The organism is Loigolactobacillus backii, from assembly GCF_001663675.1.
In the GTDB taxonomy this organism is placed as follows: domain Bacteria; phylum Bacillota; class Bacilli; order Lactobacillales; family Lactobacillaceae; genus Loigolactobacillus; species Loigolactobacillus backii.
Window position 1 is genome coordinate 2,306,861 of record NZ_CP014873.1, and the last position, 57,671, is coordinate 2,364,531.

The 57,671-nt window shown below is 41.0% G+C and carries 56 protein-coding genes, 1 other RNA gene, 1 pseudogene and 2 other annotated features (1 of these 60 cut by a window edge); of the genes and pseudogenes, 14 read left to right on the plus strand and 44 right to left on the minus strand.

From position 1 onward, the window contains the following. Positions 1-146: 146 nt before the first annotated feature. Positions 147-377 (minus strand) — a binding site (T-box leader). A 50-nt stretch (positions 378-427) separates the two neighbouring features. The 13 genes from minD to ezrA form a co-directional block, all read right to left on the minus strand. Next, the gene (minD, locus tag AYR53_RS10515; protein ID WP_068224878.1) at positions 428-1,234 is read right to left on the minus strand and encodes a septum site-determining protein MinD; all 807 of its coding nucleotides are present in this window, start codon (positions 1,232-1,234) and stop codon (positions 428-430) included. Between the two features lie 2 nt (positions 1,235-1,236). Continuing rightward, positions 1,237-1,908, minus strand: coding sequence for a septum site-determining protein MinC (locus AYR53_RS10520; RefSeq protein ID WP_068224880.1), 672 nt, complete (start codon positions 1,906-1,908; stop codon positions 1,237-1,239). A gap of 58 nt (positions 1,909-1,966) precedes the next feature. Next, the gene (gene mreD / locus AYR53_RS10525; protein WP_068224882.1) at positions 1,967-2,491 is read right to left on the minus strand and encodes a rod shape-determining protein MreD; all 525 of its coding nucleotides are present in this window, start codon (positions 2,489-2,491) and stop codon (positions 1,967-1,969) included. A gap of 2 nt (positions 2,492-2,493) precedes the next feature. Continuing rightward, positions 2,494-3,354, minus strand: a complete 861-nt coding sequence (gene mreC, locus AYR53_RS10530; RefSeq protein WP_068280363.1) for a rod shape-determining protein MreC — start codon at positions 3,352-3,354, stop codon at positions 2,494-2,496. 195 nt (positions 3,355-3,549) lie between these two features. Continuing rightward, complete coding sequence (locus tag AYR53_RS10535; RefSeq protein ID WP_068224884.1) at positions 3,550-4,554, minus strand: rod shape-determining protein; 1,005 nt, start codon at positions 4,552-4,554, stop codon at positions 3,550-3,552. A gap of 298 nt (positions 4,555-4,852) precedes the next feature. After that, on the minus strand, positions 4,853-5,053 hold the full coding sequence (locus AYR53_RS10540; protein ID WP_068224886.1) for a cold-shock protein: 201 nt from the start codon (positions 5,051-5,053) through the stop codon (positions 4,853-4,855). A 155-nt stretch (positions 5,054-5,208) separates the two neighbouring features. Continuing rightward, complete coding sequence (radC, locus tag AYR53_RS10545; RefSeq protein WP_068224888.1) at positions 5,209-5,877, minus strand: RadC family protein; 669 nt, start codon at positions 5,875-5,877, stop codon at positions 5,209-5,211. Positions 5,878-5,915: 38 nt separating this feature from the next. Then, positions 5,916-6,575 carry an HAD family hydrolase gene (locus AYR53_RS10550; protein WP_068224891.1) on the minus strand — a complete coding sequence of 220 codons (660 nt, stop codon included), beginning with the start codon at positions 6,573-6,575 and terminating at the stop codon, positions 5,916-5,918. 11 nt (positions 6,576-6,586) lie between these two features. Continuing rightward, entirely contained in the window at positions 6,587-7,888 is a 1,302-nt protein-coding gene (locus AYR53_RS10555; RefSeq protein ID WP_068224893.1) for a bifunctional folylpolyglutamate synthase/dihydrofolate synthase, read from the minus strand. 310 nt (positions 7,889-8,198) lie between these two features. Then, positions 8,199-10,868, minus strand: coding sequence for a valine--tRNA ligase (locus AYR53_RS10560; protein ID WP_404802794.1), 2,670 nt, complete (start codon positions 10,866-10,868; stop codon positions 8,199-8,201). 48 nt (positions 10,869-10,916) lie between these two features. Continuing rightward, positions 10,917-11,131, minus strand: a binding site (T-box leader). 136 nt (positions 11,132-11,267) lie between these two features. Next, positions 11,268-12,485, minus strand: a complete 1,218-nt coding sequence (thiI, locus tag AYR53_RS10565; RefSeq protein WP_068224895.1) for a tRNA uracil 4-sulfurtransferase ThiI — start codon at positions 12,483-12,485, stop codon at positions 11,268-11,270. A 21-nt stretch (positions 12,486-12,506) separates the two neighbouring features. After that, a complete protein-coding gene (locus tag AYR53_RS10570) occupies positions 12,507-13,655 on the minus strand; it encodes a cysteine desulfurase family protein (RefSeq protein ID WP_068224897.1) in 1,149 nt (382 codons plus the stop codon). Between the two features lie 187 nt (positions 13,656-13,842). Beyond that, positions 13,843-15,558 carry a septation ring formation regulator EzrA gene (ezrA, locus tag AYR53_RS10575; protein WP_068224899.1) on the minus strand — a complete coding sequence of 572 codons (1,716 nt, stop codon included), beginning with the start codon at positions 15,556-15,558 and terminating at the stop codon, positions 13,843-13,845. 157 nt (positions 15,559-15,715) lie between these two features. On the opposite strand from ezrA, the gene AYR53_RS10580 reads away from it, so the two are divergent. Further along, complete coding sequence (locus AYR53_RS10580; RefSeq protein WP_068224901.1) at positions 15,716-16,183, plus strand: GAF domain-containing protein; 468 nt, start codon at positions 15,716-15,718, stop codon at positions 16,181-16,183. 215 nt (positions 16,184-16,398) lie between these two features. Further along, positions 16,399-17,010: a 30S ribosomal protein S4 gene (gene rpsD / locus AYR53_RS10585; RefSeq protein ID WP_068280359.1), complete on the plus strand. Its 612-nt coding sequence runs from the start codon at positions 16,399-16,401 to the stop codon at positions 17,008-17,010. Between the two features lie 124 nt (positions 17,011-17,134). Here the strand turns inward: rpsD and AYR53_RS10590 are convergent, their stop codons facing one another. Continuing rightward, the gene (locus AYR53_RS10590) at positions 17,135-17,752 is read right to left on the minus strand and encodes a DUF1054 family protein (RefSeq protein WP_225359770.1); all 618 of its coding nucleotides are present in this window, start codon (positions 17,750-17,752) and stop codon (positions 17,135-17,137) included. A 213-nt stretch (positions 17,753-17,965) separates the two neighbouring features. Here AYR53_RS10590 and AYR53_RS10595 point away from each other — a divergent pair, with 213 nt between their 5' ends. After that, positions 17,966-18,445: a YueI family protein gene (locus tag AYR53_RS10595; protein WP_075168938.1), complete on the plus strand. Its 480-nt coding sequence runs from the start codon at positions 17,966-17,968 to the stop codon at positions 18,443-18,445. 186 nt (positions 18,446-18,631) lie between these two features. On the opposite strand, the gene gshAB is transcribed toward AYR53_RS10595, so the two are convergent. Beyond that, complete coding sequence (gene gshAB / locus AYR53_RS10600) at positions 18,632-20,914, minus strand: bifunctional glutamate--cysteine ligase GshA/glutathione synthetase GshB (protein WP_068280356.1); 2,283 nt, start codon at positions 20,912-20,914, stop codon at positions 18,632-18,634. Between the two features lie 148 nt (positions 20,915-21,062). Between gshAB and AYR53_RS10605 the strand changes: the two genes are divergently transcribed. The 5 genes from AYR53_RS10605 (at position 21,063) to AYR53_RS10625 (ending at position 24,722) form a co-directional block, all read left to right on the plus strand. Beyond that, on the plus strand, positions 21,063-22,337 hold the full coding sequence (locus AYR53_RS10605) for a replication-associated recombination protein A (protein ID WP_068224913.1): 1,275 nt from the start codon (positions 21,063-21,065) through the stop codon (positions 22,335-22,337). An 80-nt stretch (positions 22,338-22,417) separates the two neighbouring features. Next, positions 22,418-22,608, plus strand: a non-coding RNA gene (gene ssrS, locus AYR53_RS10610) — 6S RNA. A gap of 70 nt (positions 22,609-22,678) precedes the next feature. Then, positions 22,679-22,954, plus strand: coding sequence for a hypothetical protein (locus AYR53_RS10615; protein WP_068224915.1), 276 nt, complete (start codon positions 22,679-22,681; stop codon positions 22,952-22,954). Between the two features lie 75 nt (positions 22,955-23,029). Next, positions 23,030-23,527, plus strand: coding sequence for a universal stress protein (locus tag AYR53_RS10620; RefSeq protein ID WP_068224917.1), 498 nt, complete (start codon positions 23,030-23,032; stop codon positions 23,525-23,527). A gap of 304 nt (positions 23,528-23,831) precedes the next feature. After that, positions 23,832-24,722, plus strand: coding sequence for a PPK2 family polyphosphate kinase (locus AYR53_RS10625; protein ID WP_068224920.1), 891 nt, complete (start codon positions 23,832-23,834; stop codon positions 24,720-24,722). A gap of 56 nt (positions 24,723-24,778) precedes the next feature. On the opposite strand, the gene AYR53_RS10630 is transcribed toward AYR53_RS10625, so the two are convergent. The 5 genes from AYR53_RS10630 to AYR53_RS10650 all read right to left on the minus strand — a co-directional run bounded on the left by AYR53_RS10630 (position 24,779) and on the right by AYR53_RS10650 (position 28,986). Then, positions 24,779-25,657 (minus strand): IS3 family transposase, encoded by an 879-nt coding sequence (locus AYR53_RS10630; protein ID WP_238595646.1) that lies wholly within the window; start codon positions 25,655-25,657, stop codon positions 24,779-24,781. After that, positions 25,654-26,376, minus strand: coding sequence for a helix-turn-helix domain-containing protein (locus AYR53_RS10635; protein ID WP_057823861.1), 723 nt, complete (start codon positions 26,374-26,376; stop codon positions 25,654-25,656). Before AYR53_RS10635 ends, AYR53_RS10630 begins: the two co-directional genes overlap by 4 nt. 164 nt (positions 26,377-26,540) lie before the next feature. Continuing rightward, positions 26,541-27,164 (minus strand): DNA-3-methyladenine glycosylase I, encoded by a 624-nt coding sequence (locus AYR53_RS10640; RefSeq protein WP_082918506.1) that lies wholly within the window; start codon positions 27,162-27,164, stop codon positions 26,541-26,543. 176 nt (positions 27,165-27,340) lie between these two features. Then, positions 27,341-27,997 carry an HAD family hydrolase gene (locus tag AYR53_RS10645; protein ID WP_068224922.1) on the minus strand — a complete coding sequence of 219 codons (657 nt, stop codon included), beginning with the start codon at positions 27,995-27,997 and terminating at the stop codon, positions 27,341-27,343. 14 nt (positions 27,998-28,011) lie between these two features. Further along, positions 28,012-28,986: a DUF2785 domain-containing protein gene (locus AYR53_RS10650; protein WP_068226233.1), complete on the minus strand. Its 975-nt coding sequence runs from the start codon at positions 28,984-28,986 to the stop codon at positions 28,012-28,014. 117 nt (positions 28,987-29,103) lie between these two features. Between AYR53_RS10650 and AYR53_RS10655 the strand changes: the two genes are divergently transcribed. Further along, positions 29,104-29,610: an aminoacyl-tRNA deacylase gene (locus AYR53_RS10655; RefSeq protein WP_068224924.1), complete on the plus strand. Its 507-nt coding sequence runs from the start codon at positions 29,104-29,106 to the stop codon at positions 29,608-29,610. Positions 29,611-29,713: 103 nt separating this feature from the next. On the opposite strand, the gene AYR53_RS10660 is transcribed toward AYR53_RS10655, so the two are convergent. Together AYR53_RS10660 and proB are read right to left on the minus strand one after the other, a co-directional pair. Further along, positions 29,714-30,958: a glutamate-5-semialdehyde dehydrogenase gene (locus AYR53_RS10660; RefSeq protein ID WP_068224926.1), complete on the minus strand. Its 1,245-nt coding sequence runs from the start codon at positions 30,956-30,958 to the stop codon at positions 29,714-29,716. Further along, a complete protein-coding gene (gene proB, locus AYR53_RS10665) occupies positions 30,955-31,779 on the minus strand; it encodes a glutamate 5-kinase (protein WP_068224927.1) in 825 nt (274 codons plus the stop codon). The genes AYR53_RS10660 and proB overlap by 4 nt, the downstream gene beginning before the upstream one ends. 137 nt (positions 31,780-31,916) lie before the next feature. Between proB and AYR53_RS10670 the strand changes: the two genes are divergently transcribed. Then, complete coding sequence (locus AYR53_RS10670) at positions 31,917-32,426, plus strand: YbhB/YbcL family Raf kinase inhibitor-like protein (protein WP_068224928.1); 510 nt, start codon at positions 31,917-31,919, stop codon at positions 32,424-32,426. 239 nt (positions 32,427-32,665) lie between these two features. On the opposite strand, the gene AYR53_RS10675 is transcribed toward AYR53_RS10670, so the two are convergent. The 5 genes and pseudogenes from AYR53_RS10675 to tkt form a co-directional block, all read right to left on the minus strand. Continuing rightward, positions 32,666-33,520: a prephenate dehydratase gene (locus tag AYR53_RS10675; RefSeq protein WP_082918508.1), complete on the minus strand. Its 855-nt coding sequence runs from the start codon at positions 33,518-33,520 to the stop codon at positions 32,666-32,668. Continuing rightward, positions 33,517-34,581 (minus strand): annotated as a pseudogene (aroB, locus tag AYR53_RS10680) (3-dehydroquinate synthase). Before aroB ends, AYR53_RS10675 begins: the two are co-directional and overlap by 4 nt. A gap of 3 nt (positions 34,582-34,584) precedes the next feature. Next, on the minus strand, positions 34,585-35,589 hold the full coding sequence (gene aroF / locus AYR53_RS10685) for a 3-deoxy-7-phosphoheptulonate synthase (RefSeq protein ID WP_068224931.1): 1,005 nt from the start codon (positions 35,587-35,589) through the stop codon (positions 34,585-34,587). Between the two features lie 15 nt (positions 35,590-35,604). Next, the gene (gene aroE, locus AYR53_RS10690) at positions 35,605-36,486 is read right to left on the minus strand and encodes a shikimate dehydrogenase (RefSeq protein WP_068224933.1); all 882 of its coding nucleotides are present in this window, start codon (positions 36,484-36,486) and stop codon (positions 35,605-35,607) included. A gap of 1 nt (position 36,487) precedes the next feature. Then, positions 36,488-38,452: a transketolase gene (gene tkt / locus AYR53_RS10695; RefSeq protein ID WP_068280353.1), complete on the minus strand. Its 1,965-nt coding sequence runs from the start codon at positions 38,450-38,452 to the stop codon at positions 36,488-36,490. Between the two features lie 736 nt (positions 38,453-39,188). Between tkt and AYR53_RS10700 the strand changes: the two genes are divergently transcribed. Continuing rightward, entirely contained in the window at positions 39,189-39,422 is a 234-nt protein-coding gene (locus AYR53_RS10700; protein ID WP_068280350.1) for a CsbD family protein, read from the plus strand. Positions 39,423-39,779: 357 nt separating this feature from the next. Here AYR53_RS10700 and sufB read toward each other — a convergent pair whose 3' ends face one another. The 15 genes from sufB to AYR53_RS10775 form a co-directional block, all read right to left on the minus strand. Beyond that, positions 39,780-41,222 (minus strand): Fe-S cluster assembly protein SufB, encoded by a 1,443-nt coding sequence (gene sufB, locus AYR53_RS10705; RefSeq protein WP_068225071.1) that lies wholly within the window; start codon positions 41,220-41,222, stop codon positions 39,780-39,782. Positions 41,223-41,255: 33 nt separating this feature from the next. Next, positions 41,256-41,735 (minus strand): Fe-S cluster assembly sulfur transfer protein SufU, encoded by a 480-nt coding sequence (gene sufU / locus AYR53_RS10710; protein WP_068225073.1) that lies wholly within the window; start codon positions 41,733-41,735, stop codon positions 41,256-41,258. After that, positions 41,722-42,960, minus strand: coding sequence for a cysteine desulfurase (locus tag AYR53_RS10715; protein ID WP_068280347.1), 1,239 nt, complete (start codon positions 42,958-42,960; stop codon positions 41,722-41,724). Before AYR53_RS10715 ends, sufU begins: the two co-directional genes overlap by 14 nt. Next, complete coding sequence (gene sufD / locus AYR53_RS10720) at positions 42,932-44,245, minus strand: Fe-S cluster assembly protein SufD (RefSeq protein ID WP_068225077.1); 1,314 nt, start codon at positions 44,243-44,245, stop codon at positions 42,932-42,934. The genes AYR53_RS10715 and sufD overlap by 29 nt, the downstream gene beginning before the upstream one ends. 12 nt (positions 44,246-44,257) lie before the next feature. After that, the gene (gene sufC, locus AYR53_RS10725; RefSeq protein ID WP_068225079.1) at positions 44,258-45,052 is read right to left on the minus strand and encodes a Fe-S cluster assembly ATPase SufC; all 795 of its coding nucleotides are present in this window, start codon (positions 45,050-45,052) and stop codon (positions 44,258-44,260) included. 602 nt (positions 45,053-45,654) lie between these two features. Beyond that, positions 45,655-46,473, minus strand: coding sequence for a MetQ/NlpA family ABC transporter substrate-binding protein (locus AYR53_RS10730; RefSeq protein WP_068225081.1), 819 nt, complete (start codon positions 46,471-46,473; stop codon positions 45,655-45,657). Between the two features lie 38 nt (positions 46,474-46,511). After that, positions 46,512-47,150: a methionine ABC transporter permease gene (locus AYR53_RS10735; protein WP_068226238.1), complete on the minus strand. Its 639-nt coding sequence runs from the start codon at positions 47,148-47,150 to the stop codon at positions 46,512-46,514. Positions 47,151-47,202: 52 nt separating this feature from the next. Next, positions 47,203-48,234, minus strand: a complete 1,032-nt coding sequence (locus AYR53_RS10740; RefSeq protein WP_068225083.1) for a methionine ABC transporter ATP-binding protein — start codon at positions 48,232-48,234, stop codon at positions 47,203-47,205. Between the two features lie 486 nt (positions 48,235-48,720). Further along, on the minus strand, positions 48,721-49,923 hold the full coding sequence (locus tag AYR53_RS10745; protein ID WP_068225085.1) for an FtsW/RodA/SpoVE family cell cycle protein: 1,203 nt from the start codon (positions 49,921-49,923) through the stop codon (positions 48,721-48,723). A gap of 105 nt (positions 49,924-50,028) precedes the next feature. Further along, entirely contained in the window at positions 50,029-50,250 is a 222-nt protein-coding gene (locus tag AYR53_RS10750) for a DUF2969 family protein (protein WP_068225087.1), read from the minus strand. Then, positions 50,231-50,521 (minus strand): membrane protein insertion efficiency factor YidD, encoded by a 291-nt coding sequence (yidD, locus tag AYR53_RS10755; protein WP_068225088.1) that lies wholly within the window; start codon positions 50,519-50,521, stop codon positions 50,231-50,233. The genes AYR53_RS10750 and yidD overlap by 20 nt, the downstream gene beginning before the upstream one ends. A gap of 195 nt (positions 50,522-50,716) precedes the next feature. Further along, positions 50,717-50,902 (minus strand): DNA-directed RNA polymerase subunit beta, encoded by a 186-nt coding sequence (locus AYR53_RS10760; RefSeq protein WP_068225090.1) that lies wholly within the window; start codon positions 50,900-50,902, stop codon positions 50,717-50,719. A gap of 16 nt (positions 50,903-50,918) precedes the next feature. After that, complete coding sequence (gene mreB, locus AYR53_RS10765) at positions 50,919-51,908, minus strand: rod shape-determining protein (RefSeq protein ID WP_068225092.1); 990 nt, start codon at positions 51,906-51,908, stop codon at positions 50,919-50,921. A 166-nt stretch (positions 51,909-52,074) separates the two neighbouring features. Continuing rightward, positions 52,075-53,400, minus strand: a complete 1,326-nt coding sequence (gene murA / locus AYR53_RS10770; protein ID WP_068280343.1) for a UDP-N-acetylglucosamine 1-carboxyvinyltransferase — start codon at positions 53,398-53,400, stop codon at positions 52,075-52,077. 42 nt (positions 53,401-53,442) lie between these two features. After that, entirely contained in the window at positions 53,443-53,676 is a 234-nt protein-coding gene (locus tag AYR53_RS10775; RefSeq protein ID WP_068225097.1) for a DUF1146 family protein, read from the minus strand. A gap of 133 nt (positions 53,677-53,809) precedes the next feature. Between AYR53_RS10775 and AYR53_RS10780 the strand changes: the two genes are divergently transcribed. Genes AYR53_RS10780 through tnpC form a run of 3 tightly spaced genes read left to right on the plus strand, consistent with a single transcriptional unit; the run spans position 53,810 to position 55,918 of the window. Then, positions 53,810-53,992 (plus strand): hypothetical protein, encoded by a 183-nt coding sequence (locus AYR53_RS10780; RefSeq protein ID WP_068222411.1) that lies wholly within the window; start codon positions 53,810-53,812, stop codon positions 53,990-53,992. Further along, positions 53,982-54,356 carry an IS66 family insertion sequence element accessory protein TnpB gene (gene tnpB / locus AYR53_RS10785; protein ID WP_068222408.1) on the plus strand — a complete coding sequence of 125 codons (375 nt, stop codon included), beginning with the start codon at positions 53,982-53,984 and terminating at the stop codon, positions 54,354-54,356. Before AYR53_RS10780 ends, tnpB begins: the two co-directional genes overlap by 11 nt. 53 nt (positions 54,357-54,409) lie before the next feature. Continuing rightward, complete coding sequence (tnpC, locus tag AYR53_RS10790; protein ID WP_068222405.1) at positions 54,410-55,918, plus strand: IS66 family transposase; 1,509 nt, start codon at positions 54,410-54,412, stop codon at positions 55,916-55,918. A gap of 314 nt (positions 55,919-56,232) precedes the next feature. Here tnpC and AYR53_RS10795 read toward each other — a convergent pair whose 3' ends face one another. Beyond that, positions 56,233-56,658, minus strand: a complete 426-nt coding sequence (locus tag AYR53_RS10795) for a F0F1 ATP synthase subunit epsilon (protein WP_068225098.1) — start codon at positions 56,656-56,658, stop codon at positions 56,233-56,235. 11 nt (positions 56,659-56,669) lie between these two features. Continuing rightward, positions 56,670-57,671, minus strand: the 3' portion of a protein-coding gene (atpD, locus tag AYR53_RS10800) for a F0F1 ATP synthase subunit beta (protein WP_068280340.1). The gene runs 450 nt beyond the window's last position; the window shows 1,002 of its 1,452 coding nt (coding positions 451-1,452); the start codon falls outside the window, past its right edge; its stop codon occupies positions 56,670-56,672.

Sequence of the window (57,671 nt, forward strand, 5' to 3'; positions counted from 1 at the left end):
TAAAAAAGTCCTCGAAAACAGTCTCTGCTTTCGAGGACGAGTTAACGCGGTTCCACCCCAATTCGTGATTACTTCACAATAATCACCTCAAATAGTTGCCAATAAACACTAAAAAATAAAAAAGTCCCCTTAACATCAAACGATGCTAAGAGGACGAAAATTATCGCGGTTCCACCTCAAGTTCGTAACTAGCTCACACCAGTTACCTCAAGTAGTTTATTAGTAACTACAGCTATAACGGGCTTATCCCGTACTTGCTTACTATCTTCAGCAGGTAAACTCCCAGATGTGTTTTCACCACCAATAGTCATTTCTTTACACCAACCAGAAACTCTCTACAGAACTATCAGGGTTACTTATCCGTTCACTGTTTTTATATTATGAGAATAACATTAGCAGTATTTAATCTAACTGTCAACTCAAAATATTAATTGTGACTTTTTTTATGACCAAATAATCGTTGCCAGAAGCCAACTTTCTCTTCTTTGATGGACATCAAAGGAACAGTCTCCCCTAAAATTCGCCGGGCAATATTGCGGTACCCCTTGCTGGCCAAATTCTTAGGATCTAAAACAACTGGGTCCCCGTGATTAGAGCTAGAAATGACACCATCATCGTCAAGTACAATTCCTAATAGTGAAATTGATAAATGTTTGGTGATTTCATCAATATCCATAACTTCTCCATCGTCCATCATGTGTGTCCGAATTCGATTGATAATCAACCGTGGTTCTTGTTTCATTTCCTTTTGCTCCAACAAGCCAACCACACGATCAGCATCACGCACGGCCGAAATCTCGGGAGTCGTTACGACAATGGCACCATCAGCCCCGGCAATAGCATTTTGGAATCCCTGTTCAATACCGGCTGGGCAATCTAGAATAATGAAATCAAACTCATCCTTTAATTCATCGACTATTGCTTTAACTTCATCGGGTAATAATGCATCCTTATCCGTGTTTTGAGCGGCCGGTAATAAATATAAATTATCCTCAAACCGTTTATCCTTAACTAAAGCCTGGTGGAGCTTTGCACGACCACGGGCAACGTCAACAATATCATAAATAATTCGGTTTTCTAGGCCCAAAACAACATCTAGGTTACGTAACCCAATATCTAAATCCATTAAACAAACACGCTTGTCTAACAATGCTAAAGCAGTTCCGATATTAGCACTGGAAGTTGTTTTACCCACACCACCTTTGCCTGATGTGATTACAATTGCCGTTCCCATAATTATGCCTCCCCAATCTTATTGTACAGTCGTGGTCGAATTGCTTTCAGATTATCCAAGGTTGAATAGTCCAACAAATGTAAATCATTAATGTACGCAACCGAACGACCGTCAAAATGTCGTTCTTCATCCGCAATAATGCCCACACTACCAGAAATACGAACCTGAAAAGCATCAGTTAAATCTCCGACAATCAAAGCATCTTCATTATCTGGGAACCCCGCCTGAACAACACCTTCACAAACACCCAACAGGAAAACACTGCCAGTTGCTTTTAAAATACCGCCATTATGTATCTGACCAATAAAGAGCACGTCACCTTCAACGTCAATTTCTTGACCACTACGAATAATTGCACGATTTAAATGCACGTTATCTTGTTGTTTCCAATTTTGTGCAGCCTGGTGCGTCATAACACTGGCCTCAATTGTTGTTACTTGAAATTGAGGGTACTGTTCAATCAAGGCGTAAATTTGCTGTTGCTGCTTTTCCGTTAACAACCGATTCTCGGTTTTAATCGTAAAATTTATAATTTTATTACCTGGTACCTTTTTTTCCTGATTTAAACGAACAAATAAATCAGTCAATTCCGTCATAATCCCTGAAATTGCGCTATCTTGTTTTAACGTAATCTGATAACCATCCTGACGGCCTTTTAAAATGACATCTTGCATCCTGCCACTCCCCATTTTAAAACAATTTTCTTAATTTCAAATAATTCCAAATTTAACTTTAAACTGTTGTTCCACCTAATTTTAGCAATAACTGTCTTAAAGGAAAATAGAGAATTACAAAGTACACTAAATTTAGCAGTAAAGTTGGACCTAAAACATCCGGAATAAAGTTAGCCAAAGTAGCCGTTGTTAGTCCCATGAAACGGTTCATACCGTAAACAAAGCTTTCTAAAATCGTTAGTTCAATTAAATAAATAGCCCCAATTGCGATCGCTGTAGGTGTAAAATAAACCCGAATTTGTCGTGTTAGATAGACAATTAAAGGAAATAAAAACGTATATACACCTAAAATACCAGTATAGAAACTATCATAGAACAAACCGATAATAAACGCCCATAATAATAAATGTTTCATATCCGGCAAGAAAAAGGAAACTAACACTAAACCTAATAATACCAACCGACTAATCATAACATCTGGGTAATTATAAAAATGGCTAGTAAAAATAGTACTCAAACTACCATCAAATAACATCAATCCAAAAAGCAGTACTGGTACCCAAATCTGAATTTTTGATCGCATTATTAATCCCCCTTAATCTGGCGATTAATAACCGTAACAACCGTGAAATTATTTAAATTAGTAGCTGGTTCAATCCCAACAGACAAAGCTAGACCATAATCATCATGCTTAATCGAATTAACTTTCCCAATGAAAAGCCCCCGTGGTGTTAAACCACCTAAGCCAGAAGTCTCGACAGTATCACCCTTGGCGACTTTTGCGTTGGAATTCAACTGGGTCATCGTAATTTGTCTTGTTCGACCATTATAACCAGAAATAACACCGTTAACTGTCCCGCCATTTTTAGTCGTAATTTCAGCTGCAAAACGATTAGAAGTCTGACTATCAGTACTAATCAGTTGAACCTTAGAATTGGTTTTATTGACTTCGACTACCCGACCGATTAATCCTGAGCCCGCCATTACTGGCATATCTTTTTTTATCCCATTAATTTGACCACGATTTATAATAACGTAGTTTTGCCAACTTGCTGGCGAACGTGTTAAAACGGCGGCGGAAATTTGGCTATAATCCGTCAAAGTTTTATTAAGTTTCAGCTGCTTTTTTAGTTCTTTATTTTCGTGTTGTAACGTTTGGTTTTGAATTTTGGTTTGCGCTAAATCATCAACTTGCGTTTTTAATTGCGCATTTTCCTGATAAGTATTAATTAATGTTCCCACCGAAGTAAATCCGTCCTTGATTCCATTAGTTGGAACCGCGACAACGTGGTCCAAAACACCAACAACATCATTCCCAAATTGTTGAACCAGGGGTGGCGTCTTCTGATTATTACGAACAGTAACCGAATACGCCATGAGGCCCATACTGATAATGATTGCAATCATGACAATAATTAATTTTCGGTTTGAAAAAAACTTCTGCATTGGTTTACCCCCATAAAATCGACATGAAGAAGGCGGGAATCTTTTCCCGCCTAGAGAGTGTTTGGAAAAGCGTTCAGGTTCTACTTCGCACTTGAGGACTATTACTGGCCTCATCGACGATGTTGATCGGACTAAGATAGACCAAGGCCCGAATTGCAGCCTGGACCGTATTTTCCAAACATGGCCTAGTATCGGCTAACGTTTCTTCATCACATCAATATTCTTAAGTGATTCACCGGTTCCAATTGCAACACAATCCAATGGGTCTTGCGCAATAAAGACTGGTACTTTAGTTTCATCAGCAATAACCTCTGGTAGGTGCTTCAACAGAGCGCCACCACCAGTTAATACAATTCCGTGGTCAATGACATCCGCCGCAATTTCTGGTGAAGTCTCTTCTAAGGTTTCTTTAATTGCCACAATAATCTCTGCCACAACTTCTTGAATCGCCTTAGCAATATCAACAGCGCTCACTTCAACTGTCTTGGGTAAACCAGAAATCAGATCACGACCACGAACGGTAATATTATCGCCCTTAGCAGCCTTCTCAACGGAAGCCGAACCGACCTGGACCTTGACATCTTCGGCAGTGCGTTCACCAACTAATAAATTAAAGTTTTGGCGAATATAATAAATAACGGCCTCATCAATTTTATCGCCAGCCATTCGAATCGAACGACTTGAAACAATGCCGCCTAAAGAAATCGTGGCAACATCCGTTGTCCCACCGCCGATATCAACAACCATGCTACCAGTTGGATCCATTACGGGTAGCCCGGCCCCGATTGCAGCAGCAAATGGTTCTTCGATTACGTAAGCATCACGTGCACCAGCCACGCGAGTTGCATCGATAACCGCCCGCTTTTCAACCTCGGTTACGCCACTCGGCACACAAACCATCACGTAAGGTTTACCATTTGAGCGCCCTAAAGCCTTTTCCATAAAGTATTTCATCATGGCCGCGGTTGTATCGTAATCAGCAATAACGCCATCTTTCATCGGCCGAATGGCAACAATGCTGCCCGGTGTTCTACCGATCATATCACGTGCTTCCGTACCAACGGCAACAACGTCACCTGTTTTTGTATTCTTGGCAACGACTGACGGTTCACGGAGTACGATTCCTTTACCGTCAATGTAAACTAATGTATTGGCAGTACCAAGGTCGATCCCTAGATTTTTTGTTCCTAATCCGAACACAATATTCTCTCCTTCAATGATCGCTTAATTAGTGCATTCATTATTATCAATTTAGTATAAGTTAGTGGCATTATAACACACTTCAACCACCGATTGGTTCTTCACCTATGGTCTATCATACCGAATATTAGTAAGAATGATAAGCCCTTTTCAAAACTTAAAGCTTTTTTAGATAAAGCAAACGTTACCATTTAAAAATTGATTAAAAATTAGTACTACTTGTAGAAATCGACTTGCAATTTCACCTCAAAAAAATAAGAGTCTAGGGCTTACCCCCAAACTCTTAATCTAATCATCATTAAGCTTTAACAACATTAACTGCTTGTGGGCCGCGATCGCTTTCTTCAACATCAAAAGTTACTGCCTGACCTTCATCAAGTGTCTTAAAACCTTCATCTTGAATTGCGGAGAAATGAACGAATACATCGCTGCCGTCTTCTCGTGAAATAAAACCAAAGCCCTTCTCGGGATTGAACCATTTAACTGTACCGTGTTCCATAGTATAAAATCCTCCTCGTGCCAATAAGACACTATAAATTTGTAATTCCGATTGGTACGATGGGGAAAGCCCTACTAATGAAACTTCGATCCACTACCTAATAAGAATACAAAGTAATTTTACCATGCCAAATTTACAATAACAAGCGAACACGACTAAAGATCTCCGCGTTCTTTCAGACTTAAATAATCTTTCCCAACAATGAGGTGATCAAGTAACTCAATTCCCATTAATTGACCACAATGGGCCATTCGCTGGCTAAACTTAATATCGTAACTGGACGGTTCCGTCTGCCCGCTGGGATGATTATGTACTAAAATAAAACGAGCCGCAGAAACATCAAGCGCTGGTGCCATGATTTCCCGTGGATGAGCAACTGATGAATTTAAAGTTCCCGTAAAAATTGTTTTTTCTAACAAGATTTGATTCTTAGTATCTAAATACAAAACAATCAGTCGTTCTTGCGTCATTCCCGCTAATTTTTTAATCATCAATTCACCAATTTGTCTGCTGGAAACAATGACCCCATAGCGAAAGGTTGCCGCCTGACAGACCCGCTGGCCAAGCTCAATTGCCGCCTTTAATAAAACTGCCTTTGTTACCCCGACACCCGTAACCGTCTGCAATTCAGCCGGAGTGGCCAACGTTAGATTGGTTAAGTTAGGGTAACGACTTAAAAGTGTCGCGGCAACCATCATCACTGGCTGCTGTTTCGTCCCTGTCCCTAATAAGATTGCCAATAACTGTTGGTTGGACAAAGTAGCCGCGCTAGTTTGTAAGAGTTGTTCTCGCGGTCTAACTTCTAATTCTGTTTGTACTAACACTCGATCACGCTCCTTCTACAAAGGTAAAGTACGCAATCTTAGTGATTTATTTTTTCAAGGTAATCTTTTACCGCACCTAAATTAGGTAACACTGCTAGGGCTTGTTGCCGCATTTCATCAGTTGGTTGAATTAAATCAGGAACAATCAAACAATTAATGTTTGCCGCCTTAGCCGCTAACAATCCATTCGGTGAATCTTCCAAGATCAAAACTTGTTCTTTAGGAAGTGCTAATTCAGTTTGGGCCCGCAAAAATAAATCTGGTGCAGGTTTGCCAGCTTTAACTTTATCAACGGAAACAATCTTTGAAAAGCGATCACTAATGCCACCAGCAACTAAAAACTCAGTAATTTTAGATTTAAAGTTACTGGAGGCAATAATTTTAGCAATTCTCTGTTGATCCAAATAATCAAGTAAGTCATCTAGACCTGGTTTTTTCTTTAAATGTCCTGTGCGAACTAATTCATTTATTCTTTGATACGTTAACTCCATAAAACGTTCGGTCTGTTCTTTGCCGCCAAAGGCCTCATCAAAAAACGCCATCATGTCATCATCCGACGCTCCGATAAACCGCTGGTAATAATCATCAGGAAATGGTAACTTCATTTCCTTGGCCGCTTCAATATTTGCTTGGTTATAGAGCTTTTCCGAATCAAACATTAGACCATCCATATCAAAAATAATTCCGTGAACTACCATAATAACCTCCCTTAAGCCTTAAAGTACTGGCGAACTTCTGAAACAAAATACAGTGAGCCAGTCAATAAAATAACGTCCTCCGTGGATGATTGTTGAACTACCGCTTGAAAGGCCTCCTGCCAGTGTTCAAAAATCGGTATTTTTTTGGCACTATCCGCAGCCAATTCAGCCACGCTTTCAACTCTTGCACCTTGAAATTGCGTTAAAACAAGGTGAACGTTTGGTAGTCCTTCCAACAATTTAAGCATCGTTACCGTATCTTTATCTTTTAACGCAGCAAAAATCAAATAAATTTCTTGCTGTGTAAAATCCTGCCGTAAAGTTGCAGCTAGGGCACGCACTGCAGGTTCATTGTGAGCACCATCTAAAATAATTAACGGTTCATCATTAATTTTTTCCAAACGGCCGGCCCAGATCGATTTAGCCAACCCGTGACGCACACTACGTTCAGTCACTTTTAAACTAGTTTCTTTAGCAAAAATCAAAAATGCGGCAATTGCCACTGCTGCATTATCAATTTGATAATCACCTAGCATTGGCAACACTAAATTTTTGATTACTTGTTGATCGCTAATAAAGTCAAAGGATTCCGCCCAGGTTGGTAGTGTGTTGCGATTAATTGCTTTAAAGTCACCACCCAAACAACTTATGGGGCTGGCCAAACTAGCTGCTTTTTGCTTAATAACTGCCAACGGTTCGGCCGCAATATCACCAACAACGACTGGCCGCCGTTCTTTTATAATCCCAGCCTTATGCTTAGCAATTTTGGGAAGTGTATCGCCCAGCAACGCCATGTGGTCATAACCAATTGTTGTAATCACTGAAACAATTGGTGTAACAACATTAGTTGCATCCGTCAGACCGCCGATACCAACTTCGATAATCGCAACATCGGGTTGTTTTTCAGCAAAATAAACTAGCATTAATAGCGTAATAAACTCAAATTCGGTGATTTGATTGGTTGGATCAACGGCATCTAGTTCAGTTATTTTAGGACCAACCAAATTAACCAAATCTAAAAGTGCTTTATCACTAATTGGTTGACCGTTGAGACTGATTCGTTCATTAAAACGCATTAGAAATGGTGATGTAAAAGTTCCAACCGTTAATCCTTGTTCCTCTAAAAGACAACGTAAATCATTAACAACTGACCCTTTACCGTTTGTTCCGGCAACGTGGATCACTCGTAGTTTTTTTTCAGGATGCTGAAAGGCGGCCACAGCACGTTTAATCCGCTTTAGGCTGCCTTCTTTATGCATTTTTGGTCGATTGTGAATTATGGTTAAGGCGGCTTCGTATGTTTCTGCGTACATTATTTTGGCTCCTCTAATTCCGAATTAAGTTTAGTTTAACACGCGGCCGGGGCAAAAGTCCTAGCCGCTTACTATTTCCGAGCATCACTTTAAAACGCGCACCAAAGGTCTGGGTTCACGTACCTTCCAATAACCACAGTACGATTACTGGACTGGTCTACGTTACGCAGTAAACTAAAAGCCGACCTTTGCCTCACTCCCTCATAAATTTAACAGCAGTTAGCCGCAAAAATAATTGAAGGTTATTTTGAAAAACATAAAAAGCCGCAGATGAAATGTTAATTTTATCTTCGACTTTAAATTAGGATCATTATTTGTTTGCTTTCAATTCATTAATTCGCTCATTAGTTGCAGTTAACTTATTCAAATAGTCTGCACGTTTTTCTCGTTGTTCATTAACAACTTTTTCGGGAGCACTTTGAACGAAACGCTCATTACCTAATTTCTTATCAGCCCGATCAACTTCGGCCTGTAATTTTTTGGCCTCACCTTGTAATCGAACAATTTCTTGATCAAGATCGATTAATTCTGCAAGTGGCACGTAGATTTCGGCGCCAGTTATAACCGCAGACATTGCTAACTTAGGCGATTTAACGTCATCCCCAATTTGTAATTCCTTTGGATGAACAAAACGCTCAATATACTCACGGTTGGCCTGATAAGTTTGTTCCGTGGCCTTATCGGTGGTCTTAATTAAGACATCGATTGGGCTGGATAATGGTGCATTCACTTCTGAACGGATATTTCGAACCGATCGGATTAAATCAATTAACCGTGACATTTCACTAACGGCCGCCTCATCAGCCAAATCAGCGTGTTCCACTGGATAGGCCGCAGTGACAATTGACTCACCATCATGTGGCATGTTCTGCCATAATTCTTCAGTCACAAATGGCATGATTGGGTGCATTAATTTTAAGGTTTGGTCGAGAACATAAGCAAGTGCGTGCCGTTTAGCAGATTTAGCTGTCTCGTCAGTACCGTAAAGAACTTCCTTACTCATCTCAATATACCAATCACAAAGATCGTTCCAAATAAAGTTGTACAACAAACGACCAGCCTCACCAAAATCAAAATCGTCAAATAGTCGTGTCACATCTTTAATGGTTGAATTTAGCCGGCTTAAAATCCAGCGGTCAGCCAAATCACGATCAGCCTTATCCGGCAAACTTGGCACAGTCATCTCACCAAGGTTCATGATTACAAAACGACTTGCATTCCAAATCTTATTAATGAAGTTCCAGGCCGCGTCCATTTTGTCGTAAGAAAAACGAATATCCTGGCCTGGTGTTGATCCAGTGGTTAAGAACCAGCGTAAGGCGTCCGCACCATACTTCTCGATAACTTCCATTGGATCAATCCCATTACCTAATGATTTACTCATCTTGCGACCTTGTTCATCACGAATGAGGCCATGAATCAAAACATTTTTAAATGGCCGTTGACCAGTAAATTCGAGACTTTGGAAAATCATCCGGGAAACCCAGAAAAAGATAATGTCGTAGCCGGTCACTAAAGTACTAGTTGGAAAATAACGTTTAAAATCGGCGGCATCTGTATCCGGCCAGCCCATCGTTGAAAATGGCCATAAAGCACTACTAAACCAGGTATCTAAAACATCGGAATCTTGTTCCCAATTTTCAGCATCTTCTGGTGCTTCCATCCCAACGTACGTTTCACCAGTTTGCTTATTATACCAGGCCGGAATTCGGTGGCCCCACCATAATTGGCGGGAGATGACCCAATCGTGAACGTTATCCATCCACTGAGTGAAGGTATGTTCAAATCGTTCGGGAACAAAATTAACTTTCTGATCACTGGCCTGATTCTTGAGAGCTGCTTCAGCTAATGGTTTCATTTTAACAAACCACTGCGTGGACAAACGAGCCTCAACTTGAACACCAGTCCGTTCTGAATGACCAACACTATGAACAATTGGGTCAATTTTTAACATGTAGTCTTGATCCTTTAGATCGGCCACCATTGCCTTGCGCGCTTCAAAGCGATCCATGCCTTCATACTTGCCAGCATTTTCATTCATACTGGCATCTTCGTTCATCGTATTAATTCGTTTTAAATCATGCCGATTACCAACCAAGAAATCATTAGGATCATGCGCCGGTGTGATTTTAACCATCCCAGTTCCAAAATCCATATCAACGTATTGATCAGCAATAATTGGAATGTGCCGACCTTGTAATGGCAAAACAACTTCGCGACCAACCAAATCCTTGTACCGTTCATCTTTAGGATTTACAGCAACCGCAGTATCACCAAACATTGTTTCTGGACGTGTGGTTGCAATTTCAATGTAGTGTTTGCCAGCAAAAGTGTACTCAGGGTCAACAAATGGGTACTTAACGTGGTAAAAGGCCCCTTGATCATCCTTATGGATAACTTCAATATCGGATAACGCAGTTCGCGCCTGAGGATCCCAATTGATGATGTATTCCCCACGATAAATTAGGCCCTTTTTATATAAATTAACAAAGACCTTACGAACGGCCTTGGATAAACCGTCATCCAGCGTGAAACGTTCCCGGGAATAATCCACGGAAATTCCTAACTTGGCCCACTGTTGGTGGATAATATCACCATATTCATGAACCCAGTTCCACACTTCTTTAATAAACTTTTCCCGTCCAAGATCGTAACGGGTGATACCCTTTTCACGTAAATGGGCCTCTACTTTAGCCTGTGTCGCAATCCCGGCGTGATCCATTCCTGGTAACCAAAGCACATCATAGCCTTGCATCCGCTTTTGGCGAATAATCATATCCTGCAAAGTTGTATCCCAAGCGTGACCAAGATGTAGCTTTCCCGTCACATTTGGCGGTGGAATGACAATTGAGTAAGGTTTTGCATCTGGATTGCCAGATGGTTTAAATAAATCTTCGCTGAGCCATTCATCGTACCGACCGGGCTCAACTTGTTGTGGATCATACTTCGTTGACATTTCTTTTTTATCAGCCAAATCCATCATCTCCTCGATAATTAAAAACTCAAACAAAAAAGCATTCATCCTAATTAATAGGACGAATGCTTAAATTCGCGGTACCACCTAAATTGCGCTATTGCGCCACTTCATCACGTTAACGAACTACTTGTCCGGCTAGACCTACTCACTTCAGTCTAACAGCTCACAAGTTACCTTCACGTTTAAGTGGGTAAAGTTCTCTCAGCCAATGAACTTTATCTCTTAGCCCCAAATTTAGACGTTACTTTCTTGCTCAATGCTTTGATGTTACTGTAGCAAAAATTAATGAGCAGGTCAATAGCCATAAGTCTGAGTTGGAAAACTATTTTGATTCGTATTCCATAATCAAATTAGGCCAATCGCATTTAAAAAGCGACTTTCTGTGCTTATTCACATACTTGCCTAAAGTAAATCAGCAATTTCTGCCTGATCTTGTTCCAAGAAATGCTGATCAGGTCTGATTTCACTAGTTTTAATTCCGGCAATTGATTCCGCCATCAAGCCTTCAACATCGATTAATTTCTCATAGTTTCTCGTTTTTTCCATGTTAGGGTGTGTCTTTGGTGCCGGTGGTGCAAAGATTGTACAGCAATCCTCAAACGGCATAACTGACAAATCAAAAGTGTCAATGTCCTCAGCAATCTTAATAATCTCATTTTTGTCCATTGAAATAACGGGCCGTAAAATTGGTGTTGTTGTCACATCATTAATTGCGGCCATACTTTGCATTGTTTGCGAGGCCACTTGACCTAATGACTCACCATTAAAGATGGCCAGGCCATGGTGCATTTCACGAATTTTGTCCGTAATCCGCAACATCATTCGCCGCTGAATGGTCATCAAATAACCTTCGGGCACCTTATTCTTGATTTCTTCTTGAATCTTAGTAAACGGTACCTCAATAAACTGAATACTTCCTGCATAAGGAGCAATTTTAGCGGTTAGTTCTTTTGCTTTGGCCAACGCCTTTTCACTTGTATATGGTGGGCTAAAGAAGTGGACCATTTGTAAATCAACACCGCGCTTCATTGCTAAGTAACCTGCAACTGGTGAATCAATCCCCCCAGATAGCATTAACATACCACGACCGGCCGTTCCAACCGGTAAACCACCGGCACCAAGAATTGTTTGACTTGAAAGGTAAATACCATCAAGTCGAACTTCAACGCGCAAGGTAATATCTGGTTTATGCATTTGCACGGTTAATTCAGGAATTGCGTTTAAAATAATGTCACCTAAATCAGCATTAATTTCGTTGGTATCCATTTCAAAATTATGGTCAGCCCGGCGCGTGTTAACCTTAAACGTCGCACCTTGCTGTACTTGTTCTTTTAACATGGCAATCGCCGTCTGGCGAACAGCATTCATATCACGTTCAACACGAATCGTTGGTGAATAATTTTGAATACCAAAGACTAAACCCAATTTTGCCATAACTGCCTGACTATCTTCACCATTCAAAATGATGTGTAGCCGATCACGTTTGGCGTGAATTTGTAATGCCGGAAATGCCTGAAGTGCCTTCATCGTGTTACCAAATAACCGATTAATGAAATCACGGCGGTTTTTACCTTTGGTGGACAACTCGCCATAACGAACCATGATCTCTGTATATTGCATAATGTTCTTCCTTTCAGACTTTTAAGAATTTATAATTTCAAAACGATGATAGATTTGGTCAAAGGCCTTAATAAACGCGTCGGCCTCCGCCATTGTATTATTTTCATCCAAACTAACCCGAACAGCGCTGGTTGCAATCTTTTCTGGGACGTGCATTGCGGCCAATGTGCCGGAAATGGCGCCGGTTTTTGATGCGCAAGCGCTTGTCGTTGATAAATAAATATCATGATCCTCAAAAGCATGAACAACGGTTTCGCCACGAACTCCCTCAATCCCAAAACAAAGAATGTGTGGGGCAAAATCCTGTGCATCTTCTGAAAAAAGCGTCACTTTCGGTAACTGCTTAACGTGCTGATAAATTTTTTCCTTAATCGCACGTTGTTGGACCACCTTTGCCGCCTCATTAGTTAGTAACAGGCGTAAGGCCTTTGCCATTCCAGCAATTGCCGGTAAATTTTCGGTGCCACTTCGCCAATTATTCTCTTGACCACCACCAGTTAGTAATGGTGCAATCATGCGGCCTTTCTTGGCGTAAATAAAACCAGTTCCCCGCGGACCATGAAATTTATGTGCCGAAAAAGTTAAGAAATCAATCCGCGGCGTTTGCAATAATGCTTCTAGCCCTTTGCCAATTGATTGCACGGCGTCAACATGAAAATGAACATTAGGGTAATCCTCCAAAATTGTGGCCGCTTCTTTAATTGGTTGAATGCTGCCAATTTCGTTATTAACTGCCATTATTGACACTAAAATAGTATCAGAACGAATAGCAGCTTTTAAATCAGCTGGATTAATAAAGCCCCTTTTATCTACTGGTAAATAGGTAACTTCAAAACCTAATTTTTCTAATTGCGCCATTGAATTTTTAATGGCCGGATGTTCAATCTCAGTTGTAATTAAATGCTTACCAAATTGATGCTTTTCAATTGCAGTTCCTTTAACAACCCAATTGTCACCTTCAGTACCACCACTAGTGAAATATATTTCATCTGGCCTAACTTTCATTAAACTAGCGATTTGTTTACGCGATTGGGTCAGTAAATTATCAGCCTTATTGCCAATGGCATGCAAACTTGATGGATTGCCGAAAAAATCTTCACTTACGGTTTGATAAGTTTTTAAAACTTCCGGTGCAGCCGCCGTTGTTGCACTATTATCAAAATATATCATGTTGCCACTCTTCCTTTTTAACAAAATTCTTTCCCATTATAGCAGAATTAACCTAAAGCACAACGGCTAACTAAAAATAAGTAATTCATTAAGGCACTTATCCGCAGTGATAAATGGGCAATTAAAATATGAGATAAAGAATAAATTGATGAGTCCCACTCAAAAATTATTCCTTATCCCACATTATTTAATCTAATAAATCGTCCTGTTTGCTACTGTAATAACTATCTTCAACTTTCTTGTAGCTACCAGGCTCAACTTTTTCTAACTCAGTTGCAATCGTCTCCAAGGCCTGCTTGTACTCATACTGCTGATTAAAAATCTGAAATGCTTGGTCACCCGCCTGAGCAACTTCGGCATGACTATGGCGGTAACGATTTGAATATTGTAAAAGTTGTTCCGTAAGTAGTGCACTATCGATCAAATCGTTAGTTTCTTCTTTTAATTTATTAAGATCCTCTTGCGTTGCAATTAATTGTTTTGTAATATCATCTAAATTGATTTTGACCTGATTAAGGTCATCGGCCAATTGATTTATTTCATCCGTTACAACAAAGAAAAAGTCTAAGTATGGTTTTGCTAACCCAGGCAAACGTAATTTTTCAACTTGCCGTTTAATATTTCTAATTTCAAATTCAAAGGACTGTAAACTTTTTTGAGCTTCCTGCTCTCCTTTACGTAATCCCTGAACACTGGTATTAATCGACTTTTGTTTCTCTTCAATGTTAGTTAGAACCGTAAAGGCATTTTTGAAGTCATCCGCAACCATTGAGTAAACGGCCTTATGATCGGAAATTTTTTGACTATTTTCAGCAAAATTGACCTCAATCTCATCAATTTGCTTCTTTAGTTCTTCTGCGTCAGTAATTTCATTGTGGGTTAAATGATAACTTTGATCCAAATGATCCAATTCAATTAGTAATGCGTGGCTCTGCCGTTTGGCGTGCATTATAAATTCTTCTAAATCGGCTTGATCTTTCTCCACTTGCTGCCGCGCGGACATTTCGGCCTCAATTACATCATAAAGGTGATCAATTCGTTGTTCAATTGCCTTATTACCGGCCTCAATCTTAGTTAAATCTAAGGTCGCAAAATCATCATTCGTTGCACTGATATCATGATCTAGCTGATCCAATTCATCGGGAATATTAATATCATAAAAAGCGTAACGCTGTTGGGCAAGCTGTTCGTAACCATTTCTTAATTCGCGAAGCTGATCGGGAAATTCTGTCTTGATCTCTTTATAGCGCGGGGGAATACGAGTCATTAAATCATTAAGCTCAGTCGTATCTTTGTCTAGTTGTTTCAAAACGCCCTCAGCCTCAACATGATCGCCATGCTTGGCTAATTTAGCAAACTTATTATGTGCATTTTCCAAATAACTTAATTTAGCTTCCAACTGTTCGGTCGCCGTTCCAAACGCAAAACTCTTGGTTAACAATTGTTTGCGTAATTTTTGGTAAGTTGCCTCAAGCGTCTTTTCTTGCTCTTGATTCTTTTCTTGGCGCTTCTTTAATTGTTGGAAACCTGCTAAGATTTCATTAAGTTGCTGCCGCAGATCATCAAGCTCTTGTTTCAAACCATTAATTAATTTTTGTGCCTCAAAAAAGTGGTAGTGATTATTGGCCGTTTCAGCAGCCAATAATTTCTGATCCATTTTTGCAATCGAATCGTGACTAAGCTTCTGATAAGCCTTTTCCCACTTCTGGAAAGCCGTCATACTCTGACCTGCAAGCTTCATCTTGCGCACTTCATTAAGTGTTTGTTTCACCGGAATATCATTTAATGACTGTTCCTTTGTTTGTAATTGATCGATGGCTTTTGAATTACGGCGCTGGTATAAAATAACACTGACGTAAGCCAGTAGCGCAATAATAATAATGCCTATCAAGATATACTCCATCAATAAAACCCCCGTCACGTTTCGCCATTAAAGTTATTTGTCTTGCATTTGCCAATAATTATGGCTAAAATCTAATCTAAATTATAGCATAGTGAAGGGGTCGCTTCACTACTATTGCAAAATTTTCGAACAGTTACCTTACGAAAGGACAGATAAAATGTCAGAAAAACACCAAACAGCACTCATTGCTCAACAAGTTGACGCCCTCTTATATCACGAAACTCACAACGTTTCTAACTTGGCTAATGCCGCCGCGTTATTGAAGGATAGCTTGCCAAATATCAGTTGGGCCGGCTTTTATTTATACGATCAAGAGCAAAATGACCTTTATTTAGGTCCCTTTGCTGGCAAAGTAGCCTGCATGCACATTGCTCTCGGTAAGGGCGTTTGCGGAACTGCTTTTTCAACACAACAAACGCAAATTGTCCCTGATGTTCACCAATTCGCGGGTCACATTGCTTGTGATTCTGCGACTAATTCTGAAATGGTTGTCCCTTTAATTAAAAAGGGCCAACCAATCGGTGTGTTAGACCTTGATTCTTTAGAATTCGACCGTTTTAGTTCTAAAGACCAGAATGATTTAGAAGAATTCGCTCACGCCTTAGTGGCACATCTCACTATTTAAACAATTAGCATTGACTTTAACTGAGCAGCTAAGCTATACTGGTCTTTGTGTAAAATACGCAGCAGCAAGCGGTAAACACGTCAACAGTTTATTACTCTTCGTTCAATAAGTAACCTACGGCTGCAAATGGTGAAAATTGCAAAATAAACTGCACGTATACTGAGCTTGCACTCAGCTTATTTTACTCCAAAACTATTTATTGGAGGATTACATTTATGTCTCGTTATACAGGTCCAAAGTGGAAACAATCACGCCGTTTGGGAATCTCCCTTTCTGGCACTGGTAAAGAATTATCTCGTCGACCATATGCCCCTGGCGATCATGGTCCTAACAATCGTCGTAAGTTATCTGAATATGGTGTTCAATTACGTGAAAAGCAAAAATTACGTTTCATGTACGGTTTAAACGAACGCCAATTCTCAAACTTATTTGAGGCCGCTGGTAAGATTAAAGAAGGTAAACAAGGTGTTAACTTCATGATCTTGCTTGAACGTCGTTTAGACAATATGGTTTTCCGTTTAGGCTTAGCAACAACTCGTCCACAAGCACGTCAATTAGTTAACCACGGCCATATTTTGGTTGATGGCAAACGCGTTGATATTCCTTCATACCGAGTTGAAGTTGGCCAAGTTATCTCTGTTCGCGAAAAATCAAAGAACTTAGTTATTATCCAAGGTGCCATTGAAGCTGTTGTTGGTCGTCCTGCTTTTGTAAGCTTTGACGCTGACAAGCTTGAAGGTTCATTAACACGTCTTCCAGAACGTGAAGAACTTGAACCAGATATCGATGAAACCCTTGTCGTTGAATACTATAACCAATTATTGTAATCTTGACGAGAAAAAAGCCTACCACATTGTGGTGGGCTTTTTTTATGGTCAAATCTAGCAAGTGTTTGAAAAAAATCACAACAAAAATAATTCTTAATCAAGGCTCATCTCATTAAATTAATAATTACAAAACCATCAATAAATCTTGGTATAACGGTACTAATGCCGAAACAGTTTGCTTGATCTCCGCTTCAACTGCCCCAGGTTGATCAAAAATTGGATCATTTTTCGGCCAAATTTTTCCTAGTAACCATTCACCTTTTTTTACTGTGGCAAAACGCCTTGTTTGTGCCTGTAAATCGGTCTGTGTTAAGTCAGCTGTTGGCTTCGCCATATGATTACCAGAAAGTCGCCAAGTTTTGTCCTTTTTCGCTAAAGCCAAAATTGCGTGACACTGTTGCTTAATAACCATCTCGTAGCGATCGTTATCTTGAATATTTTCCAATAAACAAAGCCAGACAAATAAACGATCATCCCAAAAACCAATTTCAATGTGGGGCAACATCTTATAGCCTCGTTTATGTGGGCCCAGTGCAAACCAAGTATTTGGTGCTGGGTAGACATGCCGGCGCAAATGCTTTGCCACTTGAACATAGGTCACCATCTTCTGCTTGGTCAATTGCTCGGCTAGTTCCTGGCCTAATACTTCAAATTTAGGATCAAGTTTATTTTTGATGCCGGCCATTCGTCCCGCAACCGTTTGATCATCAAAGACACTAAAATCACGTTGTTCAAATACCAAACTCATCTTCCTCCCCTAGCACCAAACTTCTCAGCTGCAAGCTTCCATGCTATACTCAATATACTAAAACGTGCTTGAAAAAGCAGATTCCTGCGGTTAGCTATGATCGCCAAATCATCTGTTTCACAGATAATTCGTCAATCTAGGCTAATCCTCAGAATCTGACCGCTTTTCCAAACACTCTCTAGTATATCAGAGAAAGGATGTTTAAAAATGGCTGCTAATCAATCAAATGGTGACGGCGTTGAAGATTTTCTTAAGGATCGAATGAGCGGCACCCCACAAACTAAACCAGACGAGCGCCGGCGTTATCTCGGCTCATTACGGGAGCGAGTTTACCTATTAGCAACAGTTGCTGAAATAAACGATGAACGGACGCTACCAGCCTTTAAAAAAATGGTTCCGCAGTATGACCTAAAGCAAACAAAGTTATTACTAAATGGCAAGCTTGATCAAGGTCGTTTACAACCCTACCTGAGCTTTGCCGCGGCTAATAACTTGCCTTTTACCATGATCAGTGATGAGACCGCACAAACAAGCGCTGACGCAGTTGGACTATTATTGGTGGCACCACAAGCGGTAAACGTTTCTGAAGTTACTATTACGCAATACTACGAAAAATCGGCTCCCGAAACGGCTTCTAAAAAACGTCCGTCATTGTTAGATAACCTATTTCACCGCAATGATGACTAAGCAAGATTCTAAAGATTACGCAAATTACAAAAAGATTTTAAACAGTAAGCGGCTGGGACTTTTGTCCCAGCCGCTTACTGTTTCCGAACCTTACTCTAGAACGTGCACCAAAATTGGGTTCACGTGTCTAACTACAGCTAATCCAAAACCAACTGTTGCCCCACCCTCATCCTTTTTTAAATATTTTTAATGAAATGCCTTAGGAAACAAAAACTGCAGTAACTGTTGTGCCACTGGCTGTGCCTCCCCAAAATAAGGAAAAAGATGTTCAATCAAACTCGGTTGATTTGTGACACTTAAAACCATCCCTAGTTCTGGATGTTCATCCGTCACCGCCTTATATGGATTATCAATAAACAGATCAACTCCGGCAACGGTTAATTTCAATTCAGCAGCCACACGTTCTGCCAAATGACAATAACTGACGTCTACGTCCGTTGTCATATCAACCGCGTCCCCTCCAGTTACAGGGTTAGCGGTATCACCTAAGTAAACCAAATTACCGCGAACTGGAATAGTCGTCAATTGCAATCCCTGTTGCGTTAAATTAGCCAATGTTGCCCCATCCAATGGTATTTTTTCCATTGGTTTTGTTTGCTTTTCACCTCGTGTAAGGTTCTTCTTTTCAATTAATTGTTGAATGGTTGAACGTCCATCCCCAACAACATTTGCTGGTATTTGCTCAAGAACTGCCTTAACCTTGCCACCAATCACTAAGAAACGGTATTGCGAGCCAGCAACAAAGGATTCAACCATAATTGTCCGATCAAATTTAAACGCAGTACTGACAGCCACCGCGTAAGCAGCTCGCTTGGGCGGTAATTTAAAGACAGTCACGCCCGCACCACTATGACCGCGGCGGGGCTTTACGACGACACCTCGCTTAGCATAATCGGGAAAGTCAGTTAGGGCAGTCGCTTGTGTCCGGTACTCAGCACTCATTGGAACTGCGAAGCCGGCCGCACCTAATAACTTTTTAAGAACCGTTTTATTGGCGCTAAGTTCTCCACCCAACTGATTATCTTTACTAGTTAGGCTACCCTGTTTAATAATCTCAGTCTGTTCTTGATAACTTAATTTAACTAAATTATCCTGGCGATCAAGTACCTCCACCTGTAATCCCGCTTGAAAGGCGGCCCGCAAAAGTGCCTGCGTTGATAAACTAAGATCCTGATAACCTCTCAGTTGGTAAACCGCCTGTGTTTGTTGAGTATAGGCCGCATTAGCTTGCTTTACGGCAAACTGACTTAATGACTGTTGACTCACTTGTTGGCTTAATAAATAGGCCGGTGTTTTTTTGAAATCTATTACTCGCTCTGCCATCCGCTTAACTGCAATTTGCAGGCGGTGCGGTGCAGCAAAATCCACGCTGAACTTTTGCATTTCCTGAATAAATTCGGTTAACTGTGCCTGCAACGTTGAAGCTTTGGTGGGATCTTCCAACGCCACTTGCTCATGTTGCTCAGCCGCTAATTGCAAAATTGAAGTTAACTTTTGCTGTGGCATACTTGGTAAAATTAACATATAAATAAAGAAGATCTGCATAAAATCTAAATCGACTTCACTAATTCCATCTAAAGTAAAAGGATCTAACTCTAGATTACTCAATTCCAAATAAGTAACGCCCTCACTAGTTAATTTACTAAGCTTCCGCCCTTGCAACTGAACAGGTACACTAAACTCCCGTGAATTGGCCAACTTTCCCTGCCTAACGTAGGTCGTGATACCCTGCACGTACTGTGCCAAAGACGCAAAGGAAATTTGGCTAGCAGTCTGATTAGCGTAACCATACTTCTGACTACTAGCTAAGCTACGCACTAATTTAGCCGGTTTGGCTTGCCCAGATTGATAGAAATTTGTCTCCGCCAGTGGACTAGCACCAAATAAATAGGTCAGAATATACCGGTAACGTTGGTAATTTTGTGCCACCTTTAAGTACGCTGCATTATGAAATTCTAAATAAGAATCATACTTGTCCTGATAATGATCTTCATATAGCACCAATAATAACCGGGTTGGTAAGCTAAAATTAAGCCGAATGGCCGATATCATCTGCTGTTTTAAACCATCTTTAGCAATCAGTTGTTTGCGATAAGCATGTTTTTGGGCCGTTACTGTCGTTAGCTTAATTGTCTGATCAGCCGGTAATTGTGGCGGCATTGATAGCGGCCATAAGCGTTCAGTAGGTGCTAAATTTTGGGTTAAAACAGCGTCCAGTCCCTGTAATTGTTGGTACATCTTGTGGATTGAAGAAAAACGATCAGTGACCACTTTAGTTTGGGTCTCCGCAAAATTCGTTTTTAAATACGGATGGCTGCGGGACGAACCCAGGCTGGCCGGATGTTTAGTCGTTGCCAATTCACCGGCAGTCGTAACACGTTGAGCCTCTTTTTCAAGTCCAAATTGGCCTTCATAAAGAAATGGAAAACGCTGAAATTTCTGAATTTGTTTTCCAAGATGATTTAACATAGTTAAAAGACTCCCTATTCTTAAGTTAATTACCAATATTATACATGAATTTAACCGTTATGCGGCAGTAATTACCGAATCCGGATGCGGCAATGTTATAATGGTTCTTCGTGAAGTTCAATTATCAGGTAAAGGAGGAAAGATAATTATGCAACAACCTTTAGCCTACCGAATGCGGCCTAAAACAATCGATGAAGTGGTTGGTCAACAACACCTCGTTGGTCCGGGGAAAATTATTCACCGCATGGTTGATGCAAAAATGCTCTCATCCATGATTTTGTACGGCCCACCTGGCACTGGTAAAACCAGTATTGCAAGTGCCATTGCTGGTTCAACCCATTACGCCTTTCGGATGTTAAATGCAGCAACTGATAGTAAAAAAGATTTACAAATCGTTGCCGAAGAAGCAAAAATGAGTGGCACAGTTATTCTACTATTAGATGAAATCCACCGTTTAGATAAAACCAAACAGGATTTTCTATTACCCCACTTGGAAAACGGCCGAATTATTTTAATTGGTGCAACAACCGAAAATCCCTATATTTCAATTAATCCGGCTATTCGAAGTCGTACTCAAATCTTTGAGGTCAAGCCATTGGCGCCAAGTGATATCAAGACGGCAATTAACCGGGCATTAACCGATTCAACTAATGGACTCGGTGAATATCCAGTAAAACTATCCGAAAAAGCACTTAATTTATTAGGTGAAGCAACAAATGGTGATTTACGTAGTGCCTTAAATGGTCTTGAATTAGCAGTTAAATCAACACCTAAGAATCAACAAGGTGAAATTGAATTAACACTTCCAATTATTGAAGAATGTATTCAGAAAAAGGCTTTGGCCAATGACAAAAACGGTGACGCACATTACGACGTTATTTCAGCCTTGCAAAAGTCCATTCGTGGTAGTGACGTTAATGCCGCACTTCACTACATGGGCCGTCTAATTGAAGCTGGTGATTTACCAAGTATTATGCGCCGCCTGCTAGTTATTGCTTACGAAGATGTTGGTCTGGGCAATCCTCAAGCCTGTGCGCGAACCGTTAATGCCGTTACTGCGGCAGAAAAATTGGGGTTGCCTGAAGCAAGAATTCCACTTGCCGACGCAGTCATTGACCTTTGTTTATCACCAAAATCCAACTCTGGTATTAGCGCAATTGATTCTGCACTAACGGATATTCGTGCTGGTAAGGCCGGTGAAATACCTGATCATCTTAAAGACGCACATTATCAGGGCGCCGCCAAACTAAACCACGGTGTTAATTATAAATTTCCCCATGATTACCCTAATGATTGGGTCAAACAACAATATTTGCCAAACCGTTTAAAACACGCCCAGTACTATCAACCAAAGGCCAACGGAAAGTATGAAACTGCTCTTAAACAACAATATGAGCGTTTAGAAAAAGCACAAAAAAATTAACGCTTTCATTATTAATCTAATCACACTTCCAGTAAGTCAAAAATTTGCACTGAACTTCCGGCTATGCTATTATAAATGTAGATTTTCTGAGGTGTTCGATTATTCCTATTATGGTGTTGACCGATCAAGTAATTAAATTTGGGATCGGCTTTCAATCTTTAGATCAAGCATGCCTTTTCACGAGGAAGCTAGTATCTTTAGGTAGCTGAGCCCACCTGCCTTTTCGCGGGTTCAATCCGAAGGGATTAACAACGGCACTACCAGATTATCTGCAAAGTAGTGATACTTTGTGAGGGTTCGCTTTCGAGCGGCCCTCTTTTTTTACATAAGGAGGATAAATCATGCTCAGACTTGCTATGGCACTTTTCGCCCTTGTATTATTAGTACTTGCTTACTATTTACATCGTCATCTAACCCGAACCTTTTTAATGCACGATCTAACCCAGGACAAGCAGTTGCATGATTTCGTTAAACGTTACCGCAATTATTTTGGAATTGTCGGCGGTTTAACCTTGATTAGTTTATTAATTCCTAATTTAACGCTTTGGGTCGTCTTATTAATCCTTGGTTGTCTCCTGGCCGCAATTTTTGCACTTTCTTTAGCAAATCATTTGTAAAATTAGCCGCTTTCATTTACATTGGACCAGCAAATAACGTACAATAGAATTAGAAAATGAATTGGGGTGATTATCATGTTACAACAATACAAACATATTTTAGTTGCCATTGATGGTTCTTATGAAGCAGAACTTGCCTTTCGTAAGGCCGTTGAAGTAGCTAAGCGTAATGACGCTGAACTTTATCTCGTCCATGTCGTTGATACTCGGGCTTTCCAGAACGTTTCCAGTTTTGATTCAGCCATGGTTGAACAAGTAACTGAAACGGCAAAAAAGACAATGGAACAGTACATTACAACCGCAAAGGAAAATGGCTTAAATAACGTTAATTACAGTATTGAGTACGGTGCACCAAAAGTAATTGTCGCAAAGGAAGTCCCTAAGGAACATGATATTGATTTAATTATGATTGGTGCAACCGGTTTAAATGCCGTCGAACGGCTACTCATTGGTTCAGTTACTGAGTATGTCACTCGAGCAGCAGTCTGTGACGTTCTTGTCGTTCGAACTGACCTTGATAATAAGCCAGCGTTGAATCAAGCAGGCAAAAAATCTAGTATTCAGGCAAAATAATAACTGTCAAAAAAGTGTGATTTAAAAGGTAGTTAAGTTGAGGTAAATCGGATTCCAGAAGTTCATCTGGTCATTAGATTTTACTTAATTTACCTTTAAATCACACTTTTTTTAGTACCCTATTAAATGGTCCACTGACACTTCTAGGCAATAAGTTTCAGTAAAATAAGTGAACTTTTCTAAAGCTGCTTTGCCTAGTGGCGTGTAGCGCTCATATATAAAAAATTGGCTATCCCGCGCCTACCCACTGCTATTGTTTCCTTATTTCATTAGTGCTAGGGTAAATTTATAAGGAAGTGGCACAATGACAGAGAAAACAAGTGAACAACTATATCGCTATACTGGTAAAAAAATAATCAATTTGACTAAAATTAAAACGGCCGTCCCAATACCAAATAACGAAAAAGAAATTAAAGCGTCGATCCAAGCAAACATTAAACAACTAAATCAATTAGAGGATCAATTATACGCACAAAATCGTTACGGGGTTGTCATTATCTTTCAGGCTTTAGATGCTGCTGGTAAGGATAGTATGATTCGCCACGTTCTCAGTGGAGTGAACCCTCAAGGCTGCTCGGTCGTTAATTTTAAACAACCTTCCAGCAAAGAGCTAGCCCACGACTTCTTATGGCGAATCCATCAGGCCCTACCTGAACGAGGCCACATTGGCGTTTTTAATCGTTCTTATTATGAGGACGTTTTAGCACCACAAGTTCACCCTGAACTTCTATTAAATGAGCACTTACCAAAAATTAATCGTTTAGCCGATATTCAACCAGAATTTTTTTCGACCCGGTACACTGATTTAAACCAATTTGAAACCTACCTAAATCATTGTGGCTACCAAGTTTTAAAATTCTTCTTACATATTTCTAAAGATGAGCAGAAAAAGCGTTTTGAGCGCCGGATTGAAATTCCGGAAAAGACCTGGAAATTTTCAACCTCGGATATTCACGAGCGTGCTTACTGGGATACTTATCAGCGAGTCTATAGCGATGTTATTACCGCAACGGCTAGTCGACAAAATCCTTGGTACATTATTCCAGCAGATAATAAATGGCAGTCCCGCAAAATTGTTTCAAACATCATTAATGCCCGGTTAAGTGCCCTTCCACTAGCCTATCCCAAAACAAGCGCAAACCAAAAACAAGCACTTACTAAGGTTTTAAATGAGCTAGAACAAAATAAAATTTAAACAAAAGCGGCTAGGGCTCGGCTCCTGTCAAGAGGACAATCAAATAATTAAAGTGTTTATGCACATTCTTGAACGGCATGATTTCGATATTCTATCGGCGTCATGCCGTTTAATGTTACTTGAAGCCGCTCAAAGTTATACCAGCGAATAAACTCATTGATCTGAGCAAGTAATTCACTCTTTGATTGCGCCGTTCTGAACGCAAAAAATTCGTCCTTCATGTGACTCCAAAAGGATTCTATAGGACTGTTATCGCCAGGGGTACCCGCTCGTGACATACTATGATTGATGCCATGACCTGCTAGGAAAGTGTTGTATTCACCAGAGGTGTAGCTAGAACCCTGATCGCTGTGTAAAATGGCTGGTTTAATTGCATTTGTGTTCTCTAAAGCCAACCTGATCGTATCGGTAACTAACACCGATGTCTCAGTTTCGGCTACCTGCCAAGCAATAATACTATGATCATATAGATCCTTAATGGCGCTTAGGCGAAGCCGATACTGATTTCTAAGACCATATCTTAATTCGCTACAATCAGTTACCCAAATATGGTTAGCCTCATCTGGATGAAAATTATGACCCTTATCTGCATCATACAGAAGGTTAGCCGAGAGTTGCTCTTTATGTTCCTCATGTCGATCATGTTTCTTAACCCTGATAGATGCTTTGATTTCATTTTCGACCATTAATCGTCGCACTTTATTGTGTCCAACATGATACTTGGTATTCTTATTAACATACATTGTTAGACTCTCAACACCGTAGATATAGTTGTGTTGTTTCTCTAGCTCGATCATATACTTTACAACAGCTTGATCGTCGATCTGACGCTGACTTAGACCGTGATTTAACCACTTATAGTAACTTGATCGTGAAATTCCCGTATAGGTACACAAATAGCCGATATTATAAGGTTGATCGTTATCTGAATTCACTTCTTGTGTGAGTTCTTTAATAACTTGATATTTTTCTGTTTGAGGACATTCCTTCTCTCTAATTCTTGGATTTTTTCCCGCACGGCTAGCTCCGTTGAGAGCCGCATTACGCGGGCCTGAAGCCGTTTGTTTTCAAGCATTAATTTCTCGTTCTCAGTTAATTGACCATGATCTTCTTTCGCCTTACCACGACGATCCTCTAGGCCCATCGAACCATCTCGTTTGAACTTTCTAACCCAGGTATAGGCTTGTCCATATGAGACGTTAAATTTCTTTATAGCACCGACGTAGTCTAGATCATTGGCAATCACCCATTGTGCGATCTCAATTCGTTCAAGTTGAGTTGTTTTACGACCATCTCTCATATCGTTTTTCTCCCTAGTAGTTTCTAATGATTTACCACTAGTATACCGGGTTACCCACTGATATATAACTGCCACGTTAGGAATTTGATATTCTCTGGCCAATTGTGGATATGACGTGTGTCTTGTTAGATATTTTTGAACGATTTCCAGCTTTAGCTCGGTTGGATAACGGTGCGGCCAAGCTCGCTTTAATCCCGCTTCGCCATCTTTGTGATAACGTTGAACCCATTGCTGGATCTGTTCACCTTTAATATTGTACTGAGTGCCAACTGCGTTAGGAGTAATTCCCTGCTCCACTAAGCTAATACACGCCAGTTTTTCCTTCAATGTATAGCGGGAACCTTTTCTTCCCATAAAAAACTCCTTCCTAAGTGTACAAGCTTTGATTATTTGCTTGTCTACTTAAGTAGGAGTATAGCCTAGATCATTTTGCTGCTAATTGCACATTTTAAAAGTTAATGGGGACTGGTTTAATTACAAACATAGTTTCGGCTCTTTTATGCCGCGTTTAAAAATACTTAGTCTATCATCCTTTTTTTCTCCGCAACTAATAGCCTTTTCGCTGCTAACTTTTGTTGTGCAGCAACTTCTTTGTGCCGGCTACAAGTCGTTAAATGGCCGTTGATAACGCCACAAGTGACCAGCAAGGCGTAACAATTAGTCGGTCCCATAAACCGAAAACCCAATTGACGCAACTCGGCGGCTAGTTTAACGGATTGATTAGTAAAGGCCGGAATAGCCTGCTGATCATTGAATTGCGGATCACTACTGCCTTCCGTCCAAATAATATTCGTCAAATAAATCTGCCGCTTCTGCAATTGCACCAGCAAACGCGCGTTTTCAATAACGGCCAGCACTTTTTGCCGATTGCGAATTAGTGTTGCATCAGTTAATAACTCAGTAACTTTTTGTTCACCAAACAATGCAACTTGGTCGCTAGCAAATGCTTTGAATGCCTGATTTAGAGCTTGCTCTTTACGCAACAATAAACGCTGATTTAGGCCCGATTGAAAAACTTGCAGTGCCAGACGCTTAAAGATTTCGTCATCTTGAATAATTGGTGTTCCCCAAACCACATCATGATAATAACGTGTATTCTGATCCTGCTCGGCCCAGGGACATCGTTGTCGTTTTATAATCATCTTATGTAACCCTCCTCTACAGTATAAAACTACGTAAAGGAGGCTTATTTGTGTGCTAGAAATCTTGCCTAAGGATACTTAGTACCCACCACAACGAATAGAATTTAATTTCCAAAATAAAAAAGCATTATTTTACTAATGCTCTAATTAATGGCCAAATGATTATTACTCACCAATTAAGCCTGTAATTGTTCTTTTGCAAGGCTAACAACTTGGATCAATTTCAAAATTCGAACATCGGCCTGACTTTGATCAATCGTAATCATCTGACTGAGTGGTCGCAGCGCCACAACTTTAATTTTGGCAGCTTTAGCAGCCTGAATACCAATTGCAGAGTCCTCCACCGCTAATGCTTCACCGGCGGCAACCTTTAATTGCTTCAAGGTTGCATTGTAAATTGCCGGATCAGGCTTACTGTGTTTAAAGCTCTCCCCACTGACAACCAACGCAAACAGTGACTGTAATTTCGTTGCGTCTAAAACACCATTAATGGAACTAAAATCACCAGCAGAAGCCACAGCACAAGTTAAACCTAACTGATTCAAGGCCACTAAAGTTTCCTTGGCCTGGGGGTTAACTCGCTTAACGTAATCCATTGGGTGTTGCTGCTTAAAGTGGGTATAGTCGGCCTGTAATTTTAGATAAACCTCCGGCGACTTACCCGGTAGTAGCCGCGGCCATTCATGCCGTAAATTTCGGCCGTACATCGCCTTAATTTGATTTTTTTCAACGGTTAGCCCAATTTTCTTAAAGTAGGCCATTTTTTGTTCAAAATAATATGGCTCACTATCAATTAAAACGCCATCCAAATCAAAGATTACCGCCTTAAGCATCAGTACTTTCCCCCTTAATAAAAATCGGCCAACCGTAAGATATACTGTTGTAATTTATCAGGTAAATCACCACGAATTAAAAGTGCCTCCAGTAATCGATTGCGATTATACCAGCGATTCCAAAATACTTCGTCTGCCTTTGGTTGCTGGGCCATCAATTGTTGCTGCCATTTATGTAGCAGTAAGGTTAAATAATCGGCATAAATTTTATGCTTATTAACTAAATTTGCAATGACCGCAGCTAGCCGGTAATCTTCACCAAACACCAATGGTTTATTAAGGTGTTTATACCGCTCTACCAGCGCTGCCAAGTAAAAGATTTTGTCCGCTCGACTCAACTTAGTGCTAGCTGTCAGTTCATCTAAAACGTTCCCAATATGGCTATAAGCATGGACCCAACCTTTATTGCCAGCGTAGCCACGACAATCAGTCTCTAAAACAATATAAGTCGTGATGGCTAGGGAAATCTCCTCTAACTGCGCCGTTTCAATAAAGTGGTAATGCGTCCGATCTGCATAAAGCACTAACGATAAAAGCATGACACTAAAAGAGCGCAAAAAAGCACCATTACCTTGAGCTTCCAAGATGTGTTCGTAAAGCATACTTGGTTCCAGGACACGGTCCAAAACATGCTTTAACTGGTCGGTTGTCAAAATTTTCATTTCAATTAAATCGTGAAATAAAAAGTAAACACCCCGATCACGAACCGTTGGATTAGTTGAACCCAAATGTGCCAGCATAAACTCTAAATCTTTATCGGTAATCGTTCGTTTTTCTTTATTCTTAATTTGATCACTTAAGGTTAATAATTTTGTTGTTGCCTTAGCATCATCCTCTGGTAAAATAACTGGTGTTCGTTTTTCGTGAGGTAATTGATTAATGATTTGATCGATTTTTTCAGGTAAATGTTGGTAAAGTTCCCCCGTTCTTAATTGTTCGCGTAGTTTTACCAACGCTTGTTTAGTATTCGTAACTGCCTGACTTGTCATAACAACACTCCGTTCATAAACATGCTTCCATTCTAACATGAAATCACATGCTCACTCGCATCTCCAACTAAAAAATGCTATATTGAAACGGACAACTGCTAAGAAGAGGCGACCATAATGAGTAAAAAACATTCTAAATTAGCTAAAACGTTGGTTGAAAAAATATTGGATCAGGCCAAAATTCCGTACACCCAATATGAATTGGTAACCCAACAAGAGGGCGATGTTCGGCAGTTAAAGCTCGACGAACTAGCGTTAAACGAACATATGATTTACAAAACCTTGGCCTTAACCGGCAAAACATCAGGTCCAATTATCGGTGTCGTTCCTTTGGACGAACGAATCAGCTATAAAAAATTAGCCAAAATCACGGGTAATCGAAAGGTTGGCATGGTCCCCTTAAAGGAACTAGTTGCGACTACGGGCTACGAACACGGGGCCAACACGCCGATTGGTATCCACCAAACGCACCATCATTACCCCATTATTTTTTCAAATAGCGCTCAGAACCAAACGGAAATTTTGGTCTCTTCGGGTAAAATTGGTCGATCAATCAAAGTTGCCCCAGCGGAATTAGTGCCCTTTTTGGGTGCTAAGTTTGCTGACATTACCGAAGATGATTAAAAATAGCTCGCTGAGTTTGATCTTTTAACGGTAGATTAGTTAATTTACCGTTAAAGGGTCATTTCTAAGCAAGCTATTTTTTTACCCCTGCCTTCGCGACAAGTCATTCACGAATTTGTCCCGTTCCCAAAACCACGTACTTAGTTGTCGTCAGCTCCCGTAACCCCATTGGCCCACGGGCGTGCAATTTTTGCGTGCTAATGCCAATCTCCGCACCGAAGCCAAACTCGAAACCATCAGTAAAACGCGTGGACGCATTAACGTAAACCACGGCGGCATCAATTTGTTGCGTAAACTGAACACTATGCTGATAATTATTTGTAATAATGGCCTCTGAATGCTGCGTATTGTAACGATTAATGTGGTTAATCGCACTTGCCAGATCCGGCACTACTTTTATTGCTAGAATATAATCGTTATACTCCGTTTCCCAATCAGCCTCTGTTGCTGGCGTGATCAAGGGTAGGATCTTTCGTGCAGCAGTATCGCCACGTAGTTCAACTTGATAAGGTGCTAGTGCTTTTGCAATAGCGGGTAAAAATGACTTAGCCACTTTTTCATTAATAATCAATTTTTCCATTGCGTTACAGACTGACGGCCGTTGAGTTTTAGCATTTACAATAATCCGCACCGCCATGGCAAGGTCCGCCGATTCATCAACGTAGATATGACAATTACCAGCGCCCGTCTCAATAACTGGAACCGTTGCCGTTTGAACCACCGTTTTAATAAACGAGCCACTCCCCCGAGGAATCAATACATCTAAGTAATCGTTTAACTGCATTAGTGCGCGGGCCGTCTCATGACTGGTGTCACTAACTAATTGAATTGCCGCTTCTGGTAGAGCCTGCACCTTTAAAACATCTTGTAAAATCTTAGTTAATGCTTGATTAGACTGGATTGCTTCCTTACCACCACGTAAAATAACTGCATTACCTGATTTAAAGCAAAGTGCCGCGGCATCAACTGTCACGTTGGGTCGTGCTTCATAGATCATCCCAATAACGCCTAAAGGTACGCGTTGCTTACTAATCACTAACCCTGCTTCATTCGTAAACCCACCATCAATATTACCAATTGGGTCCGGTAAGTTAGCAACTTGGCGTAATCCAGTGGCCATTGCCTGAATTCGATCTTCATCTAATTTTAACCGATCAAGCATTGGCGGCTTAACTTGCCTAACTTTAGCGGTGACCAGATCTTGAGCGTTGGCCTGCAGTAGTTGCGTTTGATTTGCCAGTAAGGCGTCCGCCATGGCGTTTAAAACTTGATCTTTACGGGATGTCGCTAATTGGCCAAGTGTAAAGGCCGCTTGTTTAGCTGCCACGCCCATTTTATTTAAATTCATTGCGCCTGCTCCTTTATGTTTGGCTGCCGAAATAAAGTTCCAACAGGTTCCCCGGCCAATATCTGGTAAATAATTTGCGGATCTTTACCGTTGGCCAGCACCATTTGTTGGTGGTGGGCTAAAACTCGTTCCGCGGCCTTTAGTTTAGTGACCATCCCGCCAGTTCCAAATTGACTTCCGTGACCACCAGCGGCTTTCAAAATTGCCGGACCGATTTGATCAATCTCTGGTAATAATTTGGCCGCGGGATTGTTATTGGGATTAGCATCATAGAAACCATCAATATCTGACAATACAATTAAAAGATCGGCGGCAACCATGTTCGTCACGATTGCCGAAAGTTGATCATTATCACTAAATTTTGTTTTATGGTCTAATTCTTCTAATGAAACGACATCGTTCTCATTAACAATTGGTATGACGTTAAATTTTAATAAACGTTCAAATGTATTCAGTGCGTTGGCGTGACTCTGGGGATAGGTAATCACATCCCGGGTTAACAACATTTGTGCCACGGCCTTATCGTAATTGGCAAATGCCCGGTCGTAAACTGCCATCAATTCACTTTGTCCAATTGCAGCAATCGCCTGTTGATCAGGGATTGCCGTGGGGCGTTTGGTTAGACCCAACTTGCCCATTCCAACACCGATTGCACCTGAAGATACCAAAATAACTTCTTTGCCCTGATTTTTTAAATCACTTAAAACCATGGCCAAACGACTAATTGTGCGTAGTTTCAATTGACTATTAGCGTAAATTAAACTACTCGTTCCAACCTTCACCACAATTCGTTGTGCGTTCAACGCCCGTAATTGTTTCATGACACCCTCTCCAACTATTTTAAATTTAATGCTATTTTAACATACCTCTCATCTTGACTGTACATTTAGTTACGCCTCAAGCCAGTTATTTTGGCAAAATTGGCTTATACTGAAGTTAATTAGAGGAGGTTTTGTTGATGAAAATTACAGTTCCAACCGAAAATGGTTATTTGGCCAATCGCTACAGTAAACACGCAACCCAGAATGAATATTACAACAAGAATCCGTTTATTTCCTTCCCGATTCAGGTTGCTGACTTGCCGACTGGTACAAAGACTTGGGCGCTCACGTTACTAGACTTTGATGCCGTTTCCGTCAGTGGTTTTCCTTGGATTCACTGGATAGCGGCTAACATTCCGGCAACTGAACAACAATTACCTGAGAACGCCAGCCGCGAAAAGACTGACATCTTAATTCAAGGGAAGAATAGTCTGGCTTCCCCTTTTATTGGTGAAAAGGATCCACTGTCTAACGAACATTATATTGGTCCAACACCACCAGATAAAGATCATGATTATCAACTAACCGTCTACGCATTAGATCAGCAGTTAGAGCTTAAGCCAGGTTACTGGCTTAACGATTTCCTGCACCAAAGTGAGGCGCATACCTTGGCAACAGAACAATTAGTCCTTAAAGGACGTGTTTAAATACATTAGGAAAAAGCTACCAAAAAGGCTTTGTGAACACTAGCTTAAAGTAAATTAAAAGTAGAGGCCGGGACAAAAGTCCTGGCCTCTTATTGTTTTCGAACATTATTCTAGAACGTGCGTCAAAAGTCTGGGTTCACGTGCCTAACTACAGCTAATCCAATAACCATAGTACGGTTATTGGATTAGCTTACGTTACGCAGTAAACCCAAAACCGACTTTTGTCCCACTCCTTACTTTTAGTTTGATTCGGTTAAATCAGTTGCTGGATAAACGCCAAGGTCAAGAACGGTATAATACTTACCTAATTGCTGTAATACTTGGTGTAATTTAGGTAACTGCTCCCCCACACCACTGACCTCAATGTAGAAACTATATTGACCCATTTTCTTTTTAGTTGGTCGTGATATCAACGAAATTAGATTAAGCTTTGCCTTCGCAAAATGACCTAAAATATCGTATAGCAGTCCTGCATAATCACACTTTGGCGTTACATAACAAGTATAACGAAAGTGATTAGTGACACCAATCGTGGTCATTTCAATCTTTTTCCCCACCACAATGAACCGGGTAAAATTGTCCGACTGATCAGTGACATCCGAAACAAGTAAATATTTTTTAGGGTTTAATTCTGGTAAATGAAATTGCGGGATAATCGCGGCATCACCAGCAGTCGAATCTTCTAACTTTGCAAAAGAGAGCATATTACTTTCTGTAGTTAATAACTCGGCTTGGGACAATTGCTGAATTATTTTTGTACACTGGCCCTTAGTTTTAAATTGAACGTAGAGCCGCTTAATTTTACTTAGCTCTGGGACATTGGCGGCCAACGAAAAACGAACTGGTACCATCACTGCCCCGTTAATTCTCAACTGACCTTTCGCTAAGATGGCTAGCGTATTTTGAACATAGCCATCTAGCGTGTTTTCCAGTGGTAACAAAGCTAGTTGATCCGTTTGAGCGACGGCAACTGCTACCTGCTCAATTGTATTGTAATAGCTCAACGAATAATTGAGTTGATGCCTTTTTAAATATTGCCGGGCGGCCACATCACTAAAGGTTCCGGCTGGCCCTAAAACGGCGAGCCGAATCATAAGTTCAGAAAACTGTGGATTGCTGCTAGCTTCACTGGGTATAAATCCGCCGTACCCAGCTCCTTTAAATAAACTAACGTTAACTGATCACCGTGGTTTTTCTTATCATGTTTCAGTAGCTCGTAAAATTGTGAACTACCGATAAGATCGCTTGAAATTGGTAAACCAACGGCCAGTAATTGCTTTTTTAGCTTAGCAGTTATCCCGTCAGGCGTTAATCCTCGGTCCTCAAAAATTTGGGTGATTTGCACCATTCCAATGCTGACCGCTTCACCGTGTGCAAGCTGACTGCCAGCCAATAGTTCAATCGCGTGACCCAAGGTGTGCCCAAAATTTAAAATTTGGCGCAAACCGCCTTCTTTTTCATCGGCCTCAACAATTTGGGCCTTGAAACGAACACTCGCCTCAATTAAAGCTGGTGCCTGCTTTAAAATATCTTTAGGTTGTTTGATACTTTCAATTAAGTGCCAAAAATCCAACGAAGAAATAGCTGCCATCTTAACAATTTCGGCGTAGCCTTCAACTAAGAAGCGTTGACTTAACGTTTGCAAAACAGTTGGATCAATCAAAACAACGTCCGGTTGATAAAAGGTTCCAATCAGATTTTTACCAGTATTCAGGTCGACGCCCGTTTTACCACCTACGCTGCTATCAACTTGGGCAAGTAATGACGTTGGAATTTGAATAAAACTAATGCCCCGCATGTACGTTGAGGCTAAAAATCCAGCCAGGTCGCCGACAACGCCGCCACCCAACGCAATAACACCGTCAGAGCGACTAAAGTCATCCCCTAGTAATTCCTCATAAAGTGATGATAAAACACCTAGCTGTTTTGAGTCCTAACCTGCGCGTACGCGATAGACGTGAACCGTAAAACCGGCGGCACTTAAAGAATTTTCCACCTGCGCACTATAAAGTGGTTCAACGTGACTATCACTTACCAAAGCGATTTTTCGTGGTGACCATAGCTTGGCCACCTCATTTCCAACTTTAGTAAGTAGGCCTGCCGCAATTTTGATCTGATAAGTTTTAGCAGGCAAAGTAACTGTGACTGTTTTCAAAAATTATGCCTCCCATGAATTCATTAATTCTTTTAGTTCAAAAACTTCCTTGGTCATTTTTAAATAAGTTTTAGGTTTCAGTGCTTGGGGACCATCAGAAAAAGCGTGTTCTGGGTCATCGTGAATTTCAACAATCATGCCAGAAGCCCCAGAAGCCACACCGGCATGAGCCATCGGTGTTACCAAATCCCATTCGCCAACAGCGTGGCTTGGGTCAACAATAACGGGGTAATGGGTTAATTTTTGCAAAACTGGTACGGCAGCCAAATCAAAAGTATTGCGGGTATACTTATTATCAAAAGTTCGAATTCCCCGTTCTAACAGCATAATCTGGTGGTTACCGCCGGCCGCTATGTATTCAGAGGCATTTAATAAATCATCAATCGTACCAGCTAATCCACGTTTTAAAGCGACCGGCACCTTAGTTTTACCAACCGCCTTTAACAAGGAAAAGTTTTGCATATTCCGAGCACCAATCTGGAAAACATCCGTGTACTTAGCAATTAAATCAACGTGGGTTTCGTCCATCACTTCCGTAATCACGTCCATGCCGTTTTCATCGGCCGCCGCGCGCAAATATTTCAAACCATCTTCGCCTAAACCTTGGAAAGAGTAAGGTGAAGTCCGCGGCTTGTAGGCCCCGCCACGAAGCAAGGTTGCCCCGCCTTCTTTAACCACCTTGGCCATTCTTCGAACATGTTCTTCTGATTCAACCGAACAAGGCCCGGCCATCATTGTAAAACCGCCTTTGCCGCCAATTGTTGAATGTGGCAACTTAATAATCGTATCTTCTGGTTGGAATAATCGACTCCCCAGTACTGCGGCCGGCGTCTTTTCAATAATTTCGGCAACTTGGGCAGCCTCATCAGCCATTAACGTTACCTGGTTTACTTCGGGTACTGCAACGTGAGTTCCAATTCGAATAACTGTGGCCGGTGTGGCCGCTAAACGTTTAAGTAAGGTAGCAACAATTTCTTCATTTACAGTTTGGTTTAATTGAATAATCATAATTTATAATCCCCTTTAGTTTTGTGGTTGGTACAAAGCCTGTTCTAGTGCTGTCGTAACGGTTGTAATTGGCATTTGTTTGGCTGTCCAAGTTTGAAAAGCTAAAGCTCCCTGATAAATCAGCATTCCTAAACCATTATAGGTCGGGTTACCATTTTGTCTAGCTAACTTTAAAAAGGCCGTCTCCCGTGGAAAATAAATGATATCCGTAACCACTATGTTAGTTGCCAGGCTCGTTATCAATTTTGCAGGCACTGGTAACTCATTGTTTCCCTGGCCCATACCAATATTAGTCGTATTAATCAAATAATCTGTCGTTGTTAATACTTGCGCCATCGTAGCCTCATCCGCGTAATCACATAATTCAAGCGTAACTCCGGTCACTTTTTCAATTCGGCTCAAGCGTTGCGCCACTTGGGTAAAAGTTTGATTTTGGCGTTTAAAAACCGTAATCTTGGCAGCACCAGCAAAAGCGGCCGCGGCAATAATTGACATTCCGGCACCACCAGCACCTAAAATAGCGATCTGTTTGCCCTTGACCTTTCTTCCATCAGCCTGCAGGGCCAGTATTAATCCTTTACCGTCAGTATTTTCACCCCTAAGCCGACCGTGGTCATTGACAACCGTATTAACGGCACCAACTAATTTGGCCGTCGTGGATAATTCATCTAGTAGTGGCAACACCTTAAGTTTATACGGCATGGACAAATTAATTCCCCCAAGACCTAATGTTCGTACGGCGGCAATTGCCTGTGAAAAATCATTAGACAAATCAAAGGCCAAGTAACGCGCGTTAATTTCATGAGCCTGAAAACTTAGATTATACATTAAAGGTGACAAGCTATGGTGTGCTGGATGTGCAAAAAAACCGTACAATTTTGTGTGCCCGTCAATCATCTTAAATGGCCTCCCGTTTTGGAATTTGTGAAAAATTATTTTGTTCCCACATTTTTAAGTAAGCAGTAGTAACGGCCTTAGTTGAAAAGCCGTACTTACTGATTACTTCGGTGGCCTTACCGCTGGCCCCAAAGGAATCAATCCCCATACTAACACCATCTAATCCAACGTAACGCTCCCAACCTAAAGTTGCTCCCATTTCAATTGAAACCCGGTTACGCACGTGCGCTGGTAAAACTTGCTCTTGGTAGTGGCGCGACTGCTGATCAAACCGATCAAAGGATGGCATGGAAACCACTGCAACATCATGTTTCAATTTCAATAATTCTTGTTGCGCCGTTAACGCTAAGGCAACTTCAGAACCGCTAGCAATTAACACGCCCTCTGGTTGCGTTCCTTGCTGAACGGATAGCACGTAACCACCTCGACTAACGCCACTCACTTGCTGCTGAGCTCCCTTTAAAACCGCTAAATCCTGGCGGGTAAAAACTAAAACAGTTGGGCGATCATGAACAGTCAGTGCTAATTTCCAAGCCGCAACGGCCTCATTCGGGTCTGCCGGGCGAATAACCGAAACGTTTGGCATTGCCCGCAAACTCATTAACTGCTCAACTGGTTCATGGGTCGGGCCGTCTTCCCCAACAGCAATTGAATCATGGGTGAAAATGTAAGTAACCGGTAATTTCTGTAAGGCTGCCAACCGAATGGCACCACGCATATAATCGGAAAAGGTAAAGAAGGTTCCGCCAAAGATATGGCTACCACCATGCAACGCAATCCCATTTAAGGCCGTTGCTTCAGCAAACTCGCGAACGCCAAAACAAATATTCCGTTGTTCCGGGGTTAATGCTGTAAAAGAGTTGCTTCCTGCAATATCGGTTTTATTTGATGTGGCAAGGTCCGCCGAACCACCCCAAAACATTGGCACTTTATTTGCAATTGCCTGGATCATCTTTTGACTAGTAACCCGACCTGATTCACTTTGGCCTAATTTATAAGTTGGTAACTCGTTAATCCAATCGGCCGGTAACTCCTGCGTAATTGCCCGTTTAAACTGTTGTGCTGCTTTCGGACTCAATTCTTGGCGTTGTTGTTCCCAAAGTTGGCGTTTATTAGCCCCATTTTGACGTAATGTTTTCGTAAAACGTTCCGTTACTAGCTTGGGAACGGTAAATTCTGCTTCTTGCCAATTCAGGGCCTTCCTTAAGGCGATAATGCCGGCCGCTCCAAGTGGACTACCGTGAACTTGATTGGTTCCTTGCTTTGGTGCGCCGTAACCAATAACCGTTTTTACTTCGATCAATGTCGGTGCCGTTGCTTGTCGCTCGGCCCGTGTAATCGCCTGATCAATTGCGGTTAAATCATTACCGTCAGCAACACGCTGGTAGTGCCAGCCGTAACTCTCAAAACGCTTTTGAACATTATCAGTGAGTGCCCGGTCAGCCGGACCATCTAGCGAAACATCATTTGAATCATACAAAACAATTAATTTGGATAATTTTAGGTGCCCCGCGAGACTTGCTGCCTCATGAGACACACCTTCCATTAAATCACCGTCACCACAAATGACGTATGTATGGTGATCAACTAGTTGGGTTGCTTGATTAAAAATAGCTGCTAAATGTGCTTCGGCCATTGCCATCCCAACCGCCATTCCAATTCCTTGTCCAAGTGGCCCGGTGGTTGCGTCAACACCTGGGACTACACCATGTTCCGGGTGGCCTGGTGTTCGACTATTTAATTGGCGAAAATGTTTTAAATCAGCAATACTTAGGTTAAATCCGGAAAGGTGTAATAAGCTGTACAACATTGCTGATCCGTGCCCGGCCGACAATACAAACCGATCACGATCAAACCACTCTGGATTTTCTGGATCTATTTTTAAATGCCGAGTAAACAGTGTGTAGGCTAACGGAGCCGCTCCTAACGGTAAACCTGGGTGGCCTGACTGTGCAGCCTCGATCATTTTGTTTAAAGTTATAAAAAAAGTCCCCCAGCGTTTGTTTGCTGTGGGACTCCGTAATCAACAAAAGACCTTGATAGCGTCATCGATAAGAAAAAACCACACAGCTGAAATTTTAATTTCATCTCTATGTGGCTACCGTTTTTAATACATACGATTAAGAACTATTGGCCCGCATAGGATACAAACGTTGTGTTTGCACCTATACTGCCAGTGCAAACACTAGTTAAAGAACCAATAGTAATAATATCGATTATTCAGTTGTGTCATAACTTGCTTATTCACGACTGTCATATTAAAAACTCCTTAGAATTTGATAACAGAATCATAACGGATGATTGTGAGACTGTCAAACTTTTTTATGAATCCATTTATTATTTAACTTTTTCTAAAATTAGTTCTATAATATATAGTGGTTTTGTTAACTAAATAGTTTGGAGGGTGATGTTACGGTTAGCTTTGCGGAAGCCGCAGTTATTGTTGTTGGTTTATTACTTGCTCTATTCCATGACGATCATCATTTACAAGACGAAAATTAAGTTAGATTAAAAGGGCTAGGCATTACGGTAAAATTTATTTTTATCGTAATGTCTAGCTTATTTTTATATTAACGGGCTTCACAGATCTGATTTCCCCACCATTTTAATAAATTAACAGCATATTTATCGCGTTGCACCAATTTTTTTGCCATACTGGAATCAAGAAGTAAAAGTCGCAATCAATTTAAGGGGGAATTTCAATGGCAGCTGGTGAATTAGATAAATTTAAAGGTAAAATCAAAGAAAAAACTGGTGAAATCATCAATAACGATGAACTTCAGGCTAAGGGTCAGGCTGACCAAAAAGAAGCTAAGTTAAAGGACAAGGCTGAAGATAAGGCCGAGATTAAGAAGAAACACGCTGAAACAATTACCCAAGAAAAGCGTGAGGCAGCACATAAAGAAGCACGTGAAGACCAAAATAATTCTGATTAAATTCAGGCGGGGACGATAATTCAGACAAATGAATTATCGTCCCCGCCTTTTTAAAGGTTCCATATTTTTTGTAAAACAAAAAGACCACAGGCTCCATATACAAAAATCCACCATTAAAGGATATGAAAAGCCCTGTTATCAATAATAAGATACTATTTTCACTCAGTATTAAAGTACAAATTTTAAGCTAAACCACGCCAAAAATGAGAACAGAACCAAATAAAAGGACAGAATTAGAAGTTGGTTAGCTTCTAATTCTGTCCCAAAACTAGCCATCAACTAAATTTGACAGAGCGTTTTTATTTTCATTTGGTGGCGGTCCGTAAATTTACCCCATTATAACGCGGTATTAATATACTAGCCAACCGTACCTTCCATTTCGTAACCGATCAATCGATTTAATTCAACGGCGTACTCCATTGGTAATTCTTTAGTAAATGGTTCCACGAAGCCCATGATGATCATTTCAGTTGCCTTGGCTTCAGAAACACCACGGCTCATCAAATAATAGAGTTGTTCTTCGGAAATTTTTGAAACCTTAGCTTCATGTTCCATTGAGACGTTACCATTTAAAATTTCATTATACGGAATTGTATCGGAACTTGATTCTTCATCCATAATGATTGTGTCACACTCGACGTGGGCCTTTGAACCATCCGAGTGGCGACCAAAGCGGACCGTTCCACGGTAATCAACGGCACCACCATCTTTAGAGATTGATTTAGAAACAATCGACGAGGACGTATTTTTAGCGTTATGGATCATTCGCGCCCCGGCATCCTGGTCCACATTATGACCAGCAACGGCAATTGACAACATTGTTCCCGTTGCGCCTTCACCATCAAGGTAGACACTTGGGTACTTCATAGTAATCTTAGAACCAAGGTTACCATCAACCCACTCCATCGTGCTGTTTTCCATTGCTCGTGCACGTTTAGTTTCCAAACTATAAACATTGTTCGACCAATTCTGAATTGTCGTATAGCGAGCGTAAGCGTCCTTTTCAACGTACACTTCAACAACGGCAGCGTGCAAACTGTCCGATGAATAGTTTGGTGCTGTACAACCTTCAACGTACTGAACACTGGCACCCTCGTCAACAATAATTAAGGTCCGTTCAAATTGGCCCGAATTTTCGGCATTTAAACGGAAATAGGATTGAATCGGAATATCCGTTTTAACCCCTTTAGGAACGTAAATAAACGAACCACCAGACCAAACAGCACCATTTAAGGCCGCAAATTTATTATCAGTTGGGTGAACTAATTTACCAAACCACTTTTTAAATAATTCAGGGTATTCTTTCAAGGCCGTATCAGTGTCGGTAAAAATAATACCTAGTTTATCAAAATCATCTTTCATGTTGTGGTAAACCACTTCTGACTCGTACTGTGCTGAAGAACCAGCCAAATATTGACGTTCAGCCTGAGGTACACCTAAACGATCAAAGGTGTTTTTTATTTCTTCAGGAACATCTTCCCAATCACGATACTTTTTATCCGTGGCCTTTTGGTAATACAACATATTCTTAAGGTCTAATTTTGATAAATCAGGTCCGTACGCTGGCATTGGCATTTTTTTATACAGTTTGTAACATTTCAAACGGAAATCAAGCATCCATTTAGGCTCATCTTTTTCCTTTGAAATTTCCCGCACAACCTCTTCCGTTAAACCATGGCCGGTTGAAAATACAGGTGTTACATCATCATGAAAACCAAAATCGTAATCTTCGCTCAAGTTTAAGTCTTGAATCGAAGTTGCGGCAGCCTCATTATTTTTTGTGTTCTCAGTTTCTGGCATCGTCTTGCCCCTTCCTTTGCGTTTACTGCCGATCTAATTATCGTGATGCTCCACGATTTGACCAGCCTTTCCTTTACCATCATTACTTGTCAGGGCATTATTAAGTGCTTTCCAAGCTAAGGCCGCGCACTTAATTCGTGCGGGAAACTTAGCAACGCCATTTAACACTGACGCATCTTCAAGAATCTTAGTATCCAAATTAGGTTGATCACCAATAATCATCTTAGAAAAAACTTGGACCATTTCCTCAGCCTGAGCTGGTGTATTACCAATAACAGCATCAGTCATCATGCTCGCAGAAGCCTGGCTAATCGTGCAACCATCACCAGAAAATGCAATGTCATTAATTTTATCATTAGAAACTGCCACTTCTAATTGAATGACGTCACCACAAGTCGGGTTACGCATCTCAATTTCATTCGTAACTTGCTGTAGATGACCGTGATGGTGCGGATGAGCCGAATGATCCAAAATAACTTGGCGGTATAAATTATCAAGACTAGACAGTGCCATGCTTAAAGAACTCCTTTGTTGCAACGATTGCGTCAACTAAGCGATCAGCATCCGCCTTCGTATTATATAAATAAAAACTTGCTCGTGCCGTTGCTGGTACCTTTAAATATTTCATTAATGGTTGCGCACAGTGGTGTCCAGCGCGAACAGCAACCCCTTCCATATCCAAACCAGTGGCCAAATCATGTGGGTGCAGCCCATTCAAATTAAAAGCAATCACGCCTGTGTGTTGGGCCGGATCATGAGGACCATAAACGGTGAGATCATCAATCGCCAACAGTTTAGGTAAAACGTAGTTAACGAGTTCTTGTTCATGGGCCTGAACGTTAGCCATTCCAATAGCAGACAAATAATCAATCGCTGCGCCTAAGCCAATGGCACCAGAAATATCAGGTGTTCCCGCCTCAAATTTCCACGGCAATTCTTTCCACGAACTCTGAAAAAGATCAACAAAATCAATCATTTCACCACCAAATTCAATTGGTGGCATTTCATTCAAAATCGCTTCTTTGCCGTACAAAACGCCAATTCCCGTTGGTCCTAACATTTTATGCCCAGAAAAGGCCAAAAAGTCACAATCCAATTCCTGAACGTCAACGGGCATATTTGGTAGCGATTGGGCCCCATCAGCCACCATAATTGCACCATGTTCATGGGCTAATTTTGCCAAGGCCTTAATTGGATTGACAACCCCAAGAACATTTGAAACCTGCGCAATCGCCACAATTTTAGTTTTATCAGTAATTTGTTCGGCCGCATCGGTCATATCTAAATGTCCGTCAGCAGTCATTTTAATGTATTTTAAAGTTGCTTTTTTTCGTAACGCTAATTGCTGCCAAGGAACTAAGTTACTATGGTGTTCCATGTAAGAGATGACAATTTCGTCACCAGCACCAATAACTTTCTCACCGTAACTAGCCGCTATCCAGTTTAAACTGGTTGTCGTACCCCGGGTAAATAAAACCTCAGTTGTGGAACGAGCATTGATAAAGGCCCGTACTTTTTCCCGCGCCGCTTCAAAATCAGCAGTCGCCCGCTCAGCCAAGGTGTGAACACCACGGTGAACATTAGCGTTATCCGTATAATAATAGTGCGCTAGTGCCTCAACCACTGCCCGCGGCTTTTGCGTTGTTGCGGCATTATCCAAATAGACCAAATCTTCATCATTAACTTTTTGATCTAAAATTGGGAAGTCATTACGAATCTGATTCAGACTTTTGACCATTTTCTAACTTCCTTTCGATCGTTGCCGTCAATCGTTCACGGACAGACTTGGATGGAATCTCGGTAATAACGCTACCTAAGAAACCGCGAATAACAAGGCGTTCAGCAACCTTTTTACTAATACCACGACTCATTAAGTAATACATTTGGCCTTCATCAACACGACCAACTGAAGCCGCGTGCCCGGCAGTAACATCATTTTCATCAATTAAAAGAATTGGGTCCGCATCGCCACGAGCCGTGGTTGATAACATCAAAACGCGACTTTCCTGTTGAGCATCTGAACCACGAGCACCCTTAACAATGTGACCAACCCCATTAAACGTTAACGTTGAATCCTCAAGGATAACGCCGTGTTGCAAAATGTGGCCAATTGTATGCTGGCCGTAGTTAGTCACCTTGGTGTCGATACCTTGCACTTGTTTACCAGTAGTAATCGCCACAACTTTTACTTCGGTATGTGAGCCCTTACCGCGTAGATCAGTGCTGAAATCACCAACAACGTTACCATCGTTCATAAAACCAACCGCCCAATCAACCGTAGCGTCAGTTGCTAAAATGGCGTGCCGGTTTAAATAAGTGGTTGTTTTACCACTAAGTTGATCAACCGCCGAAAAATGGACGTGGGCATTATCTTTGGCAATCACCTCAACAACGATATTGGCCAAGTTACTTTCTGTACCACTAGTCGAGAGATTCTCGTGGTAAGTTAATTCGCTGCCTTCTTCGGCAATAACCAAAACGTGCGGAACAAAATCCTGTTTACGGGTACTATCCTGAATGTAATAGGCCTGAATTGGGTCTTTAATTGCGACATTCTTGGGTACATATAAGAACGCGCCACCATTCATGAAAGCAGCATGAAATGCCGTTAACCGATTATTATCGGCCTTAACTGCCGTCTTCATATAATACTTTTCGACTAGTTCGGGATAATCACGCATTGCCGTAAATATATCCGTAAAAATAACCCCTTGAGCTGCTAAAGCAGGATCCAGTTGAGCAGCCATAACCGACTTACCAACCTCAACTAATAAATTCTTGCTAGCAGCAAAATCAATCTTTAGATCATCGGTCAGGTCAGCATTAGACGTAGTCGTTACCGGCTTCGTTGCGTTTAAGAGATCCCATTTTTGGTAGTCTATCTTTTCGTAGCGCGGTAATGGTAACGTGGGGTATTGCGCCAACATTTTCTGGCGTAACTCCAATGACCAAGCAGGTTCTGCATGATCTTGCGTGTAAGTCGTTAAAGCTGACTGAAATTCAGGTTCTACTTTTGTCTCCATGCTAAACCCTCCTTAAATCTCGTCAGTTAATTTAACGTCTAAACCTAACTCGTCCCGAACACCAGCATAGCCTTCATCTTCAAGTTTCTCGGCTAATTCTGGACCGCCACTTTGAACAATTCTGCCGCCCATCATGACGTGAACAGTATCGGGCACAATATAATTTAATAGCCGTTGATAATGCGTAATAATTAATGAACCAAAGTTATCACCGCGCATTGCGTTAACACCCTTTGAAACAACTTTTAAGGCATCAATATCAAGCCCAGAATCAATTTCATCTAAAATAGCAAAATTTGGTTGAATCATCATTAGCTGTAAGATTTCGTTCCGTTTCTTTTCACCACCAGAAAAACCTTCATTTAAGTAACGTTCTGACATTTCGTCCGTCATATCTAAAATTTCTTGTTTCTCGTCTAATAATTTCATGAATTCCATAACCGGCATTTGGTCATCATCCGCTCGGCGTGCGTTAATAGCGGCTCGCATAAATTCAACGTTGGTTACCCCGGCAATTTCGGCTGGGTATTGCATCGCCAAAAAAAGCCCTTTTCGTGCTCGTTCATCAACGGGCATGCCTAAAATACTTTCACCATTAAGTAAAATATCGCCTTGAGTTACTTTATAGGCCGGATTACCCATAATAGCTTGAGAAAGTGTTGATTTACCAGTACCATTGGGACCCATAATGGCGTGAATTTCACCGGTGTTCATTACTAAATTAACACCCGTTAAAATTTCTTTATCGACACCTTTATCTTCATCAGTTACAGAAACATGTAGGTCTTTCACTTCTAGTCTTGCCATCTGATCTCCTCCAAGCTTAAAATCGACTACTAACTTCGCTAATAATCGGTATATTTTTGTTGTAAACAATCCTATTCTAGCCTAATTGAGAACCTTTTTCAATAACACATCGGGAGTGGGACAAAAGTCGCTTTTGGCGCACGTTATAGAGTAATGTTCGGAAACAAAAAGAAGCCAGGACCTTTGTCCTAGCCTCATCCTCTAAGTAAAAGCGCTATCAAACCATCAGAATTGCGCTAAACTAGCGAAACCTTAATGAGAATAATATGTGCTGCTATCGATATACTAATTTGGCGGATTCGATTACAAGCTCAAACTAACGATCAAGGGACTACTCACTTTAACCTATGTACTGGATCGTTTTTTGACAATAAAAAAATAAGTGACCGGGACAAAAGTCCTAGCCGCTTATTTTTTCTGAGCATTACTCTAAAATGTGTGCCAAAAGTCTGGGTTCACGTGCCTAACGGAAGTGTTTGAAAAAGCGACTAGGTTACGAGCATTACTAACGTTGTCGATTGGACTAAATTAAACCGAAATCCAGTTATTGGATTAGCTTACGTTACGCAGTAAACCCAAAGGCGACTTTCTCACACTCCTACTTATTTAACTGGTAAAACTGCACCTTTAAAGCGTTTAGCAATCCAATCCTGAGTTGACTTTGACTGTAAAGCCTTCATCAACTTCTTAACGGCTGGCTTGTTTTGATCACCCTGACGAACTTCAACAACATTCGCGTATGGTGAGGATTTCTTTTCAGTTGCAATGGCTTTTTTAGTTGGATTAATCCCAGCCTGAACCGCAAAGTTGGCGTTAATAAATTGAACGTCGCCTTCATTATTCTTATAAAGTGAAGGCATCAGTTTGGGATCATAATCGTGCTTAAATTTCAGATGCTTTGGGTTTTTTGCAATATCCGTAAAGTCAGCGTCCGTAATCTTAGTTCCTTTTTTAATTGTGATTAGGCCAGCATCCCTTAGAATCGTTAAAACACGGCCATAATCAGGACGGTTATTAGAAACTAAAATTGTTGAACCATCTTTTAACTGTGATAATTTTTTAACTTTCTTTGAGTAGGCACTGATTGGTTCCAAATGAACGGCCCCAACAATCGCAATCTTATAACCATTCTTTTTTACTTCTTGATCCACGTATGGTTTGTGTGCAAAGTAAGTTGCATCAAGATCCTTAGCTACTAAGGCCTTATCAATTAAAGAATAGTCCTGAAAAACCGTTACTTTAAGGTTAACGCCTTCCTTTTTTAACTGTGGCTTAACGTGGTTCAGAATAATTGAATGTGGTGTTTTAGTAGCCCCCACCTTTAATGTTGTTGCGGCCGATGCTGGCCCGGCAACTGCGCTAACGCCCAATAATAAAACGGCCGCCGCTGTTGCTAATTTAAGTAAACGATGTTTCTTCATAACTAAACTCCCCCTCTAATGAATGATGATTAAATTTTTTAACGTGTAATCCGCTTGTCGATTCGCCGAACTGTTAAGTCGCCAATCGTTTGAAAAATAAATACAATAATAAGAATAACAATCGTTGCAACCAGCGTTATTGTGTTGTTACTTGCTTGGAACCCATCCAAGTATGCCAAGTTACCCAGACCACCAGCGCCAATAACACCGGCCATTGCTGTGTAACCGATCAGTGAAATCCCCGTAACCGTAATTCCAGACACTAGCGCCGGGCTGCTTTCAGGTAATAACACTTTAAAAATAATCTGTGTATTTGTGGCGCCCATTGACTCAGCGGCCTCAATAACTCCATGATCAATTTCGTGAAATGCCAATTCCACCATTCGCGCATAAAATGGCGCGGCAGAGATAATCAATGATGGTAACGCAGCTTTCGGTCCGATAATTGTTCCGACTAAGTTTTTAGTAATCGGTAATAGTAAAACAATCAAGATAATAAACGGAATTGAACGAAAAACGTTAACGAAAACTGCTGCTAACCAATGAAGTAAGCGGGCCCACAAACTATGACTATCCGTTGTTTCAAATAAAAGTAACCCTAGCAGTATGCCGATAATAGCAACCAAAACTAATGAAAAGACCGTCATCCAAATTGTTTCGCCGGTGGCCGACCACATACTTGCCCAATCCACTTGCGAAAAATGAAAATAAGATGAAAAGCCAGTTGTACTACTCACCACGAATCACCTCCGTCTCAACTCGCATTTTATGCAGATAATCCTGGGCATCAATAATTTCCTGCGCATTACCTAAAAGCTGTAAGTAAAGTGTTCCGATTGAGCCCTCCTGAGTTTGATGAATGGAGCCATCAACAATATTGAGGTCAATCTCCGGAAATTGACGCAACATTTCAGAAATAATTGGTAATTTAGCCTGATCGCCGTGAAAAGTTAATTTCACAATTTTACCAGTTGGAACTTGCTTTAATAATTCATTGATAACAACATTGGTATCCGTTAGCTGCGGAGTTTCTTCTTCGGAAACAAATTGCCGTGTAATTTCTTTTTGCGGGTGGCGGAAAATATCGAAGACGCTACCTTCCTCAACAACTCGCCCGGCATCCATGACTGCCATTCGATCACAAATTTTACGGATAACGTGCATTTCATGAGTGATCACAACGATTGTGATGTTCAATTCCCGATTAATTTTAAGCAATAATTCGAGAACCTCGTCGGTCGTTTTAGGATCCAGTCCGCTGGTTGCCTCGTCAGACAGCAGAAGTTCCGGATCATTGGCCAGCGCCCGAGCAATGGCAACACGTTGTTGCTGCCCCCCCGATAATTCACTTGGATAGGCATTTTCCCGCCCTTTTAGACCCACCGTTTCAATTAATTTCTCTGCTTTTGCCTGTCGTTCTTCTTTAGGAACGTGGGTTAGCTCTAACGGAAAAGTAACGTTTTGTAAAACAGTCCGCGACCACAATAAGTTAAAATACTGAAAAATCATGCCCATTTTTTGGCGTTTTTCACGTAACTCTTTACCGTGCAAGTCACTCATTACTGTGTCATTGATCGTTACTGTGCCAGTAGTTGGTGTTTCTAGGCCATTAAACATTCGTACTAGAGTACTTTTACCTGCGCCTGAATAGCCGACAATACCATAGATCTCACCATCATTGATTTGTAAGTTGACGTCTTCAACGGCCGTAATCTGCTTTTTACCTTTGAAAACCTTACTGACACCCTTAATGTCAATCACAGGTACATCATCTCCTTATTCTAAATCAATAAAAAAAGCCCTTCATCCCGTATCACCTGATACTAAAGGACGAAAAGCTTGTTATTATCGTGTTACCACCTTTGTTTATGACTGAATCACTTCAGCCATCTCATCGAGTCGATTGACTCAGTACAATAACGTGTACAAATCCGCTAGAGTCGCTACAACTCTACACACTCCAAGATCATCTTTGAGGTTAATTTGCTTGTCTTTCACCATCACAAGTCGCTAAAATCAAAATAAATCCTCGCTCTTCTCTTCATCGCGTCCTATTCAATTGAGGTTAATTATAAACAGATTATAATTCCCTGTCAAGCGGATAAGTGCTTTCCAATGAAAACTAATCCGCTGAACTCTGGATCGTATTTGGAAAATAATTTTACTTATCTTTTCCGGACTAATTTAGTGTCAACATGTTTGAAAAAACAGATTGCTAGATGTCTTTTCAAACACTCCTAAATTAGTTTAATTGAAAGCCTCACTATCTGAGCTAAACATATAACTCTTATGGTGGAAGCGCATCGACATGACTAACCCGACACCAATCAAATTACCAATTAGCGCCGACCCCCCTTGGGAAATAAACGGTAACGGAATCCCCGTTAATGGTAGTAATCCAATGTTCATCCCAATATTTTCAAAGGTATGGAATAAGATCATCATGATAACCCCGGTTGAAATATAGGCATAAAATTCATTTTTCGTATCAAAAGTGACCCGGATCATTTGATAAATTAACAGAAAATAAAGTAAGATCAAAATTGTTGAACCGATAAAACCAAAGTTTTCGCCAATGACCGAAAAGATCATATCTGATTCACGAACGGGAACGTAAACCTCAGTGTGGTTAAACCCCTTACCCATAATCTGCCCGGAGCCAATTGCCTTCATACTCTGCCATAATTGGTACCCAGAATTACTAGTATCATTGGCTGGGTGTAACCAAGTATCAATTCGCGAAAACTGGTAACTTTCAAAACCAATGTGACCAAGAATCGTTCGACCCCAACTGGTCGCAACAAAGGTAATCGCCGTGCCCCCGATCACCAGAATAAATGAAAACAATGGAACTAAGATCTTCCAAGTAACACCGGATACCAACATAACACCACCAACAATGGCAAAAAAGACCAACATTGTCCCAAAGTCATGCTGGAGTTCCAATAAAATTGCTACTGGAAGGGTCCAGGCTGCCAGCTTACCAATTAAAATTAAGTCGCTTTGAACTTGGTGTACTGGATACTCATTGTTGTGGGTCATGACAACTCGCGCTAACATCAAAATAAACGCGGGCTTCATGACCTCCGAGGGTTGAAAAGTGAATGGTCCTAGGGCAAACCAACTCTTAGCACCAGTATTAACGTAGTAAGATCGACTATACAAAAACAAAACTGCTACCAGTAAAATAATTCCGACACCATAAGCCAATGGTGCCACCCGCCAAAGCTGTTCGGAATCAAATTGCATCACAATCGCAACAATTGCTATTCCAATGGCATACCATAAAATCTGCACGGCCACTGTCCGCGTCACATTGGTGGTTGACTTATCGTGAACTGCTGCAACATAGATCGACGCTAGACCAATCAGCGCCAACATCATGACTGAAAAAATAATACCATAATCAATTCTTGGATTCTCAGCCTCTTCACGCGCTGTTTCTCGCATAAAACTGCCCCTTTATCTTATAATTAGGTTCCTTCATTGTCAGTATAACCGTCTCAATTAATTGCGCTAGTAAAAAACTTCAACTTTACAAAAAGCTTAGATTATTTATTTGTGCAAATGGTACTGCATAATTAATTCGTTAAGCCCATCTTCATAGCTACGTGCGTTAAAAGAAGTCCCATCGGCCAGTTTAACTTGAAATTGATGTTCAGCTATTTCTTCAATATCACCAATCCGTTTTTTACCATCAAAAACAACGTTAACAATGTTTGTTTCGTGAGTTTCTTCTTGAATTGTCAATTCAACTTTATTTGGTTGTTTCGCCATAATATTTTACCTTCGCTTCCTCTATTTCCTGCTGATTATGATTACGACCGATCAAAAATTTGCCGGGAACAGGATCAAAACCCCCAGTCACAAATGGCTGACAGCGTAATAGCCGACTAATTGCCATTAACGATCCCTTAAAAACACCATATTGCTCGATTGCTTCGATTGCATAATGAGAACAAGTTGGGTAGTAACGACAACTTTTTGGCAAGGCGGGGGATAAATAGCGCTGATAAATTCGAATAAGTCGAACCAATAATTGTTTCATTTAACTACCTCCCACCTAACAAAACTCTTTTAACAATGAATTCTATCAGCCAATCTGATCGCAGTACTTTCAACTTACTCACGTTAGTTACTAATGAATATTTCGGTAGTGAACCCGTTTCTAACCGATAACCTGATCCTCTATTCAAAGATGACAAAAAAGAAGCTACGCAACTGCCTTAGCTTCTTTCAACAACTACTGCACAAAATCCAACATATGCCCCCAAGTACTTGGTAAAAAGACACGTAATGGATTTCCGCCACCAATTGCAAAGCCGATCATCGTCCCAAGAACCAAGGTAGCTAACATTAAAATTGCAACTAAAAGTATCTTTGATAAAACCGGCCGCACAAAAACATCAAAGCGCCGTGAATTACGCATTTCCAATCACCTCAATTTAGCGCCGTTTACTTTTATTAATATTATCTAACAGTACGCCAGTTCCTAGAGCAACAGCATCTAATGGTCGTTCAGCAACAATTACCGGCACTTTTAGATTATCGGAGAAAAGTTGATCAATCCCATGAAGTAACGCTCCACCGCCAGTCAACATAACTCCGCGATCGATGATATCAGCGGATAATTCAGGTGGCGTCTGGTTTAAAACATCCTTTGCCGCTTGAACAATTTGCATCATTGTATCGTGTAAGGCATTTTCAACTTCTTTAGAAGTAATCGTGATCGTTCGAGGTAAACCAGTGACCATATCGCGGCCCCGGACATCAAGCGATTTCGCCTCATCTTTACCGTAAACCTCACCAATTTCAATCTTAATTTTTTCGGCAGTGTGTTCACCAATCAACAAGTTATGTTCATTTTTAACAAAACTAGAAATTTCGCTATCCATTTTATCGCCAGCCAAACGTAACGAGCGACTGGTAACAATATCGCCCATTGATAAAACAGCGATATCACTTGTACCACCACCGATATCAATTACCATATTACCTTGTGGCTGAAAAATATCCATCCCCGCACCAACTGCAGCGACTTTTGGTTCTTCTTCTAGATAAACTTTACCACTACCAGATTTTTCGGCGGCTTCAATAATTGCCTTCTGTTCAATTGACGTAATATTAGTTGGGCAACAGATTAAAATATTTGGTTTGGATAAAATTCCCTTAACGTTTAATTTATTAATGAAATAAGATAGCATTGCTTCAGTAATATCAAAATCCGCAATCACGCCATCTTTCATTGGTCGAATTGCTCGAATGTTGCCTGGTGTTCGACCCACCATTTTATAAGCATCCGATCCTACTGCTAGCACCTTCCCGGTCTTTGTATCAATTGCGACTACAGAAGGTTCGTTCAAAACGATACCTTTACCTTGAACATGAATTAGGACATTCGCAGTACCAAGGTCAATACCGATATCTTTTGCCATTCTTGTTTTGCTCCTCTCGCTAAACGTAACTCAATCAATATTGAATTATAGCATAAGATGCGGCCCACGAAAATAGTGGACTTCCGGTCAAGCCAGAATAAAAGCCACCTTTTAAGCTATTCCATGAAAAAAGAAGCAGGTCAGGCACCTACTTCTTACAAAAAAATTAAGCTTGTTGGGCCAACAACGTTGCAAAAGAATCAGGTGTGATAACCTCATTTTCCTTTTCTGTATCGACCCGAACAACTTCAGCTCCCAAACCACATAATTTTTTATGAAATTTGTAGTAGCCACGATCTAAGTATTTAAGATTAGTTACTTTTGTATAACCTGTTGCCACCAAACCGGCGATCACCAAGGCAGCAGCAGCACGAAGATCCGATGCCGCAACTTCGGCCCCATTGAACGCTGTTGGTCCGTATAGTAGAACAGATTGACCCTCTATCCTAAAATCAGCGTTCATTCGTCGTAGCTCGTCTAAATGCATAAAACGATTTTCGAAAACCGTCTCCGTTAACAAACTAGTCCCTTGTGCCGCCAATTGAAGTACGGTCATTTGTGCCTGCATGTCAGTTGGAAAACCTGGATAAGGTAATGTTTTAACACTGGTTGCTTTAAGCGTTGGCATTCCAATGATTCGGACACCCATGTCGGATTCAACAACCTTAACCCCCATTTCCTCTAGCTTTGAAATGAGCGGCTTATTATGTTCTGGAATGGCATTCTTAATCAGAACATTGCCACCCGTAATCGCTGCCGCCACCATAAAAGTACCAGCCTCAATTCGATCTTGAATAATGCTATGTTTACAGCCGTGCATAACCTTTACGCCTTCAATGCGAATGGTTTCGGTTCCGGCCCCAACAACACGTGCACCCATTTTATTTAATGCGTTCGCCAGGTCAACAATCTCTGGTTCCCGGGCCACATTATCGATTATAGTCGTTCCCTCGGCTAAAGTTGCTGCCATCATAATATTCTGGGTTGCGCCTACGCTTGGAAAATCTAAGTAAATTTGTGTTCCGACTAATTTTGGCGCTACCGCCTCAATATAACCGTCGTGCTGTGTAATTGTTGCACCAAGAGCCTCAAAACCTTTTAAGTGAAGATCAATTGGCCGACTACCAATTGCGCAACCTCCTGGCATAGCAACGCGAGCTCGACCTAATCGAGCCAATAATGGACCTAAAACAACGATCGATGCCCGCATTTTTGAAACGTATTCAAGAGGTGCATTAAAGGCAAGATCACCACTTGCATCTAACGTAATCGTTTTTGAATGTTGATCAAAGGCCAAATCAACATTCAAACGATTGAGAACCTCATTCATTGTAAAAACATCCGATAAAATTGGAACATTATCTAAAACTGTTTGGCCACTGGAAGCCAGTAAGCTTGCTGCTAAAATTGGTAAAACAGCATTTTTAGCGCCTTCAATGTTTACCGTTCCATTTAATCTTTGTCCACCATGGATGATCAACTTTTCTGCCATGAGTTTTCCTCCGCACCATTTAAGGTTTAATTACGTAACTGATTAACGAAAAAGAAAAATCAAATTACGTGCATTATCAATAAAATTCAAGAAAAAAGTACTACATAGATAACCAATCACAATTGCCAATAAACCAACTAATAATTGCGCCTGCTGAACGTGATCACGTCGAATGATTTTTTCAAATCGAAGTGCACGAAGAGCCCAAAAAGCGGCGCCGGTAAAAATAAAGTAGCAAACTAACGTTACAACGGATTGAATCCCGATGTTTTGCAAATCTATTCCCCCTACTACATTTAAGTCTAATTCTAACATAGACGACTGTAAGCAGTAAATAACTGACCGACTTCAAAAATAATTTAATTCAAGTTATGATTGCCTCATCAAATAATTGGTGAGGTGATTTTTATTGGATAAACCGGATATTGTTCAAATTAAAATGGATCATTCTGGTTCTCAATCGCGATCTACTATGGCAACAAAAGCCCTGCAAATTAGAGTTGATGCTAATAAATCGGTCGTAGTTTACAATCGAATTAACAACTATATTTTAGAGGCAGTTTTAAAGGCGGTGTTCGCTGGTGATAATTGATCAACGACAGATTCAACAGGTCTTTTTAGTTTGTGGAAAAACCGATTTACGTCGGGGAATCGATGGTTTAGCTGGTGTTATCCAAGATCAATTTGATTTAGATCCATACAATCGCGCCTTATATTTATTCTGTGGAACCAGAAAAGACCGTTTTAAGGCCTTATTTTGGGACGGTGATGGTTTTTTATTACTTTATAAGCGGATCGAAAACGGTCGACTTCAATGGCCGACTGATCAGAATGCACTCCGTAAATTAAATTCTAAACAGTTGACACGATTACTCAGTGGTTGGTCATTAGACGCGACAATTCATCAAACATGTCCGCCTGGACATGAAAGAAGAAAAAATAACTATCCAAATTAGTGTAAGACATGGTAAACTCAATTCAACAAATACGGATTGAGTGGATAAAGCTAATGACACCCGAAGAAGAAATTATAGCGCTACGTAAGCAAGTCGCGGAACTAACTGAAATGGTTGCCTACTTGACTAAAAAAATTTACGGTCAAAAATCAGAACAAATTGATCCTAACCAACTGTCACTACTAGAAGGTAATGACGGTGTTTTTATCACGCCAGAGCAACCTGGCCAACAAAGCGACGCAGATCAAGTACCGGCAAAGAAAAAGCGCAAAAAGACACGGCAAGAAACTCTAAGTCGTGATTTACCAGTAAGAGAAACTGTTATTGATCTACCAACGCAACAATGTGCCTATGGGCACGAGTTGACACCGGTTGGGAAAAAGTTTGTTCGTGAAGAGGTGCATTTCATTCCGGCCAAACTTTATCGAGAACATATTTATACGCAAACCTATAAGTGTTCTGAATGTGAGCTTGAAGCTGGCAGCGCTCATTTGGTGCAAGCCCAAACGCCAGTCGCTTTAATTCCGCATAGTCTCGCCTCGGCTTCGTTAGTCGCGGAGATCATTCATAAAAAGTTTCTATTGGCAACACCACTATACCGACAGTTAGCAGATTGGCAGCGCTTGGGTATTGCGTTATCAGAGGCAACAATCTCAAACTGGATTATCAAAACGAGTCAGTTGGTCGAACCAATTTATAATTTATTACAGCAGCGACTCAGCAACCAACGTTATTTACAGGGTGACGAAACACCGATGCAGGTGTTACGTGAGCCTGGTAAAACAGCAGCCGCTAAATCATATATGTGGGTGGCTAGAACAGTAAAACAAAGTCCGCAGCAAATCATTTTTTATGCTTATGGCAGTACGCGTTCAGGAACCTTTGCGCAAAAGTTATATCGGAACTTTACCGGCATCCTGCAGTGTGATGGCTATACCGGCTATAATCTGTTAGAAAATAGTGTTACGCGTATCGGTTGTTGGGCGCATGTGCGCCGTAAGTTTTACGATGCCACCCAAGCTAATGGTAAGCCAATTAGCAGTGTTCCCTTAGCGCTAATTGACGAGATGTTTGCCTTGGAGCGTCAATGGCAACATTTTTCGCCCCGGGTACGTCGTCGAAGACGCCGTAGTAAAGTGCGTAAATTATTGAAGCGATTCTGGCAGTGGATCGATTCGGCCGACGTATTACCTAAATCACGTTTGGGTAAAGCCGTCACTTACGCGATCGATCAACGATCTACACTAGAGCGGCTAGTCAACGTTGGTATCATGGACTGGAGTAATAATGCGGCGGAGCGCAATATGAAGAGCCTGGTGATTGGTCGAAAGAACTGGCTCTTCAGTACCAGCCAAGCAGGCGCAAGATCAACGGCTATTTGGTTAACTTTAGTGGAAAGTGCTAAAGCTAACGGGCTTGATCCGCGAGGCTATATCACCTATTTATTAAAAACAATGCCCCAACACCCTAGTTTCACCGATTTGGCCCAGCTAGAGGGTTATTTACCATGGAATTATTCTGGGGCAAGACATCAAGATAGAAATAAAGCGTCAAATGAATAGAAGCCAGAAATAGTGGCGTAATGTAAAAGACAAACCGATTTCTCAATTTCGAGAAGCCGGTTTGCCTTTTTTAAACGGTCGATTATTTACTGCTTACAGACGACTGGTACTGTCAGAATTTTATACAACAGTAAACTAAAAAGAGTGCAGGAGTTGGCCAAATACGTTTACCCTAAATTAGTCAGGTAAATACTAGTAAGGGCATCTTCCAAACAAATATTAGGTGCATTAATAAATGACACACTAAAAAGCACCTTTTTATGACTGAATTACCATCATAAACAGATGCTCTTTAACCTACTTTTTAACTTAAATTAATGTTTTGAAACGTTAATTCGGTTCATCGCACGTTTAAGTTTAATTTGCGCACGTTGTAACTCATCAGTATCTTCTTTTTCTTGTGCCTTTTTAATGTTTTCTTCAGCACGATGCTCAGCCAATTGCGCACGTGAAACATCAATATCACGTTCACGTTCCGCAGAATCAGCAATAATTGAAGCAACGTTACCAGAGACTTCCATAAAACCACCATTAACAGCAATTGCGTCTTCATGTTCAGACTGATCGACACGCTTAACGCGGACCTCATCAATCTGTAATGGCGCCACAATTGGCTCATGATTAGGCATAATTCCTAACTGACCATCTAACGCGTTAACAATGATCATCGTAGCGTGATGATTATAAATAATACCATCGGGTGTGACAATATTAACTGTCAAAACGGGCTTGTCAGCCATATGCACACCTCCTAGTTAGCTGCAGCTTTTTGATCTTGATCAGTTGATGCATCGGTATTGCTACCGTAACCCATTTTTTTAGCCTTTTCGACAACTTCTTCGATTGGACCAACACCACGGAAAGCATCTTCTGGTAGATCATCATATTTACCGGCTAAAATACCCTTGAAGCCCTTAACGGTATCAGCAACTGATACGTATGAACCAGGTTGGCCAGTAAATTGTTCGGCAACACTAAAGTTTTGCGATAAGAAGAATTGAATTCTCCGTGCACGTGCAACAATAATCTTTTCGTCATCGGACAATTCATCCATCCCTAAAATAGAGATAATGTCTTGCAATTCACGGTAACGCTGTAATACCTGTTGAACTTGCATAGCAACGTCATAATGTTCTTGGCCAACAATTTCTGGATCAAGGGCACTTGAAGTTGATGCAAGTGGATCAACAGCCGGGTAAATACCTTGTTCAGTTAAAGAACGTTCCAAGTTAGTTGTTGCATCCAAATGCGCAAATTCAGTTGCAGGTGCAGGATCGGTATAGTCATCGGCAGGCACATAAACGGCCTGGATTGACGTAATTGAACCCTTTTTAGTTGAAGTAATTCGTTCCTGTAATTGACCCATTTCAGTAGCTAACGTTGGCTGATAACCAACGGCTGAAGGTAACCGGCCAAGTAAGGCCGAAACCTCAGAACCAGCTTGCGTGAAACGGAAGATGTTATCAATAAAGAGTAAAACATCTTGGCCAGCAACGTCACGGAAATATTCAGCTAGGGTAACACCAGTCATGGCAACCCGCATCCGGGCACCAGGCGGCTCATTCATCTGACCAAAGACCATGGCCGTATGACTTAAAACGCCTGAACCTTTCATTTCATAATACAAATCATTACCTTCACGCGTACGTTCACCAACACCAGTGAAGACTGAAATACCACCATGTTCTTTAGCGATATTATGGATTAATTCCTGAATTAAAACTGTTTTACCAACACCGGCACCACCGAATAG

Bases quoted from the DNA above. Each gene is read 5' to 3' on its own strand.
- minD (WP_068224878.1), bottom strand. From the start codon at position 1,234: ATGGGAACGGCAATTGTAATCACATCAGGCAAAGGTGGTGTGGGTAAA.
- AYR53_RS10520 (WP_068224880.1), bottom strand. From the start codon at position 1,908: ATGCAAGATGTCATTTTAAAAGGCCGTCAGGATGGTTATCAGATTACG.
- mreD (WP_068224882.1), bottom strand. From the start codon at position 2,491: ATGCGATCAAAAATTCAGATTTGGGTACCAGTACTGCTTTTTGGATTG.
- mreC (WP_068280363.1), bottom strand. From the start codon at position 3,354: ATGCAGAAGTTTTTTTCAAACCGAAAATTAATTATTGTCATGATTGCA.
- AYR53_RS10540 (WP_068224886.1), bottom strand. From the start codon at position 5,053: ATGGAACACGGTACAGTTAAATGGTTCAATCCCGAGAAGGGCTTTGGT.
- AYR53_RS10550 (WP_068224891.1), bottom strand. From the start codon at position 6,575: ATGGTAGTTCACGGAATTATTTTTGATATGGATGGTCTAATGTTTGAT.
- AYR53_RS10555 (WP_068224893.1), bottom strand. From the start codon at position 7,888: ATGTACGCAGAAACATACGAAGCCGCCTTAACCATAATTCACAATCGA.
- AYR53_RS10560 (WP_404802794.1), bottom strand. From the start codon at position 10,868: ATGGATTTGGCTGATAAAAAAGAAATGTCAACGAAGTATGATCCACAA.
- thiI (WP_068224895.1), bottom strand. From the start codon at position 12,485: ATGCAATATACAGAGATCATGGTTCGTTATGGCGAGTTGTCCACCAAA.
- AYR53_RS10570 (WP_068224897.1), bottom strand. From the start codon at position 13,655: ATGATATATTTTGATAATAGTGCAACAACGGCGGCTGCACCGGAAGTT.
- ezrA (WP_068224899.1), bottom strand. From the start codon at position 15,558: ATGGAGTATATCTTGATAGGCATTATTATTATTGCGCTACTGGCTTAC.
- AYR53_RS10580 (WP_068224901.1), top strand. From the start codon at position 15,716: ATGTCAGAAAAACACCAAACAGCACTCATTGCTCAACAAGTTGACGCC.
- rpsD (WP_068280359.1), top strand. From the start codon at position 16,399: ATGTCTCGTTATACAGGTCCAAAGTGGAAACAATCACGCCGTTTGGGA.
- AYR53_RS10595 (WP_075168938.1), top strand. From the start codon at position 17,966: ATGGCTGCTAATCAATCAAATGGTGACGGCGTTGAAGATTTTCTTAAG.
- gshAB (WP_068280356.1), bottom strand. From the start codon at position 20,914: ATGTTAAATCATCTTGGAAAACAAATTCAGAAATTTCAGCGTTTTCCA.
- AYR53_RS10605 (WP_068224913.1), top strand. From the start codon at position 21,063: ATGCAACAACCTTTAGCCTACCGAATGCGGCCTAAAACAATCGATGAA.
- AYR53_RS10615 (WP_068224915.1), top strand. From the start codon at position 22,679: ATGCTCAGACTTGCTATGGCACTTTTCGCCCTTGTATTATTAGTACTT.
- AYR53_RS10620 (WP_068224917.1), top strand. From the start codon at position 23,030: ATGTTACAACAATACAAACATATTTTAGTTGCCATTGATGGTTCTTAT.
- AYR53_RS10625 (WP_068224920.1), top strand. From the start codon at position 23,832: ATGACAGAGAAAACAAGTGAACAACTATATCGCTATACTGGTAAAAAA.
- AYR53_RS10635 (WP_057823861.1), bottom strand. From the start codon at position 26,376: ATGGGAAGAAAAGGTTCCCGCTATACATTGAAGGAAAAACTGGCGTGT.
- AYR53_RS10640 (WP_082918506.1), bottom strand. From the start codon at position 27,164: ATGATTATAAAACGACAACGATGTCCCTGGGCCGAGCAGGATCAGAAT.
- AYR53_RS10645 (WP_068224922.1), bottom strand. From the start codon at position 27,997: ATGCTTAAGGCGGTAATCTTTGATTTGGATGGCGTTTTAATTGATAGT.
- AYR53_RS10650 (WP_068226233.1), bottom strand. From the start codon at position 28,986: ATGACAAGTCAGGCAGTTACGAATACTAAACAAGCGTTGGTAAAACTA.
- AYR53_RS10655 (WP_068224924.1), top strand. From the start codon at position 29,104: ATGAGTAAAAAACATTCTAAATTAGCTAAAACGTTGGTTGAAAAAATA.
- AYR53_RS10660 (WP_068224926.1), bottom strand. From the start codon at position 30,958: ATGAATTTAAATAAAATGGGCGTGGCAGCTAAACAAGCGGCCTTTACA.
- proB (WP_068224927.1), bottom strand. From the start codon at position 31,779: ATGAAACAATTACGGGCGTTGAACGCACAACGAATTGTGGTGAAGGTT.
- AYR53_RS10670 (WP_068224928.1), top strand. From the start codon at position 31,917: ATGAAAATTACAGTTCCAACCGAAAATGGTTATTTGGCCAATCGCTAC.
- AYR53_RS10675 (WP_082918508.1), bottom strand. From the start codon at position 33,520: ATGATTCGGCTCGCCGTTTTAGGGCCAGCCGGAACCTTTAGTGATGTG.
- aroF (WP_068224931.1), bottom strand. From the start codon at position 35,589: ATGATTATTCAATTAAACCAAACTGTAAATGAAGAAATTGTTGCTACC.
- aroE (WP_068224933.1), bottom strand. From the start codon at position 36,486: ATGATTGACGGGCACACAAAATTGTACGGTTTTTTTGCACATCCAGCA.
- tkt (WP_068280353.1), bottom strand. From the start codon at position 38,452: ATGATCGAGGCTGCACAGTCAGGCCACCCAGGTTTACCGTTAGGAGCG.
- AYR53_RS10700 (WP_068280350.1), top strand. From the start codon at position 39,189: ATGGCAGCTGGTGAATTAGATAAATTTAAAGGTAAAATCAAAGAAAAA.
- sufB (WP_068225071.1), bottom strand. From the start codon at position 41,222: ATGCCAGAAACTGAGAACACAAAAAATAATGAGGCTGCCGCAACTTCG.
- sufU (WP_068225073.1), bottom strand. From the start codon at position 41,735: ATGGCACTGTCTAGTCTTGATAATTTATACCGCCAAGTTATTTTGGAT.
- AYR53_RS10715 (WP_068280347.1), bottom strand. From the start codon at position 42,960: ATGGTCAAAAGTCTGAATCAGATTCGTAATGACTTCCCAATTTTAGAT.
- sufD (WP_068225077.1), bottom strand. From the start codon at position 44,245: ATGGAGACAAAAGTAGAACCTGAATTTCAGTCAGCTTTAACGACTTAC.
- sufC (WP_068225079.1), bottom strand. From the start codon at position 45,052: ATGGCAAGACTAGAAGTGAAAGACCTACATGTTTCTGTAACTGATGAA.
- AYR53_RS10730 (WP_068225081.1), bottom strand. From the start codon at position 46,473: ATGAAGAAACATCGTTTACTTAAATTAGCAACAGCGGCGGCCGTTTTA.
- AYR53_RS10735 (WP_068226238.1), bottom strand. From the start codon at position 47,150: ATGTGGTCGGCCACCGGCGAAACAATTTGGATGACGGTCTTTTCATTA.
- AYR53_RS10745 (WP_068225085.1), bottom strand. From the start codon at position 49,923: ATGCGAGAAACAGCGCGTGAAGAGGCTGAGAATCCAAGAATTGATTAT.
- AYR53_RS10750 (WP_068225087.1), bottom strand. From the start codon at position 50,250: ATGGCGAAACAACCAAATAAAGTTGAATTGACAATTCAAGAAGAAACT.
- yidD (WP_068225088.1), bottom strand. From the start codon at position 50,521: ATGAAACAATTATTGGTTCGACTTATTCGAATTTATCAGCGCTATTTA.
- AYR53_RS10760 (WP_068225090.1), bottom strand. From the start codon at position 50,902: ATGCGTAATTCACGGCGCTTTGATGTTTTTGTGCGGCCGGTTTTATCA.
- mreB (WP_068225092.1), bottom strand. From the start codon at position 51,908: ATGGCAAAAGATATCGGTATTGACCTTGGTACTGCGAATGTCCTAATT.
- murA (WP_068280343.1), bottom strand. From the start codon at position 53,400: ATGGCAGAAAAGTTGATCATCCATGGTGGACAAAGATTAAATGGAACG.
- tnpC (WP_068222405.1), top strand. From the start codon at position 54,410: ATGACACCCGAAGAAGAAATTATAGCGCTACGTAAGCAAGTCGCGGAA.
- AYR53_RS10795 (WP_068225098.1), bottom strand. From the start codon at position 56,658: ATGGCTGACAAGCCCGTTTTGACAGTTAATATTGTCACACCCGATGGT.